This is a genomic window from Ensifer sp., from assembly GCF_035999185.1.
Lineage (GTDB): Bacteria > Pseudomonadota > Alphaproteobacteria > Rhizobiales > Rhizobiaceae > Ensifer.
In genome coordinates this window covers 1-56,888 of sequence record NZ_DASYHB010000089.1, presented here as the reverse complement: position 1 = coordinate 56,888, position 56,888 = coordinate 1, and the positions used below count along the sequence as shown (strand labels likewise).

General features: G+C 62.5%; 50 protein-coding genes (1 of these 50 running past the window's edge). 20 read left to right on the top strand and 30 right to left on the bottom strand.

Annotated elements, in window-relative coordinates:
* A protein-coding gene (locus tag VGO04_RS08795; RefSeq protein ID WP_327495566.1) for a HAMP domain-containing sensor histidine kinase crosses the window boundary here: on the top strand, window positions 1–685 show its 3' portion. The gene continues 650 nt to the left of window position 1, outside the view; 685 of the gene's 1,335 nt are visible here — the last part of the coding sequence; the start codon falls outside the window, past its left edge; its stop codon occupies window positions 683–685.
* Window positions 686–831: 146 nt separating this feature from the next.
* On the opposite strand, the gene VGO04_RS08790 is transcribed toward VGO04_RS08795, so the two are convergent.
* The 8 genes from VGO04_RS08790 to VGO04_RS08755 all read right to left on the bottom strand — a co-directional run bounded on the left by VGO04_RS08790 (window position 832) and on the right by VGO04_RS08755 (window position 8,999).
* A complete protein-coding gene (locus VGO04_RS08790; protein WP_327495565.1) occupies window positions 832–1,251 on the bottom strand; it encodes an organic hydroperoxide resistance protein in 420 nt (139 codons plus the stop codon).
* 364 nt (window positions 1,252–1,615) lie between these two features.
* A complete protein-coding gene (locus VGO04_RS08785) occupies window positions 1,616–2,668 on the bottom strand; it encodes an alpha/beta hydrolase (RefSeq protein ID WP_327495564.1) in 1,053 nt (350 codons plus the stop codon).
* Window positions 2,669–2,826: 158 nt separating this feature from the next.
* Window positions 2,827–3,768, bottom strand: coding sequence for a GlxA family transcriptional regulator (locus VGO04_RS08780; protein WP_327495563.1), 942 nt, complete (start codon window positions 3,766–3,768; stop codon window positions 2,827–2,829).
* 79 nt (window positions 3,769–3,847) lie between these two features.
* Window positions 3,848–4,471 (bottom strand): VOC family protein, encoded by a 624-nt coding sequence (locus VGO04_RS08775; RefSeq protein WP_327495562.1) that lies wholly within the window; start codon window positions 4,469–4,471, stop codon window positions 3,848–3,850.
* 53 nt (window positions 4,472–4,524) lie between these two features.
* Window positions 4,525–5,865 (bottom strand): epoxide hydrolase family protein, encoded by a 1,341-nt coding sequence (locus tag VGO04_RS08770; protein ID WP_414650524.1) that lies wholly within the window; start codon window positions 5,863–5,865, stop codon window positions 4,525–4,527.
* A 79-nt stretch (window positions 5,866–5,944) separates the two neighbouring features.
* Entirely contained in the window at window positions 5,945–6,745 is an 801-nt protein-coding gene (locus tag VGO04_RS08765) for an SDR family oxidoreductase (RefSeq protein ID WP_327495560.1), read from the bottom strand.
* A gap of 110 nt (window positions 6,746–6,855) precedes the next feature.
* A complete protein-coding gene (locus tag VGO04_RS08760) occupies window positions 6,856–7,065 on the bottom strand; it encodes a hypothetical protein (RefSeq protein ID WP_327495559.1) in 210 nt (69 codons plus the stop codon).
* 161 nt (window positions 7,066–7,226) lie between these two features.
* Window positions 7,227–8,999, bottom strand: coding sequence for a cytochrome c biogenesis protein DipZ (locus tag VGO04_RS08755; RefSeq protein ID WP_327495558.1), 1,773 nt, complete (start codon window positions 8,997–8,999; stop codon window positions 7,227–7,229).
* Window positions 9,000–9,324: 325 nt separating this feature from the next.
* On the opposite strand from VGO04_RS08755, the gene VGO04_RS08750 reads away from it, so the two are divergent.
* Genes VGO04_RS08750 through tsaA form a run of 4 tightly spaced genes read left to right on the top strand, consistent with a single transcriptional unit; the run spans window position 9,325 to window position 12,710 of the window.
* Window positions 9,325–10,362: an iron ABC transporter substrate-binding protein gene (locus tag VGO04_RS08750; RefSeq protein WP_327495557.1), complete on the top strand. Its 1,038-nt coding sequence runs from the start codon at window positions 9,325–9,327 to the stop codon at window positions 10,360–10,362.
* Complete coding sequence (locus VGO04_RS08745) at window positions 10,359–11,393, top strand: iron ABC transporter permease (RefSeq protein WP_327495556.1); 1,035 nt, start codon at window positions 10,359–10,361, stop codon at window positions 11,391–11,393. Before VGO04_RS08750 ends, VGO04_RS08745 begins: the two co-directional genes overlap by 4 nt.
* Window positions 11,390–12,199, top strand: a complete 810-nt coding sequence (locus VGO04_RS08740; protein ID WP_327495555.1) for an ABC transporter ATP-binding protein — start codon at window positions 11,390–11,392, stop codon at window positions 12,197–12,199. The genes VGO04_RS08745 and VGO04_RS08740 overlap by 4 nt, the downstream gene beginning before the upstream one ends.
* A complete protein-coding gene (gene tsaA, locus VGO04_RS08735; protein WP_327495554.1) occupies window positions 12,189–12,710 on the top strand; it encodes a tRNA (N6-threonylcarbamoyladenosine(37)-N6)-methyltransferase TrmO in 522 nt (173 codons plus the stop codon). The genes VGO04_RS08740 and tsaA overlap by 11 nt, the downstream gene beginning before the upstream one ends.
* Before the next feature lie 80 nt (window positions 12,711–12,790).
* Here tsaA and VGO04_RS08730 read toward each other — a convergent pair whose 3' ends face one another.
* The 6 genes from VGO04_RS08730 to ligD form a co-directional block, all read right to left on the bottom strand.
* A complete protein-coding gene (locus VGO04_RS08730; protein ID WP_327495553.1) occupies window positions 12,791–12,997 on the bottom strand; it encodes a molybdopterin-binding protein in 207 nt (68 codons plus the stop codon).
* A 165-nt stretch (window positions 12,998–13,162) separates the two neighbouring features.
* Window positions 13,163–13,936 (bottom strand): exodeoxyribonuclease III, encoded by a 774-nt coding sequence (gene xth, locus VGO04_RS08725; RefSeq protein ID WP_327495552.1) that lies wholly within the window; start codon window positions 13,934–13,936, stop codon window positions 13,163–13,165.
* A gap of 13 nt (window positions 13,937–13,949) precedes the next feature.
* Entirely contained in the window at window positions 13,950–14,591 is a 642-nt protein-coding gene (locus VGO04_RS08720; protein ID WP_327495551.1) for an alpha/beta family hydrolase, read from the bottom strand.
* A gap of 1 nt (window position 14,592) precedes the next feature.
* On the bottom strand, window positions 14,593–15,678 hold the full coding sequence (locus VGO04_RS08715; RefSeq protein ID WP_327495550.1) for a tetratricopeptide repeat protein: 1,086 nt from the start codon (window positions 15,676–15,678) through the stop codon (window positions 14,593–14,595).
* A complete protein-coding gene (locus VGO04_RS08710; RefSeq protein WP_327495549.1) occupies window positions 15,678–16,568 on the bottom strand; it encodes a Ku protein in 891 nt (296 codons plus the stop codon). The genes VGO04_RS08715 and VGO04_RS08710 overlap by 1 nt, the downstream gene beginning before the upstream one ends.
* A 26-nt stretch (window positions 16,569–16,594) precedes the next feature.
* Window positions 16,595–19,057, bottom strand: coding sequence for a DNA ligase D (ligD, locus tag VGO04_RS08705; RefSeq protein ID WP_327495548.1), 2,463 nt, complete (start codon window positions 19,055–19,057; stop codon window positions 16,595–16,597).
* Window positions 19,058–19,209: 152 nt separating this feature from the next.
* On the opposite strand from ligD, the gene VGO04_RS08700 reads away from it, so the two are divergent.
* A complete protein-coding gene (locus VGO04_RS08700; RefSeq protein WP_327495547.1) occupies window positions 19,210–19,857 on the top strand; it encodes a TetR/AcrR family transcriptional regulator in 648 nt (215 codons plus the stop codon).
* Window positions 19,858–20,026: 169 nt separating this feature from the next.
* Window positions 20,027–22,306, top strand: a complete 2,280-nt coding sequence (locus VGO04_RS08695) for a methyl-accepting chemotaxis protein (RefSeq protein ID WP_327495546.1) — start codon at window positions 20,027–20,029, stop codon at window positions 22,304–22,306.
* A gap of 60 nt (window positions 22,307–22,366) precedes the next feature.
* Here VGO04_RS08695 and VGO04_RS08690 read toward each other — a convergent pair whose 3' ends face one another.
* On the bottom strand, window positions 22,367–23,110 hold the full coding sequence (locus tag VGO04_RS08690) for an SDR family oxidoreductase (protein ID WP_327495545.1): 744 nt from the start codon (window positions 23,108–23,110) through the stop codon (window positions 22,367–22,369).
* A 98-nt stretch (window positions 23,111–23,208) separates the two neighbouring features.
* On the opposite strand from VGO04_RS08690, the gene VGO04_RS08685 reads away from it, so the two are divergent.
* Window positions 23,209–24,111, top strand: coding sequence for an AraC family transcriptional regulator (locus VGO04_RS08685; RefSeq protein WP_327495544.1), 903 nt, complete (start codon window positions 23,209–23,211; stop codon window positions 24,109–24,111).
* A 114-nt stretch (window positions 24,112–24,225) separates the two neighbouring features.
* The gene (locus VGO04_RS08680; protein WP_327495543.1) at window positions 24,226–24,813 is read left to right on the top strand and encodes a YqaA family protein; all 588 of its coding nucleotides are present in this window, start codon (window positions 24,226–24,228) and stop codon (window positions 24,811–24,813) included.
* Between the two features lie 43 nt (window positions 24,814–24,856).
* Here VGO04_RS08680 and VGO04_RS08675 read toward each other — a convergent pair whose 3' ends face one another.
* From VGO04_RS08675 to VGO04_RS08660, 4 genes are all read right to left on the bottom strand, one after another.
* Entirely contained in the window at window positions 24,857–26,311 is a 1,455-nt protein-coding gene (locus VGO04_RS08675) for an amidohydrolase family protein (RefSeq protein ID WP_327495542.1), read from the bottom strand.
* Entirely contained in the window at window positions 26,304–27,410 is a 1,107-nt protein-coding gene (locus VGO04_RS08670) for an amino acid ABC transporter permease (RefSeq protein ID WP_327495541.1), read from the bottom strand. Before VGO04_RS08670 ends, VGO04_RS08675 begins: the two co-directional genes overlap by 8 nt.
* Window positions 27,411–27,413: 3 nt before the next feature.
* The gene (locus tag VGO04_RS08665; protein WP_327495540.1) at window positions 27,414–28,562 is read right to left on the bottom strand and encodes an ABC transporter permease subunit; all 1,149 of its coding nucleotides are present in this window, start codon (window positions 28,560–28,562) and stop codon (window positions 27,414–27,416) included.
* 125 nt (window positions 28,563–28,687) lie between these two features.
* Complete coding sequence (locus VGO04_RS08660; RefSeq protein ID WP_327495539.1) at window positions 28,688–29,719, bottom strand: amino acid ABC transporter substrate-binding protein; 1,032 nt, start codon at window positions 29,717–29,719, stop codon at window positions 28,688–28,690.
* A 416-nt stretch (window positions 29,720–30,135) separates the two neighbouring features.
* On the opposite strand from VGO04_RS08660, the gene VGO04_RS08655 reads away from it, so the two are divergent.
* A complete protein-coding gene (locus VGO04_RS08655) occupies window positions 30,136–31,725 on the top strand; it encodes an ABC transporter substrate-binding protein (protein WP_327495538.1) in 1,590 nt (529 codons plus the stop codon).
* 74 nt (window positions 31,726–31,799) lie between these two features.
* Here VGO04_RS08655 and VGO04_RS08650 read toward each other — a convergent pair whose 3' ends face one another.
* The 4 genes from VGO04_RS08650 to VGO04_RS08635 all read right to left on the bottom strand — a co-directional run bounded on the left by VGO04_RS08650 (window position 31,800) and on the right by VGO04_RS08635 (window position 35,741).
* Window positions 31,800–32,474 carry an HAD family hydrolase gene (locus VGO04_RS08650; protein WP_327495537.1) on the bottom strand — a complete coding sequence of 225 codons (675 nt, stop codon included), beginning with the start codon at window positions 32,472–32,474 and terminating at the stop codon, window positions 31,800–31,802.
* A 121-nt stretch (window positions 32,475–32,595) separates the two neighbouring features.
* On the bottom strand, window positions 32,596–33,264 hold the full coding sequence (locus VGO04_RS08645; protein WP_327495536.1) for a metallophosphoesterase family protein: 669 nt from the start codon (window positions 33,262–33,264) through the stop codon (window positions 32,596–32,598).
* Window positions 33,265–33,460: 196 nt separating this feature from the next.
* Window positions 33,461–33,832, bottom strand: coding sequence for a hypothetical protein (locus VGO04_RS08640; RefSeq protein WP_327495535.1), 372 nt, complete (start codon window positions 33,830–33,832; stop codon window positions 33,461–33,463).
* A 160-nt stretch (window positions 33,833–33,992) separates the two neighbouring features.
* Window positions 33,993–35,741: a phosphoethanolamine transferase gene (locus VGO04_RS08635; protein ID WP_414650523.1), complete on the bottom strand. Its 1,749-nt coding sequence runs from the start codon at window positions 35,739–35,741 to the stop codon at window positions 33,993–33,995.
* A 238-nt stretch (window positions 35,742–35,979) separates the two neighbouring features.
* On the opposite strand from VGO04_RS08635, the gene VGO04_RS08630 reads away from it, so the two are divergent.
* The 8 genes from VGO04_RS08630 (at window position 35,980) to VGO04_RS08595 (ending at window position 45,195) form a co-directional block, all read left to right on the top strand.
* Entirely contained in the window at window positions 35,980–36,654 is a 675-nt protein-coding gene (locus VGO04_RS08630; protein WP_327495533.1) for a response regulator transcription factor, read from the top strand.
* Window positions 36,651–38,003, top strand: coding sequence for a HAMP domain-containing sensor histidine kinase (locus tag VGO04_RS08625; protein WP_327495532.1), 1,353 nt, complete (start codon window positions 36,651–36,653; stop codon window positions 38,001–38,003). Before VGO04_RS08630 ends, VGO04_RS08625 begins: the two co-directional genes overlap by 4 nt.
* 180 nt (window positions 38,004–38,183) lie before the next feature.
* Complete coding sequence (locus VGO04_RS08620; RefSeq protein WP_327495531.1) at window positions 38,184–39,350, top strand: HPP family protein; 1,167 nt, start codon at window positions 38,184–38,186, stop codon at window positions 39,348–39,350.
* Between the two features lie 150 nt (window positions 39,351–39,500).
* On the top strand, window positions 39,501–40,205 hold the full coding sequence (locus tag VGO04_RS08615) for a CerR family C-terminal domain-containing protein (RefSeq protein WP_414650522.1): 705 nt from the start codon (window positions 39,501–39,503) through the stop codon (window positions 40,203–40,205).
* On the top strand, window positions 40,202–41,209 hold the full coding sequence (hlyD, locus tag VGO04_RS08610) for a secretion protein HlyD (protein ID WP_327495529.1): 1,008 nt from the start codon (window positions 40,202–40,204) through the stop codon (window positions 41,207–41,209). The genes VGO04_RS08615 and hlyD overlap by 4 nt, the downstream gene beginning before the upstream one ends.
* A complete protein-coding gene (locus tag VGO04_RS08605) occupies window positions 41,206–42,936 on the top strand; it encodes an ATP-binding cassette domain-containing protein (protein ID WP_327495528.1) in 1,731 nt (576 codons plus the stop codon). Before hlyD ends, VGO04_RS08605 begins: the two co-directional genes overlap by 4 nt.
* Window positions 42,933–44,081 carry an ABC transporter permease gene (locus VGO04_RS08600; RefSeq protein ID WP_327495527.1) on the top strand — a complete coding sequence of 383 codons (1,149 nt, stop codon included), beginning with the start codon at window positions 42,933–42,935 and terminating at the stop codon, window positions 44,079–44,081. The genes VGO04_RS08605 and VGO04_RS08600 overlap by 4 nt, the downstream gene beginning before the upstream one ends.
* Before the next feature lies 1 nt (window position 44,082).
* Entirely contained in the window at window positions 44,083–45,195 is a 1,113-nt protein-coding gene (locus tag VGO04_RS08595) for an ABC transporter permease (RefSeq protein WP_327495526.1), read from the top strand.
* Window positions 45,196–45,197: 2 nt separating this feature from the next.
* Here VGO04_RS08595 and VGO04_RS08590 read toward each other — a convergent pair whose 3' ends face one another.
* Both VGO04_RS08590 and VGO04_RS08585 read right to left on the bottom strand, forming a co-directional pair.
* The gene (locus tag VGO04_RS08590; RefSeq protein ID WP_327495525.1) at window positions 45,198–45,800 is read right to left on the bottom strand and encodes an alpha/beta hydrolase; all 603 of its coding nucleotides are present in this window, start codon (window positions 45,798–45,800) and stop codon (window positions 45,198–45,200) included.
* Window positions 45,801–45,901: 101 nt separating this feature from the next.
* On the bottom strand, window positions 45,902–46,831 hold the full coding sequence (locus tag VGO04_RS08585) for a VOC family protein (RefSeq protein WP_327495524.1): 930 nt from the start codon (window positions 46,829–46,831) through the stop codon (window positions 45,902–45,904).
* 237 nt (window positions 46,832–47,068) lie between these two features.
* On the opposite strand from VGO04_RS08585, the gene VGO04_RS08580 reads away from it, so the two are divergent.
* Window positions 47,069–48,895: a sensor histidine kinase gene (locus VGO04_RS08580; protein ID WP_327495523.1), complete on the top strand. Its 1,827-nt coding sequence runs from the start codon at window positions 47,069–47,071 to the stop codon at window positions 48,893–48,895.
* Window positions 48,892–50,253 (top strand): sigma-54 dependent transcriptional regulator, encoded by a 1,362-nt coding sequence (locus tag VGO04_RS08575; protein WP_327495522.1) that lies wholly within the window; start codon window positions 48,892–48,894, stop codon window positions 50,251–50,253. Before VGO04_RS08580 ends, VGO04_RS08575 begins: the two co-directional genes overlap by 4 nt.
* A gap of 47 nt (window positions 50,254–50,300) precedes the next feature.
* On the opposite strand, the gene VGO04_RS08570 is transcribed toward VGO04_RS08575, so the two are convergent.
* From VGO04_RS08570 to VGO04_RS08550, 5 genes are all read right to left on the bottom strand, one after another.
* Window positions 50,301–50,792, bottom strand: coding sequence for a VOC family protein (locus tag VGO04_RS08570; protein WP_327495579.1), 492 nt, complete (start codon window positions 50,790–50,792; stop codon window positions 50,301–50,303).
* Between the two features lie 151 nt (window positions 50,793–50,943).
* Window positions 50,944–52,545, bottom strand: coding sequence for an ABC transporter ATP-binding protein (locus VGO04_RS08565; RefSeq protein WP_327495521.1), 1,602 nt, complete (start codon window positions 52,543–52,545; stop codon window positions 50,944–50,946).
* A gap of 1 nt (window position 52,546) precedes the next feature.
* Entirely contained in the window at window positions 52,547–53,677 is a 1,131-nt protein-coding gene (locus VGO04_RS08560) for an ABC transporter permease (RefSeq protein WP_275027003.1), read from the bottom strand.
* The gene (oppB, locus tag VGO04_RS08555; RefSeq protein WP_327495520.1) at window positions 53,670–54,593 is read right to left on the bottom strand and encodes an oligopeptide ABC transporter permease OppB; all 924 of its coding nucleotides are present in this window, start codon (window positions 54,591–54,593) and stop codon (window positions 53,670–53,672) included. Before oppB ends, VGO04_RS08560 begins: the two co-directional genes overlap by 8 nt.
* A gap of 54 nt (window positions 54,594–54,647) precedes the next feature.
* On the bottom strand, window positions 54,648–56,246 hold the full coding sequence (locus tag VGO04_RS08550; RefSeq protein WP_327495519.1) for a peptide ABC transporter substrate-binding protein: 1,599 nt from the start codon (window positions 56,244–56,246) through the stop codon (window positions 54,648–54,650).
* Between the last annotated feature and the right edge of the window lie 642 nt (window positions 56,247–56,888).

The window sequence follows — 56,888 nt, the reverse complement described above, 5'->3', positions numbered from 1 at the left end:
TGCGGCGACGGCGTTCAACGCCATGCGCGACCGCATCGCCCAGTATCTGGAAGAACGCGTGCAGATCCTTGCCGCCATTTCCCATGACCTGCAGACACCGATCACCCGCATGAAACTGCGGACGGAAATGGCGGACGATTTCGCCGACCGGGAGAAGCTGATGCAGGACCTCGGCCAGATCGAGAGCCTGGTCAAGGAAGGCGTCGCCTATGCGCGAAGCGCCCACGGCAATGTTGAAAAGCCGACCCGCGTCGACCTTTCCTCGTTCATCGAAAGCCTCGCCTACGACTATCAGGACACCGGCAAGCGCGTGACGACCAGCGACGTTGGCGGCGGTACCATCACGACCCGGCCGCAGGCCTTAAGGCGCATTCTCACCAACCTCGTCGACAATGCCCTCAAGTTCGGCGGCAGCGCCGAGATCGAGGCTCGACGGCTTGCCGATGACACTGTGGTCATCGTCGTCGCCGACCGTGGGCCGGGTATTCCCGACGATCAGCTGGAAGCAGTGTTGAAACCGTTTTTCCGGCTGGAAGACTCCCGCAACCGCGAGACCGGCGGAACCGGCCTTGGGCTTGCGATTGCCCAACAGCTCGCAGCTTCCATCAATGGCACTCTGACGCTGCGCAATCGCGACGGCGGTGGCCTCGTTGGCGAACTCGTCATTCTTCCGCGCCGCGATTGACGACGTAAACGTCAGAAAGATCGTTTAGTAACAAATCGATATAGTTGCTTCTTCATCTCCTGCTGAAGACCGAAGACTAAAACAAGAGCGGCGGCCAAGATGGCCGCCGCTTCGATTTGTAAGTCCCGGTCGTTCGAACCACGCCGCTATCCGGCGATGTTGATCGTGACGTCGATGTTACCGCGGGTCGCCTTGGAGTACGGGCAGGTCTGATGAGCCGCCTCGACCAGGCGCTCGGCCACGTCGCGGTCTATCCCGGGCAAGCTGACGTTCAGGCGCGCCTGCAGGAAGTATCCGCCATCGCGGTTGCGCAGGTCCACTTCCGCGTCGACGGCCGTCTCGGCTGGAAGTGCGACCTTATCCTGTGCGGCCGCCAAACCGATCGCGCCAATGAAGCACGCCGACCAGCCGGCGGCGAAGAGCTGCTCAGGGTTGGTCCCCGGGCGACTGCTGCCCGGCGAAGAAAGCTTGATGTCCAGACGCCCATCATTGCTTCGCGAAGCGCCGTCGCGGCCACCGGTCGTGTGGGTCTTGCCGGTGTACAATACCTTTTCAGTGTCGGTCATGGTGGTGTTCCTTTCGACAGGGCGTTGAGGTTGGGCCCGATTGCCCGGAGCTGCTGTCGAGAGGAATAAGGCGCCCGCCACGTATCCGGCATGTTTCGCGGGGGGCTTGGAAATGTATGGAACTTCACAAGCCCGAAGACGGCGATACACTCTGATACAAGGGAACCGTCTCCCCGCATTGTTCGGCGGATCGCCGCTCACATACCTCGACTGCCGACAAGATTGGCTGTCTGCTGACACGGTGAAGCGCAGGATCGGATAACCCAATCCTGCGCTGTCAGAATCCCAGAGGACTGAAACCGGATTTCTAATTCAAAACACTAACAAAGTGCTTTAGCATATTGAATTTAATTACTTTAGACGCCTAGAAACGATCGACGTCGACAATGGCCTCCGCAAAAGCCAGGGGCGCCTCCTGCGGCAAGTTGTGGCCGATGCCGCCGGTGATCAGCCGGTGCTCGTATCGGCCGGAAAAGCGCTTGGCGTAGGCTGCGGGATCTGGATGCGGGGCGCCGTTGGCATCGCCCTCCAGCGTGATGGTCGGCACGGTGATCGTCGGGAACCGAGCAAGGCGCTCCTCGAGATCGTCGTACTTCGCTTCGCCCTCGGCAAGGCTCAGCCGCCAACGGTAATTGTGGATCGAGATGTCGACATGATCTGGATTGTCCAGTGCTGCCGCACTCGCGTCGAAAGTGGCATCGTCGAAGTTCCACTTGGGCGACGCAAGCTTCCAGATCAACCGCGCAAACTCCTTGCGGTTTTCCTGATAGCCCGCATAGCCGCGATCGGTCGTGAAATAGAACTGGTACCACCAGGCAAGCTCTGCCTGTGGCGCGAGCGGCTTCCGGTTGACCTCGCGGCTGCCGATCAGGTAGCCGCTGACGGATACCATGGCCTTGCATCGTTCCGGCCACAGCGCAGCGATAATGTTTGCCGTCCTCGCCCCCCAATCGCAGCCACCGATAACGGCCTTGTCGATATCAAGCGCGTCCATCAGCGCAATGATATCAGTGGCGATCACCGCCTGTTGGCCGTTGCGCCGCGTCTCTGCCGAGAGGAAACGGGTGCTGCCGTAGCCACGCAGGTACGGCACGATGACGCGATAGCCTGCATTTGCAAGCAACGGAGCGACATCGACATAGGTGTGGATGTCATAGGGCCAGCCATGCAGGAGGATAACCACCGGGGCATTGGGTTCGCCAAGTTCCGCATAGCCGACGTTCAGTACGCCGGCATCGATCTGCTTGATCGATGCGAAGGTCTTGTTCGTACCTGGAGTGGTTGCGGACAGACGGGGGGCCTGGCCGCCGCCTGACTGGGCGCGAGCAACGCCAGCCGCGCCGAACTGCGTGGCGGCAAGCGACAAGGCAAGCGCACCGATAAACTTGCGGCGCGGGTGATTGATTTCGTCCGACATTGATTGTCTCCGCTGAAGTGACCTGTCATCACCAATGCCGCGCGCATGTATCCGGGCAGTGTTCCCGGCGGCTCGAATTGAAAGCATGTGTAGACAAACGCCGCGCGGATACACGTCGATACAATCGCCGTCGCGCCTGCGCTTCCGGTGCGTCAGGTTCAGGCGACGCCTTCGCGGGCATTGCGGCGGATCGTCTGCGGCGGTTGCCCGAGGGTGCGCAGGAAAGCCCGCCGCATGCGATCGCTGTCGGCAAAGCCGGTCTCCTCGGCAATCACGTCCATCGAGTGGCGGCCCTGCTCCATCAGCATGCGCGCAGCCTCCACCCGCAGATGTTCGACCGCTTTGGCGGGCGACTGGCCGGTTTCCGAGCGGAAGGCGCGGCTGAACTGACGTGCGCTCAACCCGGCGGCATCCGCCAGTTCCTCGACGGACAACAGGTTACGCAGGTTCGCCTTGGCATAGTTGACCGATCTCTGGATGCGGTCGGATTTCGGGTCCAGTTCGAGCAGCGCAGAAAACTGCGACTGACCACCGGCGCGCCGGTGGTAGACCACGAGCTTGCGCGCGACCGATCGCGCAACCTCTTCGCCATGATCCTTCTCGATCATGGCGAGCGCCAGATCGATGCTGGCGGTCATGCCGGCCGAGGTCCAGACGCTGCCATCAACGATGAAGATGCGATCCTCCTCGACCTTGATCGCCGGGAAGCGCTCGCGCAACTGGCGCGCAAAGACCCAGTGGGTCGTGGCACGCCGGCCATCGAGAAGCCCGGACTCGGCCAGGATGAACGCGCCGGTGCAGGGTGCTGCCACCCGCCGCGAGACCTCCAGTGCGTGCCGCGCGAACGCGACCAGCCCCGGCGTTACCGGCTCGATTTCCGTCCCTGCCCCGAACATCACGGTATCGTAGACGGTATCGTCGAAAGGCTTCGTCAGCACGCCGAAGCCGGCAGACGACTTTATCTCGCCGCCGGTCTCCGACAACAACGCTATGTCGTAGGCCTGCTCGCCAAGGGTCAAGTTGGCGATCTCGAATGCGGTGACCGCCGCAAACCCCATCAACTGGAACTTCGGAAAGACGACATAGCCGATACTGTGCATCTCACGTCGCTCCCTGTCTCAAATGGCCGCCTATAGCATATTTACGCCATGAAGCCTATGCGGACGGTTTCAGTCCCCCTCATTCAGGAAGGGGCTTTCCGCCATGCTCGGCGACCATGTAGGCCGCATACCAGTCCGGCCAGTTGTGGTCGTGCTCACCGCCGTTGCGTTTCTCGTGCTCGCCATGCGCGGCCGCCGCGCGGCGCAGGGCGGCGGCAAGATCGGCGACCGACGCAAAGTCCGTGACATCTGCATCGACGCGACCGGGCAACCGCTCGGTCACCTCCTGCAGGAGCCAGCCGTTGCCGTCCGGATCGCTGAAAGTGGCGTAGGAACGATAGCTGCGCCGCGCGGGATCACGCCCTGTGACCGCCGGCTGTCCCGGGCCTTCGCGATGGAAGACGGCGCTCACCTGGGCGCCGCGCTCGATGAGCTGAGCACGCGCCGCCTCGATATCCGAGACCACCAGGTAGAGCCCGCTCGCCGATCCGGGTGCTGCCGACGTCAGCCCGGTGCCGAAATGGATCGAAGCGGGCGAGCCCGGTGGCGTGAACTGGACAACCCGGAACGTATCGCCGACCGGAAAATCGGCATCGAGCCGCCAGCCGAGGCCGCCATAGAAAGCCTTGGCGCGATCGACGTTCGAAACGGGGATGAGCGCGACCTCGAACTTCAGATCGACTGTCTTGTCGCTACCTGTCATGTCAATTCTCCTTTGTTGGTCGGGATGGGCGTGCACCCGCACGCCCGTCCCCTTCAGCTCGGTTGACGCAGTGACTTGAACGAGGCCCTCAATTCATCGACCAGGGCATCCGGTTGCTCCCACGCTGCAAAATGCCCGCCCTTGGCGAGACGATTGTAGTAAATCAGCTTCGGGAACGCCTTTTCCGCCCAGGAGCGGGGCGCCTGGTAAAGTTCATCCGGAAACGCGCTGACGGCAACCGGTATCTGCACGCCTTTCGGCGCGAAGAAGGCAAGCTTGTTTTCCCAGTAGAGGCGCGCCGATGAGACCGCCGTCTTTGTCAGCCAGTAAAGCGTGATGTTGTCGAGCACGTCGTCGCGGGTCAGACCTTCCGCCTGTCCGTCGAAGACGCGGGCGATCAGTTCGTAGCTGCGCGCGTCGTGATCGAGCATCCAGCTGGCAAGGCCGATCGGCGAATCCTCGATACCGTAGAGCGTCTGCGGTCGCTTGCTCATCTCCTGGGCGTAGGAGAGCCCGTTCCTGTAGAAGAAATCGAGCTGGCCATAGGCACGGCGCTCGTCGGCCGAAAGATTGGCCGGCGCGGGTTCGCCGGCGTCGAGAGCCTTCTGGATCGCAGGCGGGACGGTCGCCGGCATGTTGGTATGGATGCCCAACAGCCCGGCCGGCCGCTGCAGTGCCAATTGCTCGGTGACGGCGTCGCCCCAGTCGCCGCCCTGCGCAACGTAGTGGCTATAGCCCAACCGCTGCATCAGCACCGCCCAGGCACGAGCGACCCGTACGGGATCCCAACCGAGCTCGCCGGGTTTTCCGGAAAAGCCGTAGCCTGGCAAGGACGGGATAACGATGTCGAAGGCGTCCGCTTCGGTGCCGCCGTGCGCGGTCGGATTGGTCAACGGATCGATGATCTTCAGCTGCTCGATGATCGAGCCGGGCCACCCGTGGGTGACGAGGACAGGCATCGCGTTCTTGTGCCTGGAGCGCACGTGAATGAAATGGATGTCGACGCCGTCGATATTGGTCACGAACTGCGGCAGGGCATTGAGCTTGTTTTCAACCCTCCGCCAGTCGTACTTGGTCGCCCAATAGTCGGCGAGCCGCTGCATCGTGGCGCGTTGCACGCCTTGCGTGCCGTCCTTCACCAGTTCTTCGCTTGGCCATCTCGTCGCCTCTATCCGTTCTTTCAGGTCCGCAAGTTCTTCGTCGCTCGCATGGAACTGGAAGGGACGAACGGATTCATCGGCCGCGGTCTTTGCGGCCGTGGCCACCTGAACACCGCCCGCCGAAGACGCACTCGCTGCATGGGCGAGCGGCGGAAGCAGGATGGCGATCGCCCCTGACAGCGCAATGGCGGCCAAGCGACGGCTATGGGCAGTTGGCAAATGGCGACTGGACATCATCATTCTCCTGGTTCGATCGGAAGGGCGTTGCCTGAGACAACGCCGCTGTTGTTCCGGTTGGGACGAATATCGGGGGCTATCCCCCGACGTTGTAGCGAGCGGCAGGTACACTTTTGGAAAGATTGGGCATCAGCTTCTGGCGCGCCGCCTCGTAGGCAGCCCAATCACCGGCATCGGCAAGTGCGGGAATGGTGATGAGTTCGCCTTGGTCGAGACCGGAAAGGGCCGCATCGACCATGTCATCGGCCCGCATGACGATCTCGCTCGGCACGTGCTCGATCGGCGTCCCCGCGATGGCCCAGAAGTCCGTGGCTGTTGCCCCCGGCAAGACGGCCTGGATGCGGATGTTCTTGTCCGCCAGTTCCTTCTGCAGCGACAGGGTCAACGCAACCACGAAGGCCTTCGTCCCGCCGTAGACGCCGTTCAGCAGTTCCGGCGCCACACCGACGATCGATGCGATGTTGATGATCGTGCCAGCACCGCGCGCGACAAATCCGGGAGCGGCGGCATAGGTCAGCCGCGTCAGCGCGCTGACATTGAGGGTGATCATCTCCTCCATCTTGTCGACATCGGAAGACAAAAGCGGCGCCGTCGCGCCGACACCGGCATTGTTGATCAGCACCGTGATGCTTGCGTCGTCTCGAAGCAGCGCCTCGACGCGCTTCAGGTCGTTCTTGTCGCCGAGGTCGGCGGCAACGACCTCGATTGCGCGACCGGTTTCATCGGCGAGCCGGCGTGCGAGGTCATCCAGGCGTCCGCGATTGCGGGCAACGAGGATCAGGTCGTATCCCCTGTGCGCAAGACGATCGGCGTAAATCGCTCCAATGCCGGAGGACGCGCCGGTGATCAGTGCCGTACCTTTTGAACTCTTGCTCATTTCAAGCTCCTTTGTCTTGGGTTGGAGCCTCGATAATAGGACGGGTTGACCATGTCTCAAATGTCGTAATTCCGGCACTTTAGGCCATCGATCGTGCCAGGAATGTGCCTCTAGTGAGAGAACGCGTCCGCTGTCTCCGTGTGCAGAACCTCATCCGGGAAAGCTGTGTCCAACGCCGGTGAAGCATCGTTGTTCGCCACGTCAGACGTTGAACCGGCAAAGATCGCCGCGAGCAGTCCGGGCTCCCCGGGGTCGCTGCCCCAGGCACATGGCGCTGCCGCGAGCGCGGCAATGGCGAAGGCTGCAATGACGTTACGCATGGTCTGCTCCTTTTTTCGTCGGGCACTGGGCCCAACTGATCTGGCCGACAATGTCCGGCTCAGACGTATCGCTGTTGTGTTCGGGCGGCCCCGAATTTGTAACGGCATGTACGAACGGACGATCGGGCGTGCGAAATGAGGCCATCGCCGGTCTGCCCGGATCATCCGAAGGTGAAAACGAACGCTTCCGCGCCTGGCTCCAGGAAACGGATTTCAAACGTCCGTTCACGCGCCTCGCCGGACTGGCGGACGAGTTGGTAGAGGCGGGTCTCCTTCACGACGCCGTTGCCCGTCGCATCGATATCCGAGCCATGGTCATTCCCGGGAGGAACCCCATCCACCGTCACCTGAAACGGTACGGGTTTGCCGTCGGCGCGGGGACCGAGGACCAGGTGCAGGTCGCGCGCGCGAAACCGGTAGGTGATACCGCCACCAGCCTCGTTGAGCCGTGCCTGTTCGGCGCCGACCGTCCAATTGCCGCTGAGCCCCCATTCGTTCAGGCGCGGAGTGTCCACGGTGTAGCGTTGGGCGTTGTCGGCCGAGACCCCTTCCGGCGAAACGAAGTTCTCGGCCCGTGCATAGCCGACATAGGTCTCGCCGGAGCCGAGCCGCGCCAGATCGGGCGAGACTTCGGCGCCCCGCGCATGTGGCTTGACCAGGTCGCCCTCGGCCTTCTTCTTGCCGGCCGCTTCGGCCAGAAGGTCCTGGATTACACGCTCGGAGCCCTCGTAGTCACCCTCGCCAAAATGCGTGTAGCGGATCTGCCCTTCGGCATCGATGAAGTAGTGGGCAGGCCAGTAGTTGTTGGAGAATGCCCGCCAGATGGCAAAATCGTTGTCTATCGCCACCGGATAGGTGATCTGGAAATCACGGATCGCCTGCTCGACATTCTCGATCTTCTTTTCGAAGGCGAACTCCGGCGCGTGAACCCCGATGACGACGAGGCCCTGGTCTCGGTACTTCTCCGCCCACGTCCGGACATAGGGGATGGTACGGATGCAGTTGATGCAGGAATAGGTCCAGAAATCGACAAGCACGACCTTGCCGCGAAGCTCGGCTGGCATCAGCGGCTTCGAGTTCAGCCACTGCACGGCGCCGGCGAGCGACGGAAAGGCGCCCTCCACCGGAAGATCGCTGCGGTAGCCCGCCTGCGGCTTATCCTTTGCGGCAATCGCCTTGCTGTTGCTGGCGACAGTGACGTCATTCTGCGCGCTGCTGCGAAAGCGCTCGAGGATGGACTGCTCGAAGCCAGCCGTGCTCGCATAAGACAGGCGCGCCAGCAGCCCAGTATCAAGTCCCAGGGCTATGGCAGCGACGCCGGCAAGCACTGCCACCCCCAGCCCCTGGCGAATGCGGTCACCGATGCCGAGGAAGCCTTTCATCGCGGTAAACACCCGCGCACCGGCAAGGACGGCGAGTGCGAGCGATGTCGCAGCACCTGCCGCATAGGCCGTCAAAAGCAATGTTGTCTGGACATTCGCACCGTTCAGCGCCGCCCCGGTCAGGACTAGCCCGAGTACCGGCCCGGCGCACGGCGCCCAGAGCAATCCGGTCGCCACCCCAAGCAGAATGGCGCCACCGACGCTTCCCTTCTCCCCGGTGGCGGCCCTATTGGAAAGTCGGTTGCCGAGCGCCACGAGCGGGCCGGTGACGAAGGTGGCGGCGCGGGTCGACAACAGGGTGAGGCCGAAGACCGCCAAGAGCGCGATCGCCGCATAGCGGCCAAGGATGTTGGCCTGCACCACCCAATTGCCGCCGAGCGCGGCCAGGGAGGCGACACCGGCAAAGGTCACGATCTTGGCGAGCAGCATCGGCAGGATGCTGGTCGAAAATGGCTGACCGGCGCGGGCAAACACGAAGGGCAGGACCGGCAGGATGCAGGGACTGACGATCGTCAGCACGCCGGCAAGATAGGCAACTACAAACAGGAACATCATCGTCCCTCCACACTGGATCGAGGCTTGGCGGCCCTGGGCTTGGCGGCCTTGATCACGCTTCACATGCGCGGCAGAGGACCACGGCGAGGTATCGCGTATGTGTCCCGACAGGGGGCGATCTGTATCTCAGTGCATCAGGACTGCTGGTGGGAGCTCTCAGGCGTGGCTGCAGATGCATGTGCGAGGGCCGCGATCATCCGAGAAGCTTCCACCCGGGACCACGGCTGCTACGGCGGCGATAATTTTCGTCAATATATTCCATCGGATATAACGCCGTGCCATAGTGCGCCGCGACCGATCCCTCTCGCTTGTGTAGGCCCGTATGTCGAAATCTATTGCCGTCCTTTTCTCCTTCCTGCTTGGCCTTGTGTCCGTTGGTGCAGAGGCGCGGACTATCACCGATGCTGCCGGCCGAAAGGTCGACGTACCCGACACGATCACCCGTGTGCTTGCCGCCGGTCCCCCGGCTTCGGTGCTGACCTATGTGCTGGCGCCGGACAAGCTCGCCGGCTGGGTGCGCGAACCGTCGGACGAGCAAAAGGCGTATCTGATGCCCTCGGTGCGGGATCTTCCGACCTTTGGCCAACTGACCGGCAAAGGTGGCAGCGCCAATGTCGAAGCGGTGCTTGCCGCCAAGCCGGATATCATTCTCGATGTCGGCACGGTCAACGATACGTACCGTTCGCTCGCCGACAAGGTGCAGGCCCAGACCGGCATCCCCTATGTGCTGATCGACGGCAGTTTTGCTGATAGCGGCAAGACGCTGCGCGACGTCGGCGCTCTGCTTGGGGTCAGCGAGCGTGCCGAGACGCTGGCGACCTATGCCGATCAAAAAGTGAAGGATCTGAACGACAGCCTTGCCAAAATCCCGGCTGATCAGAGACCGCGCGTCTACTACGGCCGCGGCCCGGAGGGCCTGGAGACCGGGCTGTCCGGTTCGATCAACGTCGAAATCCTGAAGGCCGTTGGTGCGGAAAATGTTGCAGCCGCCGCCGGCAAGGGCGGCCTGACCGAGGTCTCGCTCGAACAGATCCTGTCCTGGAACCCGGACGTGGTCATCGCGGCCAGCGGCAAGTTCGCGTCATCGGTAAAGAAGAACCCGCTTTGGGCCGATGTGAAGGCTGTGAAGGACGGCCGCGTGTTCACCGCACCGGGACTGCCCTATGGTTGGTTCGATTCGCCGCCGGCAATCAATCGCCTGATCGGCGTCGCCTGGCTGCAGCAACTGTTCTATCCGGAAAATGGGACCAGCGACCTCACCGCCGAGACCCGCAATTTCTACAAGCTCTTTTATCAGGTAGACCTGACAGATAAGCAGATCGCGACGCTCCTGAAGGGGGCCATGCCCGCAGCGAAATGAACCGGCGCGAAGAGACTGCGGCAGTGACAGCGGGCACAAGCGGCAAGGGTCTATGGCTGGCCTTCGAAGCTCTCCTGCTCCTGGCAGCCGTCTCGATGACGGTTGGCAAGTATGCGGGCCCGGCCGAAATTTTCCGCGCTTTGCGCGCCGCCATTTCGGGAGAAGCCGGCGACCCGGTACTGTCGACGGTTCTGTGGAACGTGCGGTTGCCGCGCGTCATCGGGGCAATTCTGATCGGTGCCGCCTTGGCTGCTGCCGGCGCCACCTATCAGGGACTCTTTCGCAACCCCCTCGTTTCGCCCGATATCCTCGGCGTTTCCGGCGGCGCCAGCCTCGGCGCCGTCATCGGCATCTTTCTTTCACTGCCCGTGCTTGTGATCCAGGCGATGAGTTTCGCCGGCGGACTGCTTGCCGTCGCTGCAGTCTACGCTATCGGCGTCGCGATCCGTGGCCGCGATCCGGCCCTGACCCTGGTTCTGGCGGGCCTTGCGATCGGCGCGCTCGTCGGCGCCGGCATCTCGCTGATCAAGATCCTCGCCGACCCCTACGATCAGTTGCCGGCCATCACCTACTGGCTGCTTGGCAGCCTGACGGCGGTCACCCGCCTCGACGTCGTCTCGATCCTTCCCGCTCTTTGCGCCGGCCTGGTGCCACTGGTCTTGCTGCGCTGGCGCATGAACCTGATGACGCTCGGAGACGAGGAGGCCCAGACACTGGGTATCGACACGCGTCTCACCCGCGCAGCCCTGATCGGTGGCGCAACGCTGGTGACGGCGGCAGCGGTCTCGGTCAGCGGTGTCATCGGCTGGATCGGACTTGTCATTCCCCACATCGCGCGCATGCTCGTCGGCCCGGACTTCCGTCGCCTTCTGCCGGCCTCGATGATATCGGGTGGCGCCTACCTGCTTGTCGTCGATATGCTCGCGCGCAGCATCGCGCTCATCGAAGTGCCGCTCGGTATTCTGACGGCCGCAGTTGGCGCACCATTCTTTCTGTGGCTGCTCGCCTCGGGCCGGAGGGCCTGGCAATGACGCTCGACATCAGAAATCTCACCTTTGGCTACCGCGGGCGGCAGGTCGGCACCAACATCTCCCTGTCGCTCGAAACAGGCGAGGTCCTGGCCCTGCTTGGCCCCAACGGCGCCGGAAAGACGACATTTTTCAAGACCATACTGGGGCTTCTTCCAGTGAGAACGGGCAATGTCCTTCTGGATGCAAAGCCGCTCTCCACCTGGCCGCGGCGCGAGCGTGCCAGGCGCATCGCCTATGTCCCGCAGGCACATGCGGCACTTTTCCCGTTCACGGCGCTCGACGTGGTGCTGATGGGACGTGCCCCTCACCTTCAGCCGTTCTCCTCGCCCGGCGCGCGGGATCGCGACATTGCCCTGTCGGCGCTGCGGGGGCTCGGCATGGCTCACATCGCTGAGCGACCCTATACCGAGATCAGCGGTGGCGAGCGCCAGATCGTGCTGATTGCCCGGGCACTGGCACAGGAACCGACCATCCTGATCATGGACGAACCGACGGCCAATCTCGACTACGGCAACCAGATGCGGGTGCTTTCGCATATACGGGCGTTGGCAGCATCCGGGCTCTCGGTCGTTCTGTCGACGCACAACCCGGATCACGCATTCCTGGTCGCCGACCGTGTTGCGCTCCTCCATGCCTCGACGATCGCTGCGATCGGCCCGCCCGATGACGTGCTGACGCCGGCGGCGCTCAATCAACTCTACAACATCGACGTGGTGATCGGCTCGATCGAAGGCAGCCCGGCCCGCCTCTGTGCGCCGCGGCTCGCTGCCCCCACTCCCGAGAAAGGAACTCGCTATGGTCCGTGAAAACGAAATCCGCAGGAACGAGGTAGTCGTTGATCCGCCGGAGGCGAGCGACGCCGGGCTCGTCTTCATCGGACGCATCTCGACGCCATGGACTTCGCGCATGGAGACGCCACGCCAGGGTCGCCATGATGGCCCGATCTGCCGCATCGAGATTTTCGAACCCTGGGTTCTGGCTTTGACGGGGGTCGGCGCGTTCGAGCGGCTGGAAGTGCTCTACTGGCTCGACCGCTCAAGCCGCGACCTGGTCCTGCAAAGCCCCGCCAGCAACGGCGAGGTGCATGGGACGTTTTCGCTTCGCTCGCCCGTGCGGCCGAACCCGATCGGCACCTCGATCGTGAAACTCGAGGCCGTCGAAGGCGCAACGCTTCTTGTGCGCGGTCTCGACTGCCTGGACGGCACCCCGCTGATCGACCTCAAACCCGATCGCACCCTGTTCAAGCCGATCGCGCCGCCGCAGCGGGGCGATTTCGAGACGGACAGCAAAGGCGTGCATCCTTGCCAGAAGGCCTGAGGCCTGCCGCCTAAAACGAGCAAACGGAGGGCGCCGCGACAAAAGCGCCCCCTTCCTTCCTTCGAGCGGCGGCTTCAGTATCAGTCAACCGCGACCATGACGTCCGAGGCCTTGATGACTGCGTAGGCTTCGCCGCCGACCTTCAGTTGCAATTCATCGACCGATTCGTTGGTGATCGATGCGGTGACGATCGAGCCGCCGACGTCGATACGAACATGGGCGGTCGTTGCCCCCTTGGTCACATCGACAATCGTGCCCTTGAGACGGTTGCGTGCACTGAGCTTCATACGCTTCTCCCTGGTGTTTGATTGTATCGGACATTCGCGCTTTGCCACATCCGATCGCCGCGCGGCATAGAACCCGAGTGGCGGAACGGTTAGGAGCAAACGGTGCGAAACAGTATCATTGCCGGAGTGTAGTGACACCTTTTCGCCAACTCGGTGGCAATGCTCTCAGTCACGCAGGGTAACCCACACGGGCGCGTGATCGCTCGCCCCTTCCCTGCCGCGCACCTCCCGATCGATACCGGCGCCGGTCAACTGGCCTGAAAGTTTGCGGCTAACCAGGATGTGATCGAGCCGGAGTCCGGCGTCCCGTTGCCATCGGTTTCGGCGATAGTCCCAGAAGGTGAACAGTTGCTCCTGCGGATGAAGCCGACGCAAAGCATCGAGCCATCCCTGGTCGACCAACTTGCGGAAGGCGGCGCGGCTTTCCGGCTGGACCAACGCGTTGTCGTCGTAGGAGCGTGTCGGATAGATGTCGCGCGCTTCCGGCACGACATTGTAGTCGCCCGCAAGCACGACCGGCAGATCGGCGCCGTAAAGATCGGACGCGTGGCGAATTAGCCGATCGTGCCAGGCCAGCTTGTAGGTGAATTTCGGCCCCGGTTGCGGGTTGCCGTTCGGTGCATAGAGGCACGCAACCAGGATGCCGCTCACCGCCGCTTCGATGTAACGGCTCTGCTTGTCCGCCGGGTCGCCGTCGAGCCCGACGCGGGTGAGCACCGGCTCGGCGTCCCGGGCAAGTATGGCGACCCCATTCCAGGCCGTTTGGCCCTTCCAGACGGCACCATAGCCGGCGGCCTCTATCGCCTGCCGCGGAAACTGGCCATCGGTCGCCTTCAGTTCCTGCAGACAGACGATATCCGGCTTCGCCTGCCTTAGCCAGGCAATCAGGTTTTCCAGTCGCCCGACGATGCCGTTGATATTGAAGGTGGCGATCTTCATATCGGCACCACGATCAGGGCGTCAGCCGGGCGGCCCAGGCGGAGACCGCTTCGGCGACCGTCTTCAGATGGCCGGCGGTGGAAAAGCCGGAGATGCTCTTGCGCGGCTTGAGATCGTGGTCTCCGTCTTCGAGCCACAGCACTTCGATCGCGTCTGAAAGACGATACCCCTCAACCTCCCCCCGCGTGCCGAATTCGTCGCGCGTCCCCTGGCAGATCAATGTCGGCGTCTTCAAATCAGCGAGATGTTTCGTCCGCAACTGTTCTGGCTTTGCCGGTGGATGGAAGGGGTAACCGAGGCAAAGCAGCCCGGCGATCTTTCCGGCCGCGTGGAGATCGTCGGCAACCATGCTGGCCACCCGCCCACCCATCGACTTTCCGCCGATAATCAGCGGACCTTCGACGCCGAGATCAGCGATGGCGGCCAGATATTCCGGATTGAGTTTTTCAGCACGCGGTGGCGGCTTTCGCCCCTCCGACGTTCGCCGCGCCGCCATATAGCCGAACTCGAATCGGGCGACGCGCAATCCGCTCGCAGCGAGCGCCTTGGCGGTCGCGTTCATCGAGGCCGAGTCCATCGGCGCCCCCGCACCGTGCGCGAGCAGAATGGTGACGGCGGCGTTCTCAGGCCCGTCAAACAGAAAGGTTTCGCGCATGTCAGCCCGCAGTTCTCGGACGGCTATGGAGATCGACATACTGCATGCCGCGCTCAGCCGTTCGCGCCCATTCAGATTCGCTATCGAGTTCGAGATAACGGCTCCACCAGCGTCTCGCCTCACCGAGGTCGCCGGCATCGAATTCGAGTTTCGCCAGATTGTACACGGCATCGGCATAGTCGACATCGAGTTCGATCGCCTTCTTCAGATGCCTGCGCGCGGCGTCGACCCGACCCCGCTCGCTCATAAGCCCGGCGAGATTGAACCAGGCTTCAACGAAGGACGGATCGAGTTTGATCGCGCGCGCGTAGTCATGCGCTGCCTCCAATTCGTGCCCCGCCGCCTTGAGGCAGTTCGCACGGTTGAAGGCGGCGACCGAGTCCGTGCGGTCCATCGCGAGGTACCGCTGGTAAAAGGCCGCGGCCTCTAAGAAGTCGCCATGTGCTTCAGCCGTCTCGGCCAGCGCGAAAAGATCCTCCAGCTCGGCGTCGTCAGGTCCGTCGAGATCGAAAAGCAACTGACCGTCGAGCTCGCTCTTGCCCTCGGTGCTGCGGGCGTAGATCAGGTCCCGCCCCTCGTGATGCAGGGAAAGCGCCGTCAGCGACGCAACTTGACCCGAGCGGTGAACGGACCGGGCGACGGTGCTCCAGCCGGCCCCACTGGCGATCAGCTCCGCGTACTTCCTGGCAAGGATCAGGTCGCGGAACGAATAGGGTTCGCTGTCGTGTTCGAAGGCATCAAACAAGGCCAGGAGATCGAAGACGCTCGCAGGCAGCCTGGACTGATCGATCAACGACTGTCGCGTCAGGGCCGATGGCGCAGGCACCGACATCAGGCCGAGAAGACGCAGGAAGCCGTTCTCGCTGACGAGCCAACGCCCCGCGGCGCGCTCGGCGTCGAAGCGGGCCTCGATCTCGGCATCACTTGCCTTCGCCAACAGACCTCTGCCGAAGACGAGATAGGTCGTCTGCCGCGTGACGCCGCGCCTCAAATGTCCGCCGCGCCGCTCGACCTCCCGCGCCGCAAGCCGGCGCGGGAAGGCGGCGAGCGCCCCCGCGATACCGAATGTCTGGCCTGCAACCACCATCAGGCTTTCTTCTTTGCAGGCGCCTTTGCCACCGCCCGTTTCGCAGCGGCAGGCGCTGCCGCCTTGGCGCTTACCTTTTCAGCCGGCTCCGCCTTGGTCTTGCTTTTGGCCGGCGGCTTGGACTGTGACAGGCTCGCCTTCAGGGCATCCATGAGATTGATGACGTTGCCGCGTTCAGGCGCCGCCGCGATGATCGGCTTGTGGCCCTTCAGCTTCTCGCGGATCATCTTCATCAGCGCGATCTCGTAACGATCCTCGTAATTCTTCGGATCGAAGACCGTCATCTTCTGCTCGATCAGCGCTTCAGCCAGCTGCAGCATTTCAGGGTCAGGATGACCGACGGGGATGTTTCCAAAATACTCAGCCGTTCCGCGCACTTCGCTCGGGTTCCTGAGGACGCACACGAACATGCCGGTTTCGCGTGCACCAATCGTGACTATCCGCTCGCGGCTGGACAGGACAAGCCTGGCAATCGCCAGCTTGCCGCTCTTCTTCAGCGCCTCGCGCAACACGACGAAGGTTTCCTCGGCCATCGCACCATCGGGCGCCAAATAGTAGGGAGCATCCTGGTAGATCACATCAACGGAGCCTTCATCGACGAAGGCTTCGATGCTCATCGTGTGGTTGGATTCGATCCTGACGCTGTCGAGATCAGCGTCCTCGATGATGATGTATTTCTTGTCTTCGTACTCGTAGCCCTTGACCAAATCCGAGCGCTCGACGAGGCCCAGTTCCGGATCGACCGGCTTCATGTTGATCCGGTTGTGGGTGTCTTTATGAAGCTGATTGAAGCTGATGCGTTCGCTCGAACTGGTCGCCGGATAGAGCCTGACGGGGCAACTGACGAGACTGAGTTTGAGATAGCCTTTCCAACTTGCCCTGGGCGCCATGATTGTCTCCTACGCGGCCAAACGCATTACGTCCTCGTTTCGGACAGAAGCGGCAAATCCTTGGCAAAGTCGTCGATATCGGCCCAAGGATCGCCGAAAGTATCCAGAAGACCAGGCAGCGAAGAATAGTTCAAATCCTGCGGAGCGTCGATAGTCTCCAAATCCGCCCAGTTGAGTGGCGTCGAAGCCGGCAGATTTGTGCGCGCGCGCAGCGAATAGGGTGCGGCCGCCGTGTGTCCACGGGCATTGCGGTGATAGTCGATGAAGATGCGCTTGATACGGTTTTCCTTGCCCATGGTGGTGGTGAAGGTCTGGGGTGCCGTTGCGGCAAGGCGTGTCGCGATCGCGCTCGTCGCCTGGTGCGTCTTCTTCCAATCCAGCTTGGGCTTTACCGGCACGACGATATGAACGCCGCTGCCGCCGGACGTCTTGACGAAGGGCACGAGACCCAGCGCCTCCAGTTCGCCGCGAATGTGGACGGCCGCCTCGACCACGTCGCGCCAGACGATCCCCTGGCCGGGATCGAGGTCGAATACGATGCGGTCCGGCTTTTCGAGCCGCGCGCGCCTGGTTCCCCAACTGTGAAGCTCGATGACGCCGAACTGGGCGAGCGCCAGGTATCCTTTCGTGCCCTCGATCGAAAGGTAGGATTTTGTTTCGCCCTCGGAATTGGTGGACTCGAAACTGCCGATCTCCGAGGGCATGCCGGTGAAAGGATGACGCTGGAAGAAGCAATCCGCGGGCTTTCCCGTCGGACACCGAAAGAGCGACACCGGCCGCCCGAGAATATGGGGCAACATGAAGTCGCCGACGAGCGCATAGTAGACGGCAACGTCGAGCTTGGCCGGACCTGACCTGCCGAACACCCGCCGGTCCGCATTGGTGACCTGGATGCTTGCGAGATCCGCGTCGGTGATCAGGCGTTTGCGCGGCGCTCGCGCGGGCGCCGAAAGCTCGACATCACGGAGGCCCTTGAACACCGCATGCCGCAGCATATTGTCGGTCGTGCGGTTGGAATAGTGGATGCGGGCGTTCAGCACCGGCCGCACCCAGATGATTTCCTTGGGCGCCCCGTCCAGGGCGATCGCATCGCCGCGCAATCCCTCAAGGCGTCCAAGCAATTGCTTCGCCGTCTCGGCGTCGAAACCGGTTCCGACCTTGCCCCGATAGTGTAGTTCGTCGTCCACCCATTCGCCAAGGGCAAGGGCTGCGAGCCCTTCGGCTGCTTGCGACGTGGTGTATCCGGCGATCGCAAAGTCATCGCTCCTGAGCGCTTTGGTCTTTGTCCAGGTCTGCGTGCGCCCACTCCGATAGAGCGCAGAGGCGCGTTTTGAGACGACCCCCTCCAGCCCCAGCTCGGCGGCCTGGTCGTAGAGCCCCTGCCCGTCGCCTTTCACGTGATCGCTGTATTGAATGGCGGAATTGTTCGTTATCTGCCCCCGAAGCAGCTGGACCAGCAGCCCCTTTCGCTTTTCGAGCTCGACGTCGGTGAGGTTCCACCCGTCGAGATGCAGGATATCGAAGGCATAGAAAACGAGCTTGCCCTCGGCCCCCGATGACAGAGCATCCTGGAGCAGCGAGAAGCGACTGATGCCCCTGTCGTCGAGGGCGACGATTTCGCCGTCGATGATCGCCTGCCGGCAAGGCAACTTCCGGAAAGCACCCGGCAGATCGCCATAGCGCTTCGTCCAATCGAGCCCGCTTCGCGTGATCAACCGAACCGTCCCATCCGAGATATCCGCCATCGTCCGGTAGCCGTCGAACTTGATCTCGTGCAACCAGTCCGAGGGTTTCGGGGATCCGCCAGGCGGGACTAAAACGGGGCTCGCAAGCTGCGGCTCGATCCGGTCCGGCTTTGCACCCTTGACCGCGCCGGACAGGGCACCGGGTTTGAGCACGACCGGCTTCGCGGGCTTCTTCGGAGCCTCGATCAGTTCTTCGATGCGGCGACCGCTCTTTACGCTTTCAGGACGCGACGCCAGAATATCGACATCGGGATCGGCGGCAAGGTCGTGCTCTTTGAACAAAAGCCAGTTGCGCTGGTCGTCGTCTCCGGGCTTCGGCTTTAACCGCGTCAGCATCCAGCCGCCGTTCAATTTTTCACCGGCCAGCCGGAACTTGAAGGCCCCCGTTCTCAGGCTCTTTTCGATATCGTCCATCGGCGCCCAGACACCGGCGTCCCAGACGATCATCGGCCCGCCGCCATACTCTCCCTCCGGAATGACACCCTCGAAATCGATATAGTCGAGCGGATGATCCTCGGTCTCGACAGCCAGTCGTTTGTCGGCGGGGTTGAGCGACGGTCCCCGCGGGACCGCCCAGCTTTTCAAGACATCGCCGACCTGCAGCCTGAGGTCATAGTGGTCGGCGGTCGCGTGATGCTTGTGCACGACAAAACGGTTCCCCTCGCCGCCCGAGCGCCCCGAGGGCTCCGGCGTTCGGGAAAAGTCCCGCTTCGAGCGATAGGCCGTGAGTTTCGTCGTCGCCATGACACAAAACTAAGGCGTGTTCTTGCAGGCTTCAATATCCGGTTCAGCTCTCGGATCGCCACGCCCGGACCGCAAGGCATTTTTGGAAAACGTTTGCTTTCCATGTGTGCAGTCACTAAGAATCCGATGAAGCCTGAATTTGGAAAGCCGCCATGCTTGAAAAGCAAAAACCGTCGCGCCCCCGCGGCCGGCCCCAGGTGCGGTGTGACGATGAAACGCGCCGCGTCATCATCCTTGCCGCCGAAAGGCAGTTTTGCGAGCTCGGCTATGAGGCGGCGAACATCAACATCATCGCCCAGAATTCCGGGGTTTCCACCAAGACCCTCTATCGCCTGTTTCCAACCAAGGCCGATCTGTTCGAACGCGTGATCGCGCTCAGGATCGCCGAATTCGTGATCGAGGCCGACGAAGAGAACCTCGAAGCCGGCGACTTGAGGGCCGGCCTTGTGCACCTGCTGGCGGCCTACGGGCACCTCGTGCTTGCCGTCGACACGATTGCCATCATCCGCCTGGTGCTTGCCGAGGCGGAACGCTTTCCCGAGGTCGCCACGACATTTTGGGAACAGGCGATCGAGCGCACCAATGCAACGCTTGAGCGCTGGCTGAAGGCGCAGGTGGCCAAGGGTCGACTCGTTATCGCCGATCCGCATATGGCGGCTGGCATGCTGCGCGGCATGATGGCAATGGAGCCGCAGCGCGCCGTCATGATGGGCCGCGTCAGCGGCATCGACGAAGCAACGATCGCAGCCCGCGTCGAAAGCTGTGTGGATCTCTTTCTCGCGGGCACTTTGCCGAGATAAACCCAAGCGCCGTGCTCCAAGGCATTCTTTGCCGATGTCATCGAGACGTCATCAAACTGTAACGTCAGCCCGTATAACTCTCCGCGCGGGACACCCTACCCGCCGGGCGCATGAGGCGTCGCGACCAGCCTTCGGCATGGCCCCTCTCGTTTCAAGCCCGGTATCTGTTATGCGTTTGTCCGCGAAGCTCCCTCTTGCAGCGGCGGCTCTGGCTGCCTTCTCCATTGCCGCGACCAGCCTCGCCGGCCTGACTGTCAGCGGCGACCTGTCGTCACGCGCCGCGATCGAAAAGCTGGAAGCCCTTGCCGACGCACGTCGCAACGAGCTTCGTCACTATCTCACGACCGTCGAGAACGACCTGCGCAATCTGCAGGCGCAAAAGTCCGTCGCCAAGGCGCTCACCGACCTCAATGGTGCAACAGCCAAGATCGGGGACAAGGCCGGCAGTGAGCTGCAGCGCCGCTACATCAACGAAAACCCCAATCCCGAAGACAAGCGCGCTCTCTACGCGTCTGCCGGCGTTGACGACTATGACGGCCTGCACGCGCGCTACCATCCCTTCTTCCGTCGCTTCGCCGAGGCGCACGGCTATCGTGATGTCTTGCTCGCCAATCTCAGCGGCACTGTCGTCTATTCCCTCAACAAGAAGGGCAATTTTGCAGCCGATCTCAAGGATGCGGCCTGGAAGGACACCGGGCTCGGCCGCGTCTTCCGGGATACGGCCGAAGGCACCGACAAGAGCAAGCTCTCCTTCGCGTCCTACGAGACCTATGTGTCGCTCAGCGGCCGCGCGGCTGCGTTCATCGCCATCCCGCTGGAATCGCTCGACGGCAAGATCGGCACGCTGATCCTCGAACTGCCGGACACGCGCATCGCAGAGATCGTCGGCAACCGGACGGGGCTCGGTGAAACCGGCGAGACGATCCTTGTCAACGACGACGGATTTTTCCTAACGGATAGCGCCGGAACGCCCGACAATGACGTGCTCCAGGGACGGATCGCACTGGAAAACCGCCCTGCCGACAATGCCATCCTCAGCAGCAGGATCGACAATTTTCGCGGCGAGGACGCGCAACTGGCCGCAACCAGCCTCGACTCCTTCGGTACGCGCTGGACGATGGTCGCCGTCATGACCTCTCGCGAGGCCTTTGCCGCCGTCACCGCCTTGCGCAACTGGACGCTTGCGACGGCTCTTGCCGTTCTTGCCGTCGCGCTCGCCATCGCCATCTGGTACTCCCGCCGGCTGACCCGACCGATCACCGGCCTTGTTACCGACATGAACCGGCTTGCCGCGGGCGACGCCGCGATTGCTGGTCTCGGCGGCAACCGCAAGGATGAAATCGGCGACATGGCGCGTTCCGTCGTCGTCTTTCGCGACGCTCTCCTTGACCGCAACCGTCTCGAAACCGAGGCGGAGGAGACGCGGGTCCTGATCGAGGAGGAACGGCAGGTCCGCGAAACAAGCCAGACCGAAGTGTCGCGCCAGATCAGCGAGGCCGTCGACATGCTGGCATCCGGGCTTGCCCGCCTCGCCCAGGGCGACCTGACAGTCCACATCGAAACGCCTTTCGGTGCCGGTTTCGATCGCCTGCGGTCGGATTTCAACCAGTCGCTGGAGAGCCTCTCGCTCACGCTTGGCGACGTAAAAGCAAGAAGCGCCCAGATCGACGGCGAAACCGGCGAGATGCGCGACGCCATCGGCCAGCTCGCAAAGCGCACCGAACACCAGGCCGCGACACTCGAAGAAGCGACCGCAGCACTTGGCGCGATCACCGCGACCATCGAGCGCACGGCCAAGCACGCCTCGTCGGCAACGACGATCGCGGCAGAAGCCAAGGCGAGTTCCGAGCGCTCGGGCCGTGTGGTGATGAACGCCGTCTGTGCCATGGCCCAGATCGAAAAGGGATCTGCCGCCATCTCGCAAATCATCGGCACGATCAACGATATAGCCTTCCAGACCAATCTCCTCGCACTGAATGCCGGCGTCGAGGCGGCCAGGGCCGGCGAAGCCGGCAAGGGCTTTGCCGTCGTTGCCCACGAAGTGCGGGAACTGGCACAGAAATCGGCGCTGGCCGCGCGCGAAATCAAGGCGATCATCACCACTTCGACCGATGAGGTGGCAAAGGGTGTCTCGCTGGTGCGGGCGGCAGGGGATGCCCTCGACGAGATCTCCGGTCAGATCCACGCCATCAACGAACAGACACAGCAGATTGCCACCGATGCCCGCGATCAGGCAGCCGACTTGCAACATATCAACCAGACCATGGTGTCGCTCGACGGCGTGACCCAGCAAAACAACGCCATGGTGGAAGAAAGCACCGGCATGACGCACCGGCTCTCAAGCCAGGCTTCCGGCCTGCTCGATCTGGTCGAGCGCTTCCGCACCACGCCAGCCGAGCGAGTTGACGCGACGGCTGCCGAGACGGAGCGCCTCCGCCTGATCGCCTAGCGGGAACGGCGGCTTGCACCGCGACTGCGATCGCGGCGACACCTTGGGGAGAGAGCCGTATCAACCGGCCTTGGCGAGAGCCACCGCGTCGGCGCCGGCCGGAAAACGCAGCCGGCCAGACTTGTCGTTTGCCGCATGCCACACCGCTTCCGCGACATCGGCCTCGGTTGTCACCAGGGCCGGCGTGGCAAACTGCGCAAAGATGGGAGCGGCGAACGCGGCATAGGCTTCCGGGATCAGATCCTCGACGCGCACCGTCGTGTTGTGCGCAAACCGCGTTGTTGGCGCGTAACCCGGTTCGACCAGTTTGACGCGCACGTTGAAGGCTTCAAGCTCATGGGCAAGCGAACCGGTAAAGCCTGTGATCGCTGTCTTGCTGGCCGTATACGCAGCGGCCAACGGCATCGCGGCAAGCGTCACGCTGGACGTGACATTGACGATGACGCCGGCCCTGCGGGCGCGAAACTGAGGGATCACGGCTTGCGTCATCGCCATCACGCCAAAGGTGTTCGTCTCGAAGACCTTTCGGATGTGCGCCATCGGCGTCGCCTCGAAGGCGCCCACGACGCCCACGCCCGCATTGTTGACGAGCACATCGATCGGGCCACTGTCTTCGATCGCCGCCGAGATGCTCTCAGCGTTCGTGACATCGAGTGCCAGCAGTCGGACACGTTCGGATTTCGGCAGGACGTCGCGGCGCGGTGTCCGCATGGTGGCGATCACGTTCCAGCCTTCGGCATAAAAGCGGCGCGCCGTTTCCAGCCCGTAGCCGGAGGAGCAACCAGTGATCAGGACGGTTTTCATGGCCATTTCCTTCTTCGTTTCGATGGGACTGGAAATATCGCGACAGCGCGGGACGATCTACGGCTTGCAGTCCTGATTTCATTTGCTATCGTCCAGATATGATCGATCCGCTCTCGCAACTCATCCAGCTTCTCCACCCGCGCACGGTGTTCACCAAGGGCATCAGCGGCGCTGGCCGCTGGGCTGTGCGCTATTCGGATTTCGGCCAGCCGAGTTTTTGTACGGTCGTTGAAGGCTCGTGCCGGCTCGCAGTCGATGGCGAAGCGCCGGTCACGCTCGTGGCTGGCGACTTCGTGCTTCTGCCGACAACGCCAGGCTTCACGCTCTCAGGCTTCGAGCCGGGCCAACCGGTGTTCGTCGACCCGAAACTCACGCCGGCGCCCTTGGACGAAGTTCGCCATGGGCGCCCGGAAGGCGAGCCGGACGTGCGTCTGCTCGGCGGATACTTCGTGCTCGATTCCCCCGATGCCGGTCTGCTAGTATCGCTGCTGCCAACCCTTGTGCATCTGCGCGACATCGAGCGGCTGTCGACCCTTGTCAGCCTCGTCGGCGACGAGGCGCGCGACGAGCGACCCGGCCGCGACCTGGTGCTTGCGCGACTGGTGGAGGTGCTGCTGGTCGAAGCGCTCCGTTCCAATCAGGGAGAAGCCGCGGCACCCGGTCTGCTTCGAGGCCTCGGGGATCCGCGATTGGCGGCGGCTCTCCGCGCGATCCATGCGGACCCGGCCCGCGCCTGGACCGTTGCGGACCTGGCAAGCGCCGCAGCCCTCTCCCGATCGGTGTTTTTCGACCGGTTTACCCGCGCCGTCGGCGTACCGCCGATGGAATACGTCCTCGTCTGGCGCATGGCGCTCGCCAAGGACCTGCTGCGGCAGCAGGATTTGGATCTCGCCGCCATTGCCGAGCGTGTCGGTTATGGTTCAGCCAGCACCTTCAGCACCGCCTTCAGCCGCCATGTCGGACAACCGCCTGGCCGCTATGCGCGCATAACGCCCGCTTAGTGGCGACGGCGGGCTACATTTCGTGAGGAATAGCTAAAATTGCGGACGCGGTCACATTTACACCGTGCTCGCCGGCCTATAGAGATTCCAGACGTCAACAGCGAAGCCTGATACATGCTCCGACGCCTTTATGATTGGACAATGTCGCTCGCGACCCGAGAAACCGCGATCGTCTGGCTCGGCGTCATCGCCTTCGTCGAAAGCTCGGTATTTCCAGTCCCCGCGGATCTTCTCCTGATCCCGATGGCACTTGCCCGGCCGGAACGGGCATGGCGCTACGCATTGGTTGCGACCGTCTGCTCGGTGCTTGGCGGTATTGCAGGATGGTACCTCGGACACTACGCCTTCGATACGCTCGCCCGGCCGCTTCTGGAATTCTATGGCAAACTCGACACCTTCGAGCACCTGCGGGCGTCGGTCGATTCCGAAATGCTGGCGCTGCTGCTCGTGACCTCGGGCCTTGCACATCTGCCGCCGATCAAGGTCGTGACGATCCTCTCAGGCGCTGCCAACATCAATCTCGGCCTGTTCATCGTCGCGGCGATCATCGCACGTGGGGCGCGGTTCTTTCTGCTCGCCTGGCTCCTGCAACGCTTCGGCGAGAACATCCGCGAGTTCCTGGAGAGGCGCCTCGGCGCGCTGGCGGGTGCGGCGGCCACGATCCTGATCTGCGCTTTCGCCGCCCACCGCTTCCTTTCCTGACGTTCCGGACCCTTTTCAGGGGGCCCGGTGCGAGGCTGCCTCGTTACGCTCTTCCGGACGTGCCGCGCGGCAGCGACAAAGGTGCAAGCGACCGCATCGTCCGCCCCTTCGGATCGTTCTCGGGCGCCTTGCGGCAGGCGTAATCCTGCGCCCGCTGAAGCTCGGCCAGCGCACCGTCGTAGTCGATCAGGGTCGGCTTGCCGCCGCTGACAACACAGGTGCCGTCAACGTAGACGCGCTCGATCGCCCGTTCGGCAGCGCAATGGAGAAGGTTGCGCAGCGGATCATAGACCGGCTGCATCGCATGATGGCGGAGATCGACCACCACGAAATCCGCCTTGGCGCCAACGGCGATCCGCCCGATGTCATTGCGACCGAGCGCCCTTGCGCCGGCAACTGTTGCTGCTTCCAGAATGTCGGCGGTCGAAACGTCGAAGACCGACTTGCCGGAAATCCGCGCGCAGATCATCGCCTGGCGCATTTCTTCCAGCATGTTGAAGGGATAGCTGTCAGTTCCCAAAGCGACGTTGACGCCGGCGCGACGGTATCGGCCGACGGATTCCAGCGCCATGCCGCTGCGCGAGAATGTCACCGGGCAATGCGCAACAGTCGTCTTTCGCTCGGCCAGGAGCCTCAGATCAATCTCCGTGCGCTGCCGGGTCCAGGAATGGCTGTCGACGAAGATGCAATGCCCGAGGATGAGATCTTCTCCCAGAAGCCCCAGGCTTTCGAGATACTGCACGGCCGTCAGGCCGTGGCGGCGCAACAGTTCCTCGTGCTCGGCCATCGTCTGGGCGGCGTGAATGGTGATCGGCATGCCTCTCTTGCGGGCCGCGGTCACGGCATCCTGCAGAAGTTCCGGCGAGCAGGTCTCGATCTGCGACGGCGCGACGACGCCCCCGAGACGGCCAGACGGATGTGCAGCCGCCGCATCGACCACCTCCAGAGCCCGTGCAAAGGCTTCGCGGCCGCGTCCCTTGTCCCAGCGGAAGTCGAGACGGTGGCTGTCTTCGACATGCCATTGGGCTTCGCGGAACCCGGGGGCGACAAAAGCGCGAGCGCCGCTTCTGGCAAGTGTCGGCAGCCAGCTTTCATGCGGGCCGGCGATATCGAGCAGCGTCGTCACGCCGCTGCGCATCAGGTCGCCAACCATGACCGTCAGCGACGCCTCAATTGCGTCGTCGTCGATCTCCAGCAGGTTGGAGTATTCATAGAGCGCGTTACCCCAGAGCGCGGCCGTCCCCATATCCTCGAAGATGCCCTTGGAGATCGGCTCCTCGCCGGAGTGGCAGTGCACGTTGACGAAGCCCGGCACGATCATGCGATCGAGGCCCGAGCCCTCGCTGGCAAACGGCCCCTCGTAGTGGCCGCCGACATGGACGAAGCCCTTGTCGTGATAGGCGACGTCGGCGTCATTCAAGTAGACATGGCTGCCACGCTCACTGTCGAGGGCGACGACCGTATGGGCTTTGCGGATAACGTGGATCTCGTTAGTCATGCGTGGTCCTGAAATATTGCTCGAGGAAACGGCTGTAAGCTCCCATCAGGGCGCTGAAAACAAAATAGACGACGGCGGCAAAGACATAGCCTTCGAGCACCGCGATGCCCTGCCACTCGGGATCGCGCATGGCGGTGCGGACGGTGTCGAGGAAATCGAGCAGGCCGACGATGGTGACCAGTGTCGTATCCTGGAAGAACCCGATGAACAGGCTGACCAGCGGCGGGATGACCTTCTTCAACGCCTGCGGCAGCACGATCTTGCGCATGATCTGCCAGTAATGCAGCCCGAGCGAATGCCCGGCTTCGACCTGCCCGCTAGGGACCGCCTGTAGGCCGCCGCGCACAATCTCGGCGATGTAGGCCGCGGCAAAGAGGATGATCGCCACCTGCGCGCGCAGCAGCTTGTCGATGGTGATGCCGTCGGGCATGAACAGCGGCAGCATGACGGTCGCCATGAACAGGATGCTGATGAGCGGCACGCCGCGTACGATCTCGATGAAGCCGACGCCGAGCACGCGGATTGCCGGAAGATTTGAGGCGCGGGCAAGGGCGAGCGCGATGCCCAGCGGCAACGCGCAGGCAAGGCCGATGAAGGACAGCATGAACGAAAGCGGCAGCCCGCCCCACTGCGTCGTCGGAACAACGGTCAGGCCAAAGAAGCCACCGGCCATCAACACATAAAGCGCCGGAAGGATGACCGCGATCCAGGCGATCAGCAGACCCCGCCCCCAGACCTTCGGCACCATCGAAGCGAGGCAAGCGCCGAGAAACAGAAGCATCGCCGTCAGCGGCCGCCATTGCTCCTCGAACGGATAGAAGCCGAAGAAGATGTAACGCATCTTCGCCGACAGGAACGGCCAGCAGGCGCCGCTCGTCACCTTGCATTCCGCAGGCGTGCCCGAGAATGTCGCATCGACGAACAGCCAGCCGATCGCCAGCTTGGCGAGCGCGAAGATCGTTCCCAGGCACAGAATGGTAATCAGCGCGTTGCCGGGAGTGCCGAAATAGGCGCTGAACCAGCGGCTCCTCTGCGCCGGTGGCGCCTCGCGGCTGGGCGTGAGCATGGCGTCGTTCACGAGGGTATCGACCTGTGTCATGGCTCAACGCTCCCTCAGCGCGACCTGCGCATTGTACCAGTTCATGACCAGCGAGATCAGGATCGACAGGCCGAGGTAGACACCCATGAAGATCGCTATCGCTTCAATGGCCTGGCCGGTCTGGTTCATGACCGTGTTCGAGACCATCACCAGATCGGGATAGCCGATGGCGATCGCGAGCGAACTGTTCTTGAAGACGGTCAGGTAGGTGTTGGTGAGCGGCGGGATGATGATGCGGAGCGCCTGCGGCAAGATTACCAGTTTCAGGCTGCGCCCGCGCGAAAGGCCAAGCGCGGTCGCAGCCTCCCATTGTCCCTTGCTGACGGCCTGGATACCGGCGCGGACGATTTCCGCGACGTTAGCCGACACACTCAGCGTCAGCCCGAGCAGCAGCGCCACGAACTCGGGACGCAGATGGTAACCGCCGCTCAGGCGAAACCGTCCGAGCTCGGGCACGTCCCAGGTGACGGCGATGTTTGCGAGCAGAGCTGCGGATGCGACCGGCAGCAGGAATGCGAGTGTGGCGACCAAAGCGATCGGCGCATCCTTGCCGGTGGCGACGCGCCGGCGACCGAGGATGCGTGCTGAGAAAGCGGCCGCGACTGCGCCGACGACGAAGGCGATGACAAGCGCCGCAAATCCGCTCTCCCACCGCAATGCGGGCATAACCAGGCCGCTATTCGACAGGAAAACGCCGGGAAGCATCTGGATCGCCTGCTTGACCGGCGGGAAGGTGGAAATGATCAGCGAATACCAGAGCAGAAGGTAGAGCAGCAGCGGCACGTTGCGCAGCGCTTCGATGTAGCCAAGCATCAGCCGCGACAAGACGGGATTGTGCGAAAGCCGTCCGATGCCGACGAGCAAGCCGAGCACCGTCCCGAAGAGCGCCGCCAGCAGCGAGACCTTGACCGTATTGGCGATGCCCACAAGGATCGCGCGCCCGATCGTATCGGTCGGCTCGTAGGCGATTGCAGCTTCGGTGATGACGAAGCCTGCCTGGCGCGCCAGAAAGCCGAAACCGGTCGCAATATCCTGCTTGGCGAGATTGGCGCTCGCGGTGCTGAACATCACCCAGGCGACAAGCAGCACGGCGCCGACGGCAACCGCTTGATAGAGATAGGCGCGGATGCGCGCATCGTAAAACAGGGGCATGGCATCCGTCCCTTAAGGCAGGATCTGAAACGCCGCGCGGGTCGCGCCAAACATTTTGAATGTTTCTGCTTGGAACAACCTGCATCGGGGAGATAGGCCCGCGCTTACGCGCGGGCCATCAATCCTCAACGGAAGGGCGGTGCGTAGAGCAGACCACCTTCGCTCCAGCGCGTGTTCGGGCCACGCGTCAGGCCAAGCGCGGTCTTGGTGCCGAGGTTGCGCTCGAACACTTCGCCGTAGTTTCCGACACCCTTGACGATGTTGTAGCCCCACTTGTTGTCGAGGTTCAGCATCTTGCCGAGCTCTTCGTTGACGCCGAGCATGCGCTGGATCTCGGGATCTTCGCTCTTGGTCATCTCGTCGACATTGGCCTGGGTGATGCCGCGTTCTTCCGCCGCCATCAGCATCCAGACCGACCAGGAGACGATATCGCGCCAGTTGGAATCGTTCTGGCGGACGGACGGCGCCAAGGGCTCCTTGGAGATGGTTTCCGGCAGAACGACGTAATCGTCGGGGTTGTTGGCAACCGCGCGGATCGAGGCGAGATCCGACCGGTCGGACGAGATCGCCTCGCAGCGACCAGAGAAGAACGCGTTGCGGTTTTCATCCGGGTTTTCGAAGACGACCAGTTCAAACTTGCCGCCGATCGAGCGGAAGAAATCGCTGAGGTTCTGGGCGGTCGTGGTGCCCGGCAGCGTGCAGATCGCAGCATCCGTCAGCTCCTTGGCGCTGTTGACGCCGAGAGACTTCGGCACCATAAGCCCCTGACCGTCGTAAAACACGGTCGGCCCGAAATCCAGGCCAAGCGAAACTTCACGCGAGAAGGTGTGGGTGGTCTGGCGCGACAGCATGTCGATCTCGCCGGACTGGAGCGCCTGGAAACGCGTATTGATGTTGGTAAGGACGAAGTCGACCTTTTCGGGATCGCCGAACACGGCGGAAGCAACGGCGCGGCAGACGTCAACGTCGAAACCCTGCATGTGCCCCTTGGCGTCCGCGGTCGCAAAACCCGGTGTGCTCATGGAGACGCCGCAGATCAGCTTGCCGCGTGCCTTGACGGTTTCTAGCGTCGTTGCCGCATTGGCTGACGTTGCGGCAACAAGCCCGACAGCGATGCCCGCAACCGTGGCGCAGAGCTGAAGAATCCTGCTTTTCATGAATTCCCTCCCATTGGTTTTTATGTGCCCTGATCCGTCCCGGTCGTGCGGTCCTCGTCGCACGCCTCCTCCCGAACCGACCGACGCTGGCCGTGATTGCGCAGCGCCACCAATTGCATACGACAGAAGAATACGAACATCAACATGATTGTATACAATATTGACGACAAAGCATCGTGTCTTTGAGGGAGAGGGTCGGTTTGGTGGCGCCGTGGGGACGGCCCGTTGTGCAAAGGCTGCTCGGCGTTCGCTTGCCATGACAGGACCGCCAAATGCCGGATGAGGACCTGGATACGACGTTCTTTCCTCGATCTGCGGCACGAACTGTCGCGCGGCAGGCAGCCTCGGGATTTCCGTCCAATATCCTGCAACGATACCGGTGCGCCGGGCGGGTCTTGCAAGAGAGGGAGTAAGCGATGCCAAGAGAACTGGAATTCATGAGCCAACAGGTTGCCGCGGGTCGGTTGTCGCGAAGAGAGTTTCTCGGGCGCGCGGCCGCGCTCGGCGTGACCGTCGCGTCGGCAAACCTGCTGCTCGGGCAGGCGGCGCGTGCCGCCGGGCCGGTCAAGGGGGGAATTTTGAAGGCCGGCCTTGTCGGTGGTGAATCGACCAACAGCCTCGACCCGGCGACCTGGGCAAGCCAGGTCCCCTACACGCTTGGACGCTGCTGGGGCGAGCAGCTCCTGGAGGTGTCTCCGGCCGGCGAAATCGAGTACCGGCTCGCGGAGGCCTATGAAGCGACACCGGACGCCAAGACCTGGCGCTTCAAGATTCGCAAGGGCGTCACCTTCCACAATGGCAAGGACCTGACGCCCGCCGATGTGGTTGCGACGCTGGAACGTCACGGCGACGCCGATTCCAAATCCGCAGCCCTTCCCTTCGTCCAGGAGTTCGAGACGATCAAGGCCGATGGCGACAGCGTCGTCATTACCCTGCGCCAGCCGAATGCCGACCTGCCCTATGTTGTCAGCGACTATCACCTGATGATCCAGCCGAACGGCGGCAAGGACGACCCGACGGCCGGCATCGGCACGGGGCCCTATAAGGTGGTTTCCAACGAACCGGGCGTCAAACATATCGCCGAACGCCACGAAGGTTATTGGGGCTCGGCCGAGCGTGGTCATGCCGACCAGATCGAGATCGCCGTCATCAACGATTCGACGGCGCGCACGGCTGCCCTTCAGAGCGGCCAGATCCACATGATCAACCGCATCGAGCCAAAGGTCGTCGCCTTGATCAGCCGCCTGCCCGGCGTCGTCATCCGCAACGTGCCCGGCAAGGGGCACTACGTGTTCATCGCCCACTGCAACACTGCGCCATTCGACAACAACGACCTGCGCCTGGCGCTGAAATACGCGGTCGATCGCGAAGAAATGGTCGCCAAGGTGCTGAGCGGCTACGGCACCGTCGGTAACGACACGCCGATGATCAAGGGCTATCCGCTGTTCGACAACGACATCGAGCAGCGCGTCTTCGATCCGGAAAAGGCGAAGTTCCACTACAAGAAGTCCGGCCATAGCGGCTCGGTGCTTCTAAGGACCTCGGACGTCGCCTTCCCCGGTGCGGTCGATGCGGCGCAGCTCTTCCAGATGAGCGCCGCCAAATGCGGCATCACGATCGACCTGAAGCGCGAGCCCGGCGACGGCTACTGGTCCGACGTCTGGAACAAGCAACCCTTCAGCATGTCGTACTGGACGGGTCGTCCGACGCAGGATCAGGTCTACTCGATCGCCTATCTCTCCAAGGCCGAGTGGAACGACACGCGCTTCTTCCGCGAGGACTTCGACAAGCTGATCTTTGCCGCACGCGGCGAACTCGACCAGGCGAAGCGCAAGGCGCTCTATCGCCAGGCTGCGATGATGCTGCGCGACGAGGGCGGTGTCATCGTGCCGATGTTCAACAACTACATCGATGCGACCAGCGACAAGGTCGGCGGCTGGGTCGACGATCCCAATGGCGAACTGATGGGCGGCCACGCCCTGACGAAATGCTGGCTGAACGCCTAAGCACAAAATGAAAAGCCGGAGATCGATGATCGACCTCCGGCTTTTTGCAGTCGAGATAGGATGAGCGCGCCGGCTCAGATCGTCCGGCGCAGCGCGACCGTACCGTCGCTCGCAAGCTCCGCCTCGAAGTCGTGGTAGCGATCAAGCGTCACATGCGGCGTATCGGAGGCGGCCGCATGGGCGCCGGTCACCACGACGACATCGGCACCGGCCGCCAGGCCCGCCAAGATCCCGGCCGGCGCATCTTCGAACACCAGGCAGTCCTCCGCCCGCACGCCCAGCCGCTCGGCGGCCAGCCTGTAACCCTGGGGATCGGGCTTGCCGACGGATACGTCTTCGCCCGTGATCATAAGCTTCGGCATCGGAATGCCGGCAGCTGCAAGGCGACGCACGGCAAGATCAAGCGGCGCCGAGGTGACGATCGCCCATTTCTCCGGCGGCAACGAATTCAGGAAGGCAACCGCACCGGGGATTTCGACGATGCCCTCGACATCGGCGATTTCGGCAAGCGCCAGTTCATGGGCTTCTCGTTCCGGATCGAGCCCGGGCAGTTCCAGATTGCGAATGGTATCGACGGCCCGCACGCCATGCACGGTCTTGATAAATTCATCGCGATTGAGACCGTTGCGCTCGGCCCAGGCACCCCAGACGCGCTCGACGACGGCCATGGAATTCAGCAGGGTGCCGTCCATGTCGAACAGCAGGGCAGCGAAGTTCTTCGTGAAAACAGATGAAGGCGCGGCGTCCAATGCAATCCCCTGAGGTTTTGAGAGACGGGCGGCGTCAGCATCGCCCTTAAAGAGAAGGCACACCTACTACCTGTTCGGCGGGCGCACAATGGCCAACGCACTTTCGCTGTCGGTGGACCCTTCAGGTTGCAGCCAGTCTCACGGCCGCAGTGAGAAAATCGATCGGCCCGCCCGGTTCGTCGTCATCAAAAACGGCGCAGGACAGGACACCGCCGAACACGGCACCGGAATCGACATTGGTGCGGTTTCCGATGGTACGTGGATTTTCCGCGCCGGGCGTGTGCCCATGGCAAACATGCCGGCCCCAGTACTCGCCGGAATAGTCGTCGGGTCGCCTGATCCAGAGAAAGGTCTCGTCTCCTTGCCACTCCAGCGGCAGGGTTTCGTCGACGCCGGCGTGAACGAAAATCCGATACTGTTCCACCAGGATCGAAGGGAGATCCCTCATCCACTTCAGGTGCCGCCCCGGAACGGTACCGTTATAGGAGACCAGCGTTTCCTGCCCGCCGTTCATGAGCCACCAGTCGACGTCGCTGTCGCCGCTGCTTGCGCCCCAGAGCATAACTTCATGGTTGCCCTTGAGCGTCAGCCAGGTCCAGCCGGCTCTGGTCGGGCCGGCCATGATCAGTTCGACGACACCGCGACTGTCCGGTCCCCGGTCGATCAGGTCTCCGAGAAAGATCACCCGGCCGCTCGATGCGTAAGCCTCTATCTCGTCCAGCAGCGCGCGCAACTGGTCAAGACAGCCGTGAACGTCACCGACGGCGAAAGTCAGATGCCGGGCGGCCATACATCTCTTCTCCAGCCCCCTGCGCGGGTGCGAACAAAACCCCGGCGAAGGTCAAAAATATCACCAAATCAACGCGCTATAACAGGCCTTTTGCGGAAGAGATGCAAGAGGTAGCGCCGATCATCACCGGCGCGCCGGGCATTGACCGTCTTGCGGTCACCGACGTCGCGTTTGCGTTCGCTGCGTGCACGGCGCACTAACGGCGAGAATGGCCTTTGGCGACCGCCGAACTGGCAATCGACACGGGGTCGCTGGCGGGAAACGTATCCTCGAGCCCCTCTTCGAGCTGCTCCTCAAGCGCGTCGCGGTCATGGGCCTGCCGCGCATTCGCCAGGACGCCGAGACGGCGCTCCGCCTTGTCACTCGCCTCGGCAAGCGACACATCCGCGTCGAGCGCAGCTTTCAGCATCTCCTTCGCCCTTGCGACGGCGTTGAGCCGGTTCAAGGAACGGGCACTGTCCTGCGGACACATGACGGTTACCACTTGCCAGTCATCGCCGACGAATTCGACGGTGAAGCCGGCGCGGCCGGCTCTTTCGGGGGAAACCTGTATGCCGACGATGCGCATCGAACTCTCCTTCCTTTGGGGATTTGTCGTCCATCCGGCGCCACCCCGGCGAGAGACGCGCCCGCAGGTGGATCACCGTTGAAGCCATCCTCTCAGGGAAGCGCCGAGGCACCCCTTTTGTTCCGGGAGCGGGCAAATTTAAGCGCCGCCGCAGGCACCGTCAGAGTGCCCCTGGGGTCGTCATGGGAAGGATACCTCCGGCAGGCAGGTCCTTGGCGGTATCGGCGGATTGGAAGCCCGGCTGAGCACTCGGCTTTTTACCCGTGCAGCTCGCAAAAGCGTCGAGGTCGCGTTTGTAGATCTTCGTCTCGACGTTCATCATGCCGAGCACGGTGTGAAACAGGTTGTCATGCGACTTGGGCTGCGCCGTGTCCTTGGCCAGGCATGCCGGATCGACCCCCATCGCCGCCTGATAGGGCTTCGAGAACCAGGCGATGAACGGAACCTGCGTCTGCTCGCGCGGGGCGATGGCATAGGGCGCTCCGTGCAGATAGATACCGTTCTCGCCGAGCGATTCGCCATGATCGGACATGTAGAGCATCGCGCCGGAGACGCGATCCTGGTGCTTTTCCAGGAGGCGCGCAACGCTTGCCAACACGTAATCGGTGTAGAGGATCGTGTTGTCGTAGGCGTTGGTGATCTCGTCAACCGAGCACTTCATCAGCTCAGGCGTGCGGCAATCGGGCGTGAAACGCCGAAACTTCTCCGGATAGCGCAGATAGTAGGACGGTCCGTGACTGCCTAGTTGGTGCAGGACGATCACGCTGTTTTTCGTCGTGGCGCCGAGCTTCTTGTCGAGTTCTCCCAGGAAGATCTCGTCCAGGCACTCCCCGCTATTGCACAGGGGGCTGTTCTTCTGGTTGGTCATGCTGGCGAAATTGATGAGATCGGCAATGCCCTTGCTGCCGGTGTTGTTGTCCCACCAAGTGGCAGAAACACCGGCGCGCGTCAGCACGTTCATCAGGTTTTCCGTCGAACGCGCCTTCCAGTCGGTATATTCGTTGCGCGGATAGACGGAGAACATGCAAGGAAGCGAAACCGCCGTCGCAGTGCCGCAACTCGTGGTGTCGGTGTAGTTGACGACACCCAGCGCCTTGAGCTCTGGATTGGTCTCGCGCGCGTAGCCGTTGAGCGAGAAGTTCATCGCCCGAGCCGTTTCGCCGGCAACGACGACGACCACCACCGGCTTGCCGGCGGCCGCAATCCGCGCGCCTTGCCGCGCGTCCGTGCCAAGCGGCTGCACGACGATGTTGCGCTCCTTGTAGGTCGAAGCCGCATACCGCACCGCCGCCGACACAGGTCCGGTCGGGTTGAAGCGTTTCATCAGATCCTTGTGTTCGCGGATCACGTAGGCGACGTTTGCGAAGTTCGCATAAATCAGCCCGCCGCTGACGAGCAGGCAGGGAATGATCACGGAGAGATTGACCGCGGCATTCAAGAAGAAGCGGCGATAGCGAACCTTTACCCAGAGGACGAGCAGCGAGGGAAGCAGCCCGTACAGCAAGAGATGTGTCGCAAGACTGCCGGTCAGGAGATGGCTGGCTTCGGCCTGCGTCGTGACCGCCGCGTTGCCGATCATATCCTTGTCGATGATGACACCGAAGGTATCGATGAAATAGGACGCTGAAGCAGACACCATGATGAAGAAGATCATGACCGGCTTCATGACGAACTTGACGGATGCGGTTGTCAACGCGGCCAGCGTCAGCAGGCACAGCGCCGCGCTGAACGACACCAGCGCCACGACGGAATCGTCGAAATAGGCGACCGTGTGCGTCCAGAAGGATTTGTTGGTGGCGAGAAGCAGATAGGCGCTAGCAAGTGCGCTCAGAGCAATGCTGCCGATTTCTGGCCGGCGAATTCTTGAAAAAATCAAAACGGTCTTCTCCTGCGGCGACTGCAGGGGCATCCTGGGAGGGACGCCGCAGACGCGGGCATACGGTCGAGGTAGAGGCCGGATGGGGCCGCCTGTTCAGGTTCAGCCTCCCCCTCATTGAACGAGATACGACGGATAAGCTGTCGAAACCCCGTCAAGATTGCTCATTGCCTCACGGATGCGCGCCCTGGTAGTTGTCGCGACGGGGAGTTGGCAGCCTCGGCGAAAGCCCATATTGTCGGCGTGGCCCCTGTAATATCGAGACGAATCAATGCGCCTGCTCCTGGTCGAAGACAGTCCGCGACTGGTTGAACTGGTCGGAGAAACCATGCGGGATGCAGGCTGGCGCCTCGACGCCGTGTCGAGCGTGGCCGATGCGGAAACGGCGATCGCCGCGCGCGAGCACGACCTGGTGCTACTCGATCTCGGACTGCCCGACGGCGATGGCCTGTCGCTGTTGCGCCGTGTGCGCCAGGAGCACCCGGGACTGCCGGTGCTGATCATCACCGCCAAGGGTTCGGTCGACGAGCGCATTGCCGGGCTCGACGCCGGCGCCGACGATTATCTGGTGAAGCCGTTTCATCACCGCGAACTCCTCTCCCGTTGCCGGGCGATGCTCCGGCGCAACCCGCAGGCGGTTCAGCCCGTGCTTGAAGCGGGCGCCCTGCGCTACAATCCCGCCACCGCGGACCTCACCTGCGACGGCGCGATCGTGCCGCTGCCGCCACGCGAGCGCTCCTTGATGGAAATCCTGATGCGAGAGGTCGGGAGGGTCGTCCCGAAGCGCAAACTCGAGACGGCTCTTTCGGAATACGGCCAGGAAGTGACGCCCAACGCGCTGGAGCTTGCCGTCTCGCGGGTTCGCAAGCGTCTGCAGCCGCTCGACACCGGCGTGCAGATCGAAACCGTACGCGGCATCGGCTACCTGCTCAGGCAAGCATCATGAAGAGCCGCAACCCGTCATTGATCGGTATCGTCGCGCGCCGCATCGTGGCGTTCTCGCTGCTGGCCATGGCGATCCAGATCGGTGTCGTCTTTGCCGATTACTGGTTCGATGACGACAAGCTGAGCGTGCTCATGCTGCAGCAGGAGACCGAAAATCTCGCCGCCTATGTCCAGGTGCGCGATGGCGTGGCGCACTATGAGCCCGATCACGATATGCGCGAACGATATTTCGACCGGCCGGATGACAATGGTTCGATTTTCCTGCGCATCCGCACCGCGTCGGGAGACATCATCCATTCGAACTGCACGAGCGAGTGCGCCCAGCATTTCCTGCCTGTTGACGTCGACGCGCCGCAATTCTGGAAACGCCTGATTGCGCCCGGGAAGCCATTCAGCGTAGCCGGCGGCCAGACCTTCGAGCGGGGTGGCATGATGGTGCTCGTGGAACTCGCGATCCTCAACGATCCGAATGGCTTCATGTATGGCGCGCTACTGCACGAAATGTTCGATTCCATGATCGTGCCGATGACGCTGATGTTCTGTCTCGTCATCGGAGCAACGATCTGGTCGATCAGAAGCGCGTTGAAACCGGTCGCCATGGCCGCGAAGGCAGCGGATGCTCTGGACCCGCGCGACAGCAACGCACGCCTGCCGCTGACGAGAATGCCGCGGGAAATCGCCCAGCTTGTCACCGCCGTCAACCGGATGCTCACGCGGGTCGCCGACCTCATTCAGTCCCAGAAACTGTTCTCCTCGTCGATCGCCCACGAGATCCGTACTCCGGTCTCGATTGCCAAGATGGAGCTGAGCCGTATCGACGATCCGAGGGCGCGCAATGCAGAGCGGGATCTGGACGCGCTGACGCATATCCTGGAGCAACTCACCTCGCTTGCGCGCGCCGATGCCGTGGATCCTTCCGCCTATCAGCGCACCAGCCTGTCGCAGATCGGCGCTGCGGTCGCCGAAGCAATCGCGCCCTTTGTCTTCGATCACGACAAGTCTCTCGAATTCGTCGACGAAGGCACCCCGCCTGTGACCGCAATTCCAGCGCTGGTCGAAAACATGCTGCGAAACCTGATAGAAAACGCCGTCAAGCACAATCCGCCGGGTACACGCATCATCCTTGCCTGTGGTCCCGGGCCGGTGGTCTCGGTCGAGGACAACGGCAAGGGGCTCATCGACCTCCCGGATCATCATGAAGACCTCGGTTACGTGAAGAGCTCTGGCCAGCTTGGGCTGGGCCTGAAGATCGTGCGACGCATCAGCGCGCTGCACGAGGCGACGATTGCCATCGATACCGCGCCTGACCGCGGCACGAAGATTTCGATCGATTTTTCAGCGGCGGTCTGAGACCGGCCCCTTGCCCGGCCTCAAGAAGCGCGGCTCCGCCCGAAGCGGTGACGCGTTCTTTTTAGGCGTGATGCATATATTTTAATCGAGCGCGGGATTTTGGACGCAGATTTCACGCCCAAATCCGCGCCATGTGCTATTGGACCGGGCATATTCGTACCCCTCTTCCGAGAAGCCTCCATGCCGCAGGTCCGCGCCTACCTCAAGCGTTTCGTGCCGTCGCTCGTTCCAGTCAGCCACTTGGACCGCATTCGGTCGTCGCTTGGCGCTCTGCTCGGCATCCTTCTCACAGGCTTCATCAGCAGCTATGCGCTCGGCGCGGACGCCAACCTGCCGCTTCTGATTGCGCCAATGGGCGCCTCAGCGGTTCTCCTGTTTGCAGCCCCCTCAAGCCCGCTCGCTCAGCCGTGGTCACTCGTTGGCGGCAACATTGTTTCTTCGCTGATCGGCGTCACCGTCGCGCTGATGATCCAGGATCCGGTCGTGGCGGCCGCGGTCGCAGTCGGACTGGCGATCGCCGTCATGCTGCTCCTTGGCTGCCTTCATCCGCCAAGCGGCGCCGTGGCGCTTACCGCCGTTCTCGGAGGCCCGGCGATCCACGAGGCCGGCTACTGGTTTGTTCTTTCGCCGGTCGCAGTCAATTCGGTCGTGATCCTGTTGATCGCTCTTGCCTTCAACAATGCGATGGGCCGCCGCTATCCTCATCTGGCGCAGACACCGACGGTGCACGGCACAAGCGACCCTGCGCCGTCACATCGGCTTGGCATCGTGCCTGAAGATCTTCAGGCCGTACTTGCCCAATATGGCGAGGTCGTCGATGTCAGTCCGACGGAACTGGATGCGTTGATCCATCAGGCACAGATCCGCGCCTTCAACCGCCGATCCGGCGAGATCACCTGCGCGGATATCATGTCGCGCGACGTCGCGACGGTCACGCCGGAGACGTCTCTGCGCCAGGCGTACCAGGTCTTGCACAAACACAAGATCAAGGCGCTTCCAGTTGTTACCGCAACGGACGGCCTTGTCGGCATCGTCACGCAAACCGATTTCATGAACCACGCGATGCTGGCACCCCAAGCCGGCTTCCGCCAGCGGCTTGGAAATGTCATCGGCCTCGGCAAAAATGCGTCCCGCCTCGTGTCCGACATCATGACCCGCCGAGTGCAGTCGGCGTTGCCGGAAACGATGATCGCCAAGCTCGTACCGCCGATGGCCGACATGGGGCTTCACCATATGCCGGTGGTCGACGCGAACAACCATTTGGTCGGCATCGTTACCCAATCCGACCTGATCGCCGCCCTCTTCCAGCGGCGGCTCGAACGGGACGAAGACCGCGACGTCGCTTAAGCCGGGTCTCGCGAACCGTCTGTCAAGCCAAAGTCCTGAGCGCTGGCAATCGCACTCTTAGCCCTTCCTTCCGGAACCCGGCTTTCTGGTGCACCGCAACGTAAAATTCATTCGATTGACTTAATCAATAGAATGATGTAATTTCAGAACATGATGAAAAACAAAACCTCAACCCCATCACAGAAGCAGGACCGTGGCGATGCGACCCGCGAGAAGCTTCTGACAAATTCCATCGACGTCTTTGGCCGCTATGGCTTCGACGGCGCCACCACCCGCATGCTCGCCGAGGCAGCCGGCGTGAACCTGCAGGCGATCCCCTACTATTTCGGCGGCAAGGAAGGGCTCTATGTCGCTGCCGCGGAACACCTTGCATCGATCATCATCGCCCATGTCGGTGACCTGCGTAACGCGATCCTCGAGCGCCTCGCCCGCCTGGACAGCGACGGCCAGGCCATGACGCCCGGCGAAGCCCGCGATATCCTGACCCAGCTGGCGCAGCGCATGGTCGCCCTCTTTGTCAGCCGCCAGTCCGAAAGCTGGGCCCGCTTCATCATCCGCGAACAGATGGAACCGACCGAAGCGTTCGAGCGGGTCTACACCAGCGTCATGGCGCCGATGATCGGCATGGCCGGCAGGCTGATCGCCACCATTCTCGGTGAAGCTCCCCAGTCCGAACATGTCCGCTTGAGGACCCTGTCCTTCGTCGGAAGCATCCTCGTCTTCCGCATGGCCCACGCCGCCGTGCTCCGGCAGATGAACTGGCAGGCCGCCGGTCCCGACGAAGTCGACATTTTGCGCCGCCATGCTGCCGAACTCGTTGCGGCCCTCGGCGGCGGCAAGGAGGTGCGCCCATGAAGAAGCCCGTGATTGCCCTCGTCGTGATCGCCGCAGCCGTAGCCGGCGCCTGGTGGTTCGACGTGCCCCAGCGGCTCGGCTGGACCACCGCCGAACGAACCTCCGTTCTCTATGGCAACGTCGATATCCGTCAGGTCTCGCTCGGTTTTCGCGTCAGCGGCCGCGTCAGCAGTCTTGCTGTTGACGAAGGTGACATGGTGAAAGCGGGGGATACCCTTGCGACGCTCGACGCCATTCCCTTCGAGCAAGCGGAGGCGGCCGCCGAGGCCGAACTCGGCTCGCTCAAAGCCAATCTGGCAAAGCTGAAGGCCGGCGCTCGGCCAACCGAAATTGCCCAGGCGCGCGCCACTCACGAAGAGCGCATGGCAGACCTGGAAAATGCCAACCTCGCCTATGAACGGGCGCGTCAATTGCGTCCGAACGGGACGATTTCCCAGGCCAACCTCGACGGGGCAAATGCCAACCGGACCGCAGCCGCGGCACGCGCCACCTCGGCGCGCGAGGCCTTGGCCCTGCTTGAAGAGGGAAGCCGGATCGAAGACATCGAAGCCGCCCAGGCGCAGGTTCTTGCCGCCGAAGCCAAGCTCGAAAGCGCCCGCACCTCGCTCGCCGACACGCGCCTTGTCGCTCCGAACGCCGGCACGGTGCTCTCCAGAGTGCGCGAAGTGGGTGCCATCGTCGCCCCGTCTGACATGGTCTTTGTCGTCTCGCTCAACGAGCCTGTCTGGGTGCGGGCTTACGTGTCGGAACCTGACCTTGGTCGGGTGCATCCCGGCATGGCCGTCGAAGTGACGTCGGACAGCGCACCCGATCATCGCTACAAGGCAACCGTCGGCTTCATTTCGCCAGTCGCCGAGTTCACGCCCAAATCGGTGGAAACGCCGGAACTCAGGACCGATCTCGTCTACCGTCTGAGGATCGTCGTCGACAAACCCGGCCCCGATCTCAGGCAGGGCATGCCCGTCACCGTACACCTGCCGGCACAAACCGGGGCTGACCAATGAGCGAGCAGGCTCCCTTTGTCCGGATTGTCGATGTGGTCAAGCGCTTCGGCGACGCCCCGCCGGCGCTCGACCACGTCGCCGGAGAAATCCTCGGCGGGCGGATCACAGGGCTCGTTGGCCCTGACGGCGCGGGCAAGACAACTCTCATCCGGTTGATGACCGGGCTGATGGCACCGGAAGAAGGAAAAGTCGAAGTGCTCGGCTTCGATACGGTCACGAACGCCGCAGACATCCAGGCATCGATCGGCTACATGCCGCAACGCTTCGGCCTCTATGAGGACCTTTCCGTTCAGGAAAACCTCAACCTCTATGCCGATCTGCGCGGGCTACCGCTGTCCGAGCGCGCCGCCACGTTCAACGAGTTGCTCGAATTCACGGATCTCAAGCGCTTTACGGAGCGGCTCGCCGGCAAGCTTTCCGGCGGCATGAAGCAGAAGCTCGGCCTTGCCTGCGCGCTCCTGCGCAAACCCCGGCTGCTGCTCCTCGACGAACCGGGCGTCGGCGTCGACCCGATTTCGCGTCGCGATCTCTGGAAGATGGTCGAGAACCTGACGGCCGAAGGGATCGGCGTGGTCTGGTCGACAGCCTATCTCGATGAGGCCGAGGCCTGCGACAGCGTGTTGCTGCTCAACGAAGGCAAGCTGCTGTTTACCGGTAGCCCAGCTGAACTGACCAGCCGTGTTGCCGGTCGCGTCTTCAAGGTTTCGGGCATTTCACAGGGGCGTCGGCAGGCGCTCGCTCGTTATCTCGAGGACGAAAACGTCGTCGACGGCGTCATTCAGGGCGAAGCGATCCGCTTGGTCATGAAGCCCGATACCGTACCTCCCGTACTGGACGAAGGCTCACCGGCCCCTAGTGCGGCCGAAGCGACGCCGCGCTTCGAGGACGCCTTTATCGACATGCTCGGTGGCGGCCCCGGAGGCCGCTCCAAACTGGCTGAAACCCAAACCGCATTCAGCACCGAGAGTGCCAAGCCCGTGATCGAGGCGCACGGCCTGACGAAACGTTTTGGCGATTTCACCGCGGCCGACGCCATCACCTTCGACATCCCGCGCGGTCAGATTTTTGGGCTTCTCGGCCCGAATGGCGCCGGCAAGTCGACGACCTTCAAAATGCTGTGTGGGCTGTTGAAGCCGACGGCCGGTGAAGGCCGCGTCGCCGGTTTCGACCTGCGCCGGGATGCGGCCGAAGCTCGCAATCGGCTCGGTTACATGGCGCAGAAATTCTCGCTCTATGGCGATCTCAGCGTTGCACAGAACCTCAGCTTCTTTGCCGGCGTCTACGGTCTCTCGGGCGCGCGCAAGCGCGAACGCACCCAGTTGATGATTGAAATCTTCGGCTTTGGTCGCCTGCTCGACATGTCGGCCAAGGACCTGCCGCTTGGGCTCAAGCAGCGACTGGCGCTTGCCTGTGCCGTGCTGCACGAACCGGAAGCGCTGTTTCTCGACGAACCCACGTCCGGTGTCGATCCGATCACGCGGCGCGAATTCTGGACCCACATCAATGGCCTCGTCGAAAAAGGCGTGACCGTCCTCGTCACCACCCATTTCATGGACGAGGCTGAATATTGCGACCGCATCTCGCTCATCTATCGCGGCCGCTCGATCGCGCTTGGCTCCCCGGACGAATTGAAGGCTCAGGTCGCGAGCGCCGCGCTTCCCGACCCGACGATGGAAGATGCCTTCATCGCCCTCGTCCAGGGGTCTGAAGAAAAGGAGGCAGCATGACCGCCCACTCCCCGATGACCGAAGGCCGGGCCGCACGGATCAGGCGCTTTGCAGCACTCGTGCGCAAGGAGAGCTATCAGATCGTGCGCGATCCGAGCAGCATCCTGATCGCCTTCGTGCTGCCGCTGATCCTGTTGTTTCTCTTCGGTTACGGCGTATCGCTCGACACGACGCAGACCCGCATCGGCCTTGTCATCGAGGAAGAGGCGCCGCTGACGCGCGACCTCGCCGCCGGTTTTCAGGCTTCGCGTTACTTCACGGTGACGGTCGGCCGCGACAGGCGCGAGTTCGAGGAAGACCTAGTTCTCGGCCGGGTGCGCGGCATCGTCGTGATCCCCAAGACCTTCATGGCAGACTATGCGGCCGGTCGGCATCCCGCCTTGCAGGTGCTCGTCGACGGCTCCGACCCGAACACCGCGAACTTCGTCCAGAATTACGCCCAGGCGACCGTGGCCAACTGGGAACGGCAGCGGCTGAGCGACGGCAGCGGCCGTCCACCCGCCATTGCTGCTGAACAACGGTTCTGGTTCAACCCGGAACTGACGAGCCGCAACTTTCTCGTACCCGGCTCGATCGCCATCGTCATGACGCTCGTCGGCACGCTTTTGACATCTCTTGTCGTTGCTCGCGAATGGGAGCGCGGCACGATGGAAGCGATGATGGCGACGCCGGTCTCGGCTGCCGAGTTGCTGGCCGGCAAGCTGCTGCCCTACTTCCTGCTCGGACTGACCTCGATGACGCTATGCGTTCTGCTTGCGGTGTTCCTTTTCGGCGTACCCTTTCGCGGTTCGGTCGCGGCACTTTATGCACTCTCGGCAACCTTCCTGATGCCGGCGCTCGGCCAGGGTCTGCTGATATCGGCAGCGACGAAGAACCAGTTTCTCGCCTCGCAGCTGGCGCTAATCTCCGCCTTCCTGCCGGCCTTCCTGCTCTCCGGGTTTCTCTTCGAAATCAACTCGATGCCGACGGTGATCCAGTGGATCACGCTCATCGTGCCGGCGCGCTATCTGATCCCAAGCCTGCAGACTGTGTTCCTCGCCGGCGACATCTGGCCGATGTTCACGCAAGCGATTGCGGTGATGTTTCTGATCGGCTGCGTCTTCTTCGCGCTCGCCGCGCGCAGCACCCGCAAGAGGATTGCTTGAGATGTGGTGGACCAGACTGAAAGCCCTGATCGTCAAGGAACTCTTGGCGGTGCTGCGCGACCCCAAGGGACGCACCGTACTGATCGTGCCGCCGATCCTTCAATTGCTCGTCTTTTCCTATGCCGCGACACTGGAAGTGACCAATGTCGACGTCATGGTGCTGAACCGCGACAACGGTCACTGGAGCCAGGAACTCGTCAATCAGATCAAGGGTTCGCCGACCTTCCGCAGCATCCGCTTTACCGATAGCCCGGCCGAAGTGCGCATGGCGATCGACACGCAGAAAGTCATTGCAGTCGTCGAGATCGGCCCGACCTTCTCGCGCGACATCGAGGCCGCACGCCCCGCCGAAGTGCAGGTGATCCTCGACGGGCGTCGCTCCAATGCGTCGCAGATCGTGTCCGGCTATCTCAGTCGCATCGTCGGAACGCTTGCCGCAGACACGCCCTCCGGCAAGCGCATGGCGTCAAACGCGGTCAGCGTCGTAGCCCGCAACTGGTTCAATCCGAACCTGACCTATCAATGGTTCATGGTGCCAAACCTGGTCGCCAGCATCGCACTTCTGATCGGCCTGATCGTCACGGCACTTTCGATTGCGCGCGAACGGGAGCTTGGCACGTTCGACCAACTGATGGTCTCGCCGCTCAGAACCCACGAAATCCTGATCGGCAAGCTGATCCCGCCAATGATGATCGGGCTCTTCCATATCACCATCTACATTCTGGCTGCCGTCTTCATTTTCGGGGTGCCGCTGCGCGGCTCGCTGTTGCTGCTCTACGGCAGCGCGATCTTCTATCTTGCCTCGGTCGTCGGCCTTGGCCTCTTCATCTCGGCCCTGTCGATGACGCAGCAGCAGGCGATCCTCGGCGCCTTCCTGTTCATGGTGCCGGCCATGCTGCTGTCCGGTTTTGCGACCCCGATCGAGAACATGCCCGCCTGGCTGCAGCCGATTACCTATGTCAATCCGCTGCGCTATTTCCTCGTCATCGTGAAGGGGGTTTTCTTGAAGGACATACCGGCGGTCGAGGTGGCGCGTCAGACGATCCCGCTGCTGCTGATCGCCATCGTCACCCTCTCGGCCGCCTCGTGGCTGTTTCGCCGCCGGCTGGAGTAGCCTCAGCCATTCACGAAGGGGCCGATTGCCGCGACCTCGTTCTGGCGGATGTCATGCCCGCCCGGATGCCACTCGGTTTCGGTCACGGCACCCTGCCCGCTGAAGTAATCCGCGAGCGCCTGTGTCAGCGGTGCCGGGCAGATCGGATCGCGCTCTCCGGCGGTGATCAGAACGCGGCGTCCCTTAAGACCGGCATTGTCCTTCGGTCGGAACGGGATCAGCGGATGCATCAGCACCGCCTTGTCAAAGGCGCCCTGTTCGATCAGCACATTGGCGAGGATGTTCGCGCCGTTGGAATACCCGAGGCCGATGACCTCCGAGGCGGCGTGCTCGGCAGCCAGCGCCTTGACGAAGCTCGCCATCTTCTCGGTTGCCCGCGCAAGGTCGGCCATATCGTACACCCCCTCGCCCGTGCGTTTGAAGAAGCGCGCGGCGCCATGCTCCGACACATCGCCTCGCGGCGAGACAATCGTCGCGTCGGGCAGGAGTTCGGAAGCGAAGGTGAAGAACTGGTTTTCGTCGCCCCCTGTTCCGTGAAAGACGAAGAAGATCGGTTGGCCAGGCTTGCCGGCCCTCAGTTTGTGAACATAGCCATAATCGGCCATTTTGCTGTCTCCCGTGGCTGCCGCCGACTGGCAGGACATGCCGATCCGCAGCGCATCGTTGTACGTTTCTACCAGAACCCGTCGAGGGTTTGCCGTCGATCTCAGTCGAGCTTCTGCAAGTGGCTTTCCAGGATCGGGCGCAGGTGCTTGTGCTGTTGCGGCAGCTTCAGCCCTTCGCCGAGATGGGCAAGTTCCTCATCGCGATCAAAGCCCGGTTCGTTGGTGGCGATCTCGAACAGCACCCCACCAGGCGTGCGGAAGTAGATTGCCCAGAAGTAATCGCGGTCGATGACCGGGGTCACCTGGTAGCCGGTGTCCATCAGCGCCTTGCGCACCTCAAGCTGCTTCTCGCGGTTCTCGACGGCAAAGGCGATGTGGTGCACCGAGCCTGCGCCCTGAGACGCGCGACCGATGTTCGGCATCGTTTCCAGGTCGATCACGCGGGCATCGTTGCCACCCGGCACGATCAGGCGCGTGACGCCGTCCTTGCGGTCCAGCTCCTCGTAGCCCATGAACTTCAGGAGCTCGGCCGTGGCACCTTCGTCGCGCAGACGCAGCGCTGCGGAATGGAACCCGCGGATCGCGTGGTCCGCAGAAATGCCGCCCTCGGTCCAGGGCGTGCGCTGGTCGTCCCTGACTTCGACGAGCGCAAAGCCGTCGCCATCGGGGCCGGCGAAGTTCAGGCGCTTCTCGCCAAAAGTCTCTTCGTCCTTGAGGCCGGTGACGCCAAGCGTCGCCAGCCGTTCCTTCCAGAACCCGAGCGAGCCGTCAGGCACCGAGAATACGGTCGTGCCCACTTCGCCGGTACCGGCGCGGCCACGCGGCATTTGCGGGAACGGAAAGTAGGTCATGACGGTGCCCGGGGTGCCGGCTTCGTCCCCGTAGTAGAGATGGTAGACATCCGGAGAGTCGAAGTTGACCGTCTTCTTCACGCGGCGAAGGCCGAGCGACTTCGTGAAGAACTGGTTGTTCTCGCGCGCATCGTCCGCCATCGAGGTGACGTGATGCAGACCCTTGATCTGATTGAGCATTGCCGTGATCCTTTCTCTCCGGCGCCATCGGGCGCTCCGTTGAGTGATAGATGCGCTCTTCCGGCTGCCGGCGAAAGACGGCCATGCACAGACGCATTGTCAACACGCTGTTGACGCTAACCCAATTTCGTCAACTGCTTCGGAGGAAAGTGGGACCGCTTGTGACCCGCGCCGCCGATGCTTAAGATCGGTCGGCGGCGCATAGTCGCGGGGACGCGAGGAGGCGCGCGGGCATCTGTGAAATATCGATTGGTTCTTGCCCTGCTTCTGTTGCCGTTGCTCGCGGGCCTGCTGGCCTGGCAGGGCCACAAGGTCACGACGGACAGCTATCTGCGAGAAGCCACGGCCCAGGCAACCACTGCGCTGAGGCTCGCCGTTACGGCGCTCGACGGCCATCTCAGTCGTTATCAGGCATTGCCCGCGCTGATCGCCGATCATGAAGATGTCCAGGAACTTGTCACCCGCCCGCGCGACCGGCGGCTGAAAGAATCGGTCAATGCCTACCTGAAGAGCATCAACGGCTTGCTCCAGTCTTCGGACATCTACGTCATCACCCCGGATGGCGATACGATCGCGGCGAGCAACTACGACGGGCCGACAAGCTTCATCGGCCAGAACTTCAGCTACAGGCCCTATTTCCAAGAAGCGCTGCGCGGGCAGGAGTCGCGGTTCTATGCCCTTGGAACGACATCGCTGAAGCGTGGCTACTTCTTCGGCTCGCCGATCCGCATCGGCGACGAGATCCGCGGCGTCATGGTCTTCAAGGTCGATGTCGAGAGCATCGAGGCCTCCTGGGAGGGCGGCGAATACAAGATCTTCGTCTCCGACCCCGACGGCATCATCTTCATGTCCGGCAACAAGGACTGGCTTTATGCTTCAATCCAGCCGCTGACGGCCGAACGGCTTGCGCGAACCGAGGCGTCGCGACGCTACGCCGATGCCACCGTGCACGCCCTTCCGGTCTCCGAACGCGTTTCGGACGACCATCACTTCCTGACGGTTTCCTCCGGCAGTTCGAGCCGTGAGTATCTCATGCTTTCGCAGCCAATGCCCGATGCCGACTGGACCGTGAACGTTCTCATCGACACGGCGTCCGTGCGCGCGCAGGCACTGACAAGCGTTTTTGCCGCCCTGCTTTTGATCTGTCTCGCTGGCCTCGGCGTTGCCATCATTCTGCAACGGCGCGCGCGGCTCAACGAGCGCATCTCGCTGCAGGCCGAGGCCCAGGCCGAACTCGAGCGCCGGGTCGACGAACGCACGGCCGATCTCGCGCGCGTCAACGACCAGATCGAGGAAGAAATCGCCGAGAGACGACTGACGGAACAGCAGCTGCGGCGCACGCAGGCCGATCTCATCCAGGCCGGCAAGCTCGCCGGGCTGGGGCAAATGTCAGCGGCGCTGTCGCATGAATTCAACCAGCCGCTTGCCGCCGCCAAGACCTATGCCGACAGTGCGACGCTGCTGATCGAGCGTGGCCGTTCGGAGGAAGCCAGCGACAACATCCGGCGGATCTCCGGCCTCGTCGACCGCATGGCCGCCATCAGCAAGCACCTGCGCAATTTCGCGCGCAAGCCCAACGAAAAGCTTGGAGCGGTTTCCGTCGACGAAGTCATTCGCGACACGATGGAGATCGTTTCAGTCCGTCTGAAGGCTGCCGCTGCAACGGTCGAGATCGATCTCGGAGCCGAACCGCTTGTGGTGAGAGCAGGACTGGTGCGCCTGCAGCAGGTGCTCGTCAACGTCATCTCCAACGCAGCCGATGCGGTGGAAGGCCTCGAAGACCGCACCATCCATCTGCGCGCCCGGCGCGACGGGGACAAGGTGATCCTGTCGGTCAGCGACCGTGGCCCGGGTATTGCGCCGGCGATCGCCGAACGCATCTTCGACCCGTTCTTTTCCACAAAGGGCGTCGGCAAGGGGCTGGGCCTTGGCCTTTCGATTTCCTATAACATCGTCAAGGACTTCGGCGGCAGCCTGACCGCCGTCAACCTGCCCGAAGGCGGGGCCGAATTCCGCATCGAACTCGCCGCCGACAGCGACAATGCCCGGGAGGCCGCCGAATGATCGAGAGCAGGATCCTGCTCATCGACGACGAAGAGGATGTGCGCCATTCGAGCGCGCAGGCGCTGGAGCTCGCCGGCTTCCGTGTCGATGCCTTCGCAGCCGCCGAGCGTGCGCTCGAGTTCATCAGCTACAGCTTTGCCGGCGTCGTCATCAGCGACATCCGCATGCCCGGCATGGACGGCATGACGCTGCTGCAGCGCATTCGCGAGATCGATGCTGAGTTGCCGGTCATCCTGATCACCGGGCATGGCGAGGTGCAACTCGCGGTCCGCGCGATGCGCGAGGGCGCCTATGATTTTGTCGAAAAGCCTTTCGCGGCGCAGATGCTTGCCGGCACGATCCGGCGGGCGCTGGACTGGCGCGCGCTGGTTCTCGAAAACCGCCGGCTGAAGGCGGTGGCGGGCAAACGCGACGATATCGAGCAGCGCCTCCCGGGGCGGAGCCAGGTGATGGTGGACCTGCGCTACCGCATCCGGGCGATCGGTGCAGCCGACGCCGACACGCTGATCATCGGCGACACCGGTGTTGGCAAGGAGGTTCTGGCCCGAACGTTGCACGACCTCAGCGCCCGCGCCAACAGCCCCTTCATCGCCATCAACTGTGCAGCGCTGCCGGAAAACCTGATCGAAAGCGAACTCTTCGGCCACGAGCCGGGCGCCTTTCCCGGCGCCATCCGGCCGCGCTACGGCAAGTTCGAGCACGGTCGCGGCGGCACGATCCTGCTCGACGAAATCGGCTCGATGCCCTTCGATCTGCAGGCAAAATTCCTGCGCGTTCTGCAGGAGCGCGTCATCACCCGGCTTGGATCGAACGAACAGGTTCCGCTCGACGTGCGCTTCATCGCCACCAGCAAGGTCGACCTCGAAAAGGAGGTCGCCGCCGGACGCTTCCGTGCCGACCTGCTCTACCGCCTCAACGTCGCAACGCTCAGGGTTCCCTCGCTTGCACAGCGGCGCGCCGATATCCCCCTGCTCTTTCTCCAGCTTGTACGCGAATCCGCCGCTCGCTATGGCCGGGATGAGATCGAGGTCTCCCAGGCTATGCTTGCGGAAATGGCCGAGCGCGACTGGCCGGGCAACGTGCGCGAATTGCGCAATGCCGCCGAGCGGCTGGTGCTCGGTCTCGACGCAACGTCCGACGATGCGGCAAAGACGGAGCACGGTGGCCGCCTCGCCGACAAGGTGGCAGCCTACGAAAAGGGCCTGATCGCCAGCGCCATTGCCGCCCATGGCGGCGCGCTCAAGCCGGTCTACGAATCCCTCGGCATCTCGCGCAAGACGCTCTACGAAAAGATGCAGAAGTTCGGGCTCGACAAGAAACTTGTCGGGGCGGACTTCCTGGCCGACGGCGAACTCTGAACAACGCGGGAGCGGTTGTTCCTGGCGCGCACAGCCGCGGCCCTCGCTCAGTCGCAGCAATGGGCAGACGTTGAAGCCGCCCGGTTGCCTTCGGCGGCCACAAATTCGACCTTGATCCGATCCGGATCTTCAATGAACAGCGCATAATAGTCGCTGCCGCCATTGGCGTACGGATAACGCTCGTCATAGAGGCAGGAGAACCCGCTTTCCTGGCAAAATTGCCGCAGCATATCGACCGCGTCCCTGTCCTTTACGCGAAAAGCCAGATGATTAAGACCGACGCCGCATCGGTGATAGCGCCGGAGGGCATGTTTATCCGCGACCTGCACGAATGTCAGATAGGCGTCGTCATCGTGGGCAAGCGTGAAGCCGTCATCCCAGCGACCGCTTTCAACATATCCGACCCGTGCGAGAAGGGGCGTCCAGAACGCATGCGACGCATCGAGGTTCGAAACATAGATCTCGACATGATGAAGCATTGTGCGGTCTCTCCGTGTGGTGTCCGCCAGAGCGGCGTCGCCAATCGTGACAGATACCACAAGCTGCAAAGGGCTCGATTGCGATCAGTGCTGCGACAAGGAAAGAAGGCCACACTCCTGTAACGGAACTACCCCCGCTGTTCGGGAACGACCGGCAACGAAAACGGGGACGCGATCGCTCACGTCCCCGTCGATTGTTATTGCGGCTGGCTCAGACGTTGAACGCAGCACCGATCAGCGTCTTGGTATAGGGCTGCTTCGGCGCCTCGAAAATGGCGTCGGTTTCGCCTTCCTCGACGATCTTGCCGTTCTTCATCACGATCACATAGTCCGACATCGCTTTCACAACCGAGAGGTCGTGGCTGATGAAGATGTAGGAAAGGCCGTGCGAGCGCTGCAGGTCGCGCAAGAGTTCGATCACCTGCCCCTGCACCGACCGGTCGAGTGCCGAGGTCGGCTCGTCGAGAATGACGACCTTCGGCTTCAGGATCATTGCGCGGGCAATGGCGATACGCTGGCGCTGACCGCCCGAGAACTCGTGCGGATAGCGGTTGCGGGACGCAGGATCAAGCCCCACTTCCTTCAGCGCTTCGGACGCCCGGCGGTCGCGATCGGCGCGGCTGAGCTCGGGCTCATGCACGTGCAGACCTTCGGTGATGATCTCGCCGACGGTGCGGCGCGGCGAGAGCGAGCCGTAGGGATCCTGGAATACGAGCTGCAAGGTCTTGCGCAGCGGACGCATCTGGCCACGATCGAAGCCGGAGATATCCGTGGTGCCGAAACGGTAGTGACCGCTGCTCGGCAGGAGCCTCAGAAGCGCACGACCAAGGGTCGACTTGCCGGAACCCGACTCGCCGACCACACCGATCGTTTGTCCCTCTTTCAGGCGTAGGTTGACGCTGTCCACTGCGCGGAAAACCGACTTGCCACCCCGGAAGAGGCCGCCGCCGATCTGATAGTCCACACAGACGTCACGGCCTTCGAGAATGATCGGCGCGTTGTCAGCCGGCGACGCCTTGCGGCCGCTCGGCTCGGCTGCGAGCAGCATCTTCGTGTAGTCGGCCTGCGGCCGCTCGAAGATATCAGCCGTCGTGCCCTTTTCCACCACTTCGCCACGCCGCATCACCGCGACACGATCTGCGAAATGCTTGACGATCCCGAGGTCGTGCGTGATCAGCACGATCGCCATGCCGAAGCGCTGCTGCAGCGACTTGAGAAGGTCGAGGATCTGCGCCTGAATGGTCACGTCGAGCGCCGTCGTCGGTTCGTCGGCAATCAGCAAATCCGGCTCGTTGGCTAGCGCCATGGCGATCATCACGCGCTGACGCTGTCCGCCCGAAAGCTCATGCGGATAGCTGTCGATCCGACGCTTCGGTTCAGGAATGCCGACGAGTTCGAGCAGCTCGAGCACGCGCGCACGCGCCTGCTTGAACGTGCCGCCGCGGTGATGAACGATCGGCTCCGCGATCTGGCGACCGATCGGGTAGAGCGGATCGAGCGAGGTCATCGGCTCTTGGAAGATCATGGTGACCTTCGCGCCGCGCACCTGGTTGAGGGCCTTCGGCGGCAGTCCGACGAGTTCCTGCCCGCGGTAACGTGCGGAGCCTGTGACCTCGCCATTCTTGGCGAGCAGGCCCATGATTCCCATCATCGTCTGGCTCTTGCCGGAGCCGGACTCGCCGACGACCGCAAGCGTTTCTCCGGTGCGGACATCGAGGTCGATGCCCTTGACCGCTTCGACCGTGCCGTCAGGTGTCGAGAAGTTCACCTTGAGGCCGCTCACGGCCAGGATGGTTTCCTTGGTATCTGCCATGTCAGCGATCCTTCGGGTCGAGCGCGTCGCGCAGGCCGTCGCCAACGAAGTTCAGCGAGAACAGCGTCAGAACGAAGAAGATGGCCGGGAAGATCAGGAGCCACGGCGCCGACTGAATGTTGTTGGCTCCTTCCGAGATCAGCGCACCCCAGCTGGTCAGCGGCGCCTGGACACCGAGACCGAGGAAGGAGAGGAAGCTCTCGAGCAGGATGACCTTGGGCACGACGACGGTCACGAAGACGATGACCGGACCGATCGTGTTGGGGATGATGTGCCGGCGGATGATCTGCCAGTCCGTCAGGCCAAGCGCTTGCGCGGCGCCGACGAATTCTCGACGTTTCAGCGCCAGCGTCTGGCCGCGCACGATGCGGGCCATGTCGAGCCACTCCACCGCGCCGATCACCAGGAAGATCAGGATGAACGAGCGTCCGAAGAACACGACGAGCACGACGACGAGGAAGACGAAGGGCAGAGAATAGAGAATCTCGACCAGGCGCATCATGACGTTGTCGACGCGACCGCCGATGTATCCCGATGTCGCGCCGTAGACAACGCCGATGCCGAGCGACACAAGGCTTGCGAGCAGGCCGACGGCGATCGAAATCTGGCCGCCGAGCATGACGCGCACCAGGAGGTCGCGGCCGTTGCTGTCGGTGCCGAAGGGGAAGTACTCCCGGTCGACCTGGCCGGTCACCTTCAGCGTCTTGCCGTCGTCCTCCGTTGCCACCACCTGGGTGTCGCGGAATTCGTTGGCGCGGTCGAAATAGCGCGTTGCGCGGGAATCGATCGGCTGCTCGGAGGTGATCGTCGCCGTGAAGGTTTCACCCTCGAGGTTGAACTCCTTGAGCGTAACGCGGGCGCGGGTCGCGACCCCTTCCATCACGTCCTTGAGCGTCGTGGTGTCCGGGCGCGGCTCCAGGCTCGGAGCGATCGACACATAGGACGGGAAGACCTGATCGTATGTGTGCGGTACGAACAGGGGCCCGAGGAACGAGAACAGCGCGATCAGGGCCAGCATGAAGCAACCGGCCATGGCGGCGCGGTTGCGCTTGAAGCGCATGGCCGCGAGCTGGAAGAGGCTGCGCCCCTTGGTTTCCGGTGTCACCACCGGGGTCTGGACGATATCAGTCATGGCGAACCCTCGGATCGAGCAGGCCGTAGAGAATGTCGACCAGGAGATTGAAAACGATGACGAAGATGGCAACGAGAATGACCGTGCCCATCACCAGCGTGTAGTCGCGATTGATCGCACCGAGGACGAAGTAGCGGCCAACACCCGGAATGGTGAAGATCGTCTCGACGACGGCCGAACCGGTGAGCAGTGCCGCAGCACATGGCGCAAGATAGGAGACGACAGGCAGCATGGCGCCGCGCATCGCATGGGTCACCACCACCGTTCGCGACGGCAGGCCGTAAGCCTTGGCGGTTCTGATATGGTCGGTATGCAGCGCCTCGATCATCGAGCCGCGCGTGAGCCGCGCAAAGACCGCAAGCTGCGGCAGTGCCAAAGCGATCATCGGCAGGATCAGGAAGCGCAGGGACCCATCACCCCAGCCGCCGGCTGGCAGCCATGCAAGCATGATCGCAAAGACCAGCGTCAACACCGGGCCAACAACGAAGTTGGGCACGGTCACGCCCATGGTCGAGAACGACATGATCGCGAAATCGAGCACGCTGTTCTGCCGGAGCGCCGCGATCGTACCGGCGGTCACACCACCGATCAGCGCGACAAGCAGCGCGTAGAAGCCGAGCTCCATCGAATAGGGCAGACCCTTGCCGATCAGTTCGGCGACGTTGTTGTCCTTGTAGACATAGCTCGGGCCGAAGTCGCCGGTCACCGCATTGCTGATGTAGTGCGTGTATTGGCGCCAAAGGGGCTGATCGAGCTGATACGTCTTCATCAGGTTCGCCATCGTTTGTGGCGGAAGAGGACGCTCGAGGTTGAAGGGACCGCCAGGGGCGAACCGCATCAGGAAAAACGAAATGGTGACGACGATAAACAAAGTCGGCACCGCACTCGCCAATCGGCGAAGGATGAAGGAAATCATGGACGTACTCCGGAGGCGACGCGCGGCTTTGCAACCGCGCGTCGTCTCTGTTCGTTATTCGGCGATGCTCAGGAACTTGCTGAGATGCTCGTTCGGAGCATTGTCAGCCCAGCCCTTGACGCGGCTGGCGACCAGCCACAGGTCGGCCTGGGTCAGAAGCGGAGCGATTGGCTGTTCCTTCATCAGCAGCGCTTCGGCTTCATGCATCAGCTTGGAACGAGCTGCCGGATCCTGCTCGTCGTAGGACTTCTTCATGAGGCCGTCGAACTCGGCGTTCTCGAAGTGGCCGTAGTTGAAGGTCTTGTTGGAACCGACGCTGAGTGCCAGGAAGTTCTCGGCGTCCGCGTAGTCGGCCTGCCAGCCGGCACGGGCGACGTTGAACTTGCCGCCTTCCTGCAGGTAGGCGTAGTGCGACGACACGTCGAGGTTCACCAGCGACACCTTGGCGCCGAAGGTGTTCTTCCACATGTCGGCAACAGCGGTTGCGACACGCTCGTGGTTCGGGTTGGTGTTGTAGCGAAGCTCGATGTCGAGCGGCTTGCCACCTTCGCCGTAGCCGGCTTCCTTCATAAGCGCGATCGCCTTGTCTTCGCGGTCGAGCTGCGACATCGTGCCGAACTCGGCCTTGGACGGCTCACCGTAGCTTTCGATGCCCGGGGGGACCATCGAATAGGCCGGCAGCTGCGAACCGGCGTAGATTTCCTTGGCAAGGAAGTCACGGTCGACGGCCATCGAAAGGGCCTGACGGACGCGGACATCGCTATAGGGCTCCTGGCGGGTGTCGAAGGCGTAGTAATAGGTCGCAAGCGACGGCGAGACGTGGACCTGCTCGCCGTAGGAGGTGCGCAGGCGATCGATCTGGTCAGCCGAGAAGTTATAGACGAGGTCCATCTCCTTGGCCTCGAAGCGACGGACCGAAGCGGCCTGGTCGTCGATCGGGTAGAAGACGACCTTGTCGAGCTTGACGTTGGCCGCATCCCAGTAGTTGGCGTTCTTGACGACCGTCAGGCTGTCATTCGGAACGTGGGCCTGGAGCGTGAATGCGCCGTTCGAAACCATGACGCCCGGCTTGACGAAGTCGGCGCCGTTCTTTTCGACGCTTGCCTTGCTGACCGGAAGTGCGGTCTGGTGTGCCAGAAGCTCAAGGAAGAACGGGGTCGGGCGCTCGAGCGTGATCTCGACGGTCTTTTCGTCGATCGCCTTGATGCCAAGCTGGTCGGTCGGCAGTTCGCCCTTGTTGACCTTTTCGGCATTCTTGATCGGGAAGAGAATGTTGGCGTAGCCGGCAGCGGTCTTCGGATCTTCGACGCGACGGAAGGAGAAGACGAAGTCGTCAGCCGTGACCGCAGAACCGTCGGACCACTTGGCATCAGCACGAAGCTTGAAGGTGTAGACCGTACCGTCGTCCGAGAGCTCCCAGGTTTCAGCCACACCCGGGACGATCTTTGCCGAGGCGTCATAGATCGTCAGGCCTTCGTAGAGGTCCTTGAGGATGAATGCTTCGATGTTGATCGAGGTGTGGTGCTGGTCGAGCGTCTGCGGCTCACCCGCGTTGCCGCGATGCAGGACAGCTTCGGCGAGCGCCGGGCTTGCTCCGATGAGCAGCGAGCCGATCAGCGCGGCAGCACGCAGGTTGAGTTTCAGTGAAGCCATTTTCTTTCTCTCCTTCCCCTTGTTATGGGTTTGTGATCGCAGGAGAGAAGTGCAAATCGCCCCCAAAGGCAAGGCGGATTCTGCGGCTGTTTGCATCTTTATCTATAGAGCAGCATTCGGCCTATCCCATAGGTTGTATTTCGTTTGCGATTCTTTTCGTCGCCTTTGCGACGGGGATATGACGGAAGCGCGGCAATTTCGCGAAATCTCCTGCAACGTTTTAGGTCGATAATTTTTATCGACAAAGTGCCATGAGATTCGACCGTGAATCGGCTCCGATGCAAAGTTCGTGAATTTTAGCCGCAGTTTACGTAATCTGCGGAAAGAAAGTCGCCTTTCGTCGCAATCTTCTTGCGACCCGTTCACATCCTGTCGACAGACTGTTTCTCTACCGTGCCCAGCCGGGTGGTGTACATCGACAATAATACCCCTATTGATTGCAATTGAGACTGTCCCGTCCCTCACCGTGGGGGCACCACCAGAAAGTGAAATCAGTTAACTGGAAAGCTGTTGCATCCAGTCCACAGTAAAATCGATTGAAGCGTCTTTCGACCTCTGGCAACCTGCCTTTTGCCCGGTTGTCAAACCACTTCGATGAACTATTGTGCGCCTGACTTCGGTGGGCGCGACCAATTCGCGCGC

What these genes read in the sequence shown, in the direction of transcription:
- VGO04_RS08560 (WP_275027003.1), bottom strand. Translation starts at nt 53,677, where the DNA reads ATGACTGATATCGTCCAGACCCCGGTGGTGACACCGGAAACCAAGGGG.
- VGO04_RS08655 (WP_327495538.1), top strand. Translation starts at nt 30,136, where the DNA reads ATGCCAAGAGAACTGGAATTCATGAGCCAACAGGTTGCCGCGGGTCGG.
- VGO04_RS08665 (WP_327495540.1), bottom strand. Translation starts at nt 28,562, where the DNA reads ATGCCCCTGTTTTACGATGCGCGCATCCGCGCCTATCTCTATCAAGCG.
- VGO04_RS08690 (WP_327495545.1), bottom strand. Translation starts at nt 23,110, where the DNA reads ATGAAAACCGTCCTGATCACTGGTTGCTCCTCCGGCTACGGGCTGGAA.
- VGO04_RS08605 (WP_327495528.1), top strand. Translation starts at nt 41,206, where the DNA reads ATGAGCGAGCAGGCTCCCTTTGTCCGGATTGTCGATGTGGTCAAGCGC.
- VGO04_RS08600 (WP_327495527.1), top strand. Translation starts at nt 42,933, where the DNA reads ATGACCGCCCACTCCCCGATGACCGAAGGCCGGGCCGCACGGATCAGG.
- VGO04_RS08770 (WP_414650524.1), bottom strand. Translation starts at nt 5,865, where the DNA reads ATGTCCAGTCGCCATTTGCCAACTGCCCATAGCCGTCGCTTGGCCGCC.
- VGO04_RS08595 (WP_327495526.1), top strand. Translation starts at nt 44,083, where the DNA reads ATGTGGTGGACCAGACTGAAAGCCCTGATCGTCAAGGAACTCTTGGCG.
- VGO04_RS08700 (WP_327495547.1), top strand. Translation starts at nt 19,210, where the DNA reads ATGCTTGAAAAGCAAAAACCGTCGCGCCCCCGCGGCCGGCCCCAGGTG.
- tsaA (WP_327495554.1), top strand. Translation starts at nt 12,189, where the DNA reads ATGGTCCGTGAAAACGAAATCCGCAGGAACGAGGTAGTCGTTGATCCG.
- VGO04_RS08730 (WP_327495553.1), bottom strand. Translation starts at nt 12,997, where the DNA reads ATGAAGCTCAGTGCACGCAACCGTCTCAAGGGCACGATTGTCGATGTG.
- VGO04_RS08760 (WP_327495559.1), bottom strand. Translation starts at nt 7,065, where the DNA reads ATGCGTAACGTCATTGCAGCCTTCGCCATTGCCGCGCTCGCGGCAGCG.
- VGO04_RS08780 (WP_327495563.1), bottom strand. Translation starts at nt 3,768, where the DNA reads ATGCACAGTATCGGCTATGTCGTCTTTCCGAAGTTCCAGTTGATGGGG.
- oppB (WP_327495520.1), bottom strand. Translation starts at nt 54,593, where the DNA reads ATGATTTCCTTCATCCTTCGCCGATTGGCGAGTGCGGTGCCGACTTTG.
- VGO04_RS08755 (WP_327495558.1), bottom strand. Translation starts at nt 8,999, where the DNA reads ATGTTCCTGTTTGTAGTTGCCTATCTTGCCGGCGTGCTGACGATCGTC.
- VGO04_RS08630 (WP_327495533.1), top strand. Translation starts at nt 35,980, where the DNA reads ATGCGCCTGCTCCTGGTCGAAGACAGTCCGCGACTGGTTGAACTGGTC.
- VGO04_RS08750 (WP_327495557.1), top strand. Translation starts at nt 9,325, where the DNA reads ATGTCGAAATCTATTGCCGTCCTTTTCTCCTTCCTGCTTGGCCTTGTG.
- VGO04_RS08675 (WP_327495542.1), bottom strand. Translation starts at nt 26,311, where the DNA reads ATGACTAACGAGATCCACGTTATCCGCAAAGCCCATACGGTCGTCGCC.
- VGO04_RS08585 (WP_327495524.1), bottom strand. Translation starts at nt 46,831, where the DNA reads ATGCTCAATCAGATCAAGGGTCTGCATCACGTCACCTCGATGGCGGAC.
- VGO04_RS08720 (WP_327495551.1), bottom strand. Translation starts at nt 14,591, where the DNA reads ATGCGCGAAACCTTTCTGTTTGACGGGCCTGAGAACGCCGCCGTCACC.
- VGO04_RS08550 (WP_327495519.1), bottom strand. Translation starts at nt 56,246, where the DNA reads ATGGCTTCACTGAAACTCAACCTGCGTGCTGCCGCGCTGATCGGCTCG.
- VGO04_RS08625 (WP_327495532.1), top strand. Translation starts at nt 36,651, where the DNA reads ATGAAGAGCCGCAACCCGTCATTGATCGGTATCGTCGCGCGCCGCATC.
- VGO04_RS08565 (WP_327495521.1), bottom strand. Translation starts at nt 52,545, where the DNA reads ATGGCAGATACCAAGGAAACCATCCTGGCCGTGAGCGGCCTCAAGGTG.
- VGO04_RS08620 (WP_327495531.1), top strand. Translation starts at nt 38,184, where the DNA reads ATGCCGCAGGTCCGCGCCTACCTCAAGCGTTTCGTGCCGTCGCTCGTT.
- VGO04_RS08790 (WP_327495565.1), bottom strand. Translation starts at nt 1,251, where the DNA reads ATGACCGACACTGAAAAGGTATTGTACACCGGCAAGACCCACACGACC.
- VGO04_RS08575 (WP_327495522.1), top strand. Translation starts at nt 48,892, where the DNA reads ATGATCGAGAGCAGGATCCTGCTCATCGACGACGAAGAGGATGTGCGC.
- VGO04_RS08685 (WP_327495544.1), top strand. Translation starts at nt 23,209, where the DNA reads ATGATCGATCCGCTCTCGCAACTCATCCAGCTTCTCCACCCGCGCACG.
- VGO04_RS08785 (WP_327495564.1), bottom strand. Translation starts at nt 2,668, where the DNA reads ATGTCGGACGAAATCAATCACCCGCGCCGCAAGTTTATCGGTGCGCTT.
- VGO04_RS08775 (WP_327495562.1), bottom strand. Translation starts at nt 4,471, where the DNA reads ATGACAGGTAGCGACAAGACAGTCGATCTGAAGTTCGAGGTCGCGCTC.
- xth (WP_327495552.1), bottom strand. Translation starts at nt 13,936, where the DNA reads ATGAAGATCGCCACCTTCAATATCAACGGCATCGTCGGGCGACTGGAA.
- VGO04_RS08590 (WP_327495525.1), bottom strand. Translation starts at nt 45,800, where the DNA reads ATGGCCGATTATGGCTATGTTCACAAACTGAGGGCCGGCAAGCCTGGC.
- VGO04_RS08635 (WP_414650523.1), bottom strand. Translation starts at nt 35,741, where the DNA reads ATGCCCCTGCAGTCGCCGCAGGAGAAGACCGTTTTGATTTTTTCAAGA.
- VGO04_RS08710 (WP_327495549.1), bottom strand. Translation starts at nt 16,568, where the DNA reads ATGGCGCCCAGGGCAAGTTGGAAAGGCTATCTCAAACTCAGTCTCGTC.
- VGO04_RS08645 (WP_327495536.1), bottom strand. Translation starts at nt 33,264, where the DNA reads ATGGCCGCCCGGCATCTGACTTTCGCCGTCGGTGACGTTCACGGCTGT.
- ligD (WP_327495548.1), bottom strand. Translation starts at nt 19,057, where the DNA reads ATGGCGACGACGAAACTCACGGCCTATCGCTCGAAGCGGGACTTTTCC.
- VGO04_RS08660 (WP_327495539.1), bottom strand. Translation starts at nt 29,719, where the DNA reads ATGAAAAGCAGGATTCTTCAGCTCTGCGCCACGGTTGCGGGCATCGCT.
- VGO04_RS08680 (WP_327495543.1), top strand. Translation starts at nt 24,226, where the DNA reads ATGCTCCGACGCCTTTATGATTGGACAATGTCGCTCGCGACCCGAGAA.
- VGO04_RS08640 (WP_327495535.1), bottom strand. Translation starts at nt 33,832, where the DNA reads ATGCGCATCGTCGGCATACAGGTTTCCCCCGAAAGAGCCGGCCGCGCC.
- VGO04_RS08670 (WP_327495541.1), bottom strand. Translation starts at nt 27,410, where the DNA reads ATGACACAGGTCGATACCCTCGTGAACGACGCCATGCTCACGCCCAGC.
- VGO04_RS08740 (WP_327495555.1), top strand. Translation starts at nt 11,390, where the DNA reads ATGACGCTCGACATCAGAAATCTCACCTTTGGCTACCGCGGGCGGCAG.
- VGO04_RS08745 (WP_327495556.1), top strand. Translation starts at nt 10,359, where the DNA reads ATGAACCGGCGCGAAGAGACTGCGGCAGTGACAGCGGGCACAAGCGGC.
- VGO04_RS08765 (WP_327495560.1), bottom strand. Translation starts at nt 6,745, where the DNA reads ATGAGCAAGAGTTCAAAAGGTACGGCACTGATCACCGGCGCGTCCTCC.
- VGO04_RS08615 (WP_414650522.1), top strand. Translation starts at nt 39,501, where the DNA reads ATGATGAAAAACAAAACCTCAACCCCATCACAGAAGCAGGACCGTGGC.
- VGO04_RS08715 (WP_327495550.1), bottom strand. Translation starts at nt 15,678, where the DNA reads ATGGTGGTTGCAGGCCAGACATTCGGTATCGCGGGGGCGCTCGCCGCC.
- hlyD (WP_327495529.1), top strand. Translation starts at nt 40,202, where the DNA reads ATGAAGAAGCCCGTGATTGCCCTCGTCGTGATCGCCGCAGCCGTAGCC.
- VGO04_RS08695 (WP_327495546.1), top strand. Translation starts at nt 20,027, where the DNA reads ATGCGTTTGTCCGCGAAGCTCCCTCTTGCAGCGGCGGCTCTGGCTGCC.